The sequence below is a fragment of the Rhodopseudomonas sp. genome, assembly GCF_036404135.1.
In the GTDB taxonomy this organism is placed as follows: Bacteria; Pseudomonadota; Alphaproteobacteria; order Rhizobiales; family Xanthobacteraceae; genus Rhodopseudomonas_A.
Map to the genome: position 1 here is coordinate 1 of NZ_DASWPE010000214.1, position 41,449 is coordinate 41,449.

General features: G+C 66.1%; 46 protein-coding genes. 28 read left to right on the plus strand and 18 right to left on the minus strand.

The window, feature by feature from the left end:
- Nucleotides 1-662: SIMPL domain-containing protein (locus VGC77_RS23310; protein WP_331173932.1), on the plus strand; the 662-nt coding region annotated here is incomplete at its 5' end.
- Nucleotides 663-815: 153 nt separating this feature from the next.
- Here VGC77_RS23310 and VGC77_RS23315 read toward each other — a convergent pair.
- Complete coding sequence (locus VGC77_RS23315) at nucleotides 816-1,874, minus strand: MBL fold metallo-hydrolase (protein WP_331173933.1); 1,059 nt, start codon at nucleotides 1,872-1,874, stop codon at nucleotides 816-818.
- A 430-nt stretch (nucleotides 1,875-2,304) separates the two neighbouring features.
- Between VGC77_RS23315 and pufB the strand changes: the two genes are divergently transcribed.
- From pufB to leuC, 8 genes are all read left to right on the plus strand, one after another.
- Nucleotides 2,305-2,460, plus strand: coding sequence for a light-harvesting antenna LH1, beta subunit (gene pufB, locus VGC77_RS23320; RefSeq protein ID WP_011470702.1), 156 nt, complete (start codon nucleotides 2,305-2,307; stop codon nucleotides 2,458-2,460).
- Between the two features lie 16 nt (nucleotides 2,461-2,476).
- On the plus strand, nucleotides 2,477-2,680 hold the full coding sequence (locus tag VGC77_RS23325) for a light-harvesting protein (RefSeq protein ID WP_184253469.1): 204 nt from the start codon (nucleotides 2,477-2,479) through the stop codon (nucleotides 2,678-2,680).
- A 443-nt stretch (nucleotides 2,681-3,123) separates the two neighbouring features.
- Nucleotides 3,124-4,665: a signal recognition particle protein gene (gene ffh, locus VGC77_RS23330; protein WP_331173934.1), complete on the plus strand. Its 1,542-nt coding sequence runs from the start codon at nucleotides 3,124-3,126 to the stop codon at nucleotides 4,663-4,665.
- 114 nt (nucleotides 4,666-4,779) lie between these two features.
- Nucleotides 4,780-5,112 carry a 30S ribosomal protein S16 gene (rpsP, locus tag VGC77_RS23335; protein ID WP_011470705.1) on the plus strand — a complete coding sequence of 111 codons (333 nt, stop codon included), beginning with the start codon at nucleotides 4,780-4,782 and terminating at the stop codon, nucleotides 5,110-5,112.
- Between the two features lie 200 nt (nucleotides 5,113-5,312).
- Nucleotides 5,313-5,828, plus strand: a complete 516-nt coding sequence (gene rimM, locus VGC77_RS23340; RefSeq protein WP_331173969.1) for a ribosome maturation factor RimM — start codon at nucleotides 5,313-5,315, stop codon at nucleotides 5,826-5,828.
- A gap of 69 nt (nucleotides 5,829-5,897) precedes the next feature.
- Complete coding sequence (trmD, locus tag VGC77_RS23345) at nucleotides 5,898-6,641, plus strand: tRNA (guanosine(37)-N1)-methyltransferase TrmD (protein WP_331173935.1); 744 nt, start codon at nucleotides 5,898-5,900, stop codon at nucleotides 6,639-6,641.
- Nucleotides 6,642-6,754: 113 nt separating this feature from the next.
- Nucleotides 6,755-7,150, plus strand: a complete 396-nt coding sequence (rplS, locus tag VGC77_RS23350; protein WP_011470708.1) for a 50S ribosomal protein L19 — start codon at nucleotides 6,755-6,757, stop codon at nucleotides 7,148-7,150.
- A gap of 300 nt (nucleotides 7,151-7,450) precedes the next feature.
- On the plus strand, nucleotides 7,451-8,869 hold the full coding sequence (gene leuC / locus VGC77_RS23355) for a 3-isopropylmalate dehydratase large subunit (protein WP_331173936.1): 1,419 nt from the start codon (nucleotides 7,451-7,453) through the stop codon (nucleotides 8,867-8,869).
- Between the two features lie 213 nt (nucleotides 8,870-9,082).
- Here leuC and VGC77_RS23360 read toward each other — a convergent pair whose 3' ends face one another.
- Nucleotides 9,083-9,667 carry a hypothetical protein gene (locus VGC77_RS23360; protein WP_331173937.1) on the minus strand — a complete coding sequence of 195 codons (585 nt, stop codon included), beginning with the start codon at nucleotides 9,665-9,667 and terminating at the stop codon, nucleotides 9,083-9,085.
- Nucleotides 9,668-9,867: 200 nt separating this feature from the next.
- Nucleotides 9,868-10,092 (minus strand): hypothetical protein, encoded by a 225-nt coding sequence (locus VGC77_RS23365; protein ID WP_331173938.1) that lies wholly within the window; start codon nucleotides 10,090-10,092, stop codon nucleotides 9,868-9,870.
- Nucleotides 10,093-10,334: 242 nt separating this feature from the next.
- Here VGC77_RS23365 and VGC77_RS23370 point away from each other — a divergent pair, with 242 nt between their 5' ends.
- Nucleotides 10,335-10,544 carry a hypothetical protein gene (locus VGC77_RS23370; protein ID WP_331173939.1) on the plus strand — a complete coding sequence of 70 codons (210 nt, stop codon included), beginning with the start codon at nucleotides 10,335-10,337 and terminating at the stop codon, nucleotides 10,542-10,544.
- A 7-nt stretch (nucleotides 10,545-10,551) separates the two neighbouring features.
- On the opposite strand, the gene VGC77_RS23375 is transcribed toward VGC77_RS23370, so the two are convergent.
- The gene (locus tag VGC77_RS23375) at nucleotides 10,552-10,893 is read right to left on the minus strand and encodes a hypothetical protein (protein WP_331173940.1); all 342 of its coding nucleotides are present in this window, start codon (nucleotides 10,891-10,893) and stop codon (nucleotides 10,552-10,554) included.
- Between the two features lie 113 nt (nucleotides 10,894-11,006).
- Here VGC77_RS23375 and VGC77_RS23380 point away from each other — a divergent pair, with 113 nt between their 5' ends.
- On the plus strand, nucleotides 11,007-11,408 hold the full coding sequence (locus VGC77_RS23380) for a metallopeptidase family protein (RefSeq protein ID WP_331173941.1): 402 nt from the start codon (nucleotides 11,007-11,009) through the stop codon (nucleotides 11,406-11,408).
- A 70-nt stretch (nucleotides 11,409-11,478) separates the two neighbouring features.
- Nucleotides 11,479-12,084, plus strand: coding sequence for a 3-isopropylmalate dehydratase small subunit (gene leuD / locus VGC77_RS23385; protein ID WP_331173942.1), 606 nt, complete (start codon nucleotides 11,479-11,481; stop codon nucleotides 12,082-12,084).
- A gap of 416 nt (nucleotides 12,085-12,500) precedes the next feature.
- Here leuD and VGC77_RS23390 read toward each other — a convergent pair whose 3' ends face one another.
- Nucleotides 12,501-13,379, minus strand: coding sequence for a CoA ester lyase (locus VGC77_RS23390; RefSeq protein WP_331173943.1), 879 nt, complete (start codon nucleotides 13,377-13,379; stop codon nucleotides 12,501-12,503).
- Nucleotides 13,380-13,495: 116 nt separating this feature from the next.
- Between VGC77_RS23390 and VGC77_RS23395 the strand changes: the two genes are divergently transcribed.
- Together VGC77_RS23395 and VGC77_RS23400 are read left to right on the plus strand one after the other, a co-directional pair.
- Entirely contained in the window at nucleotides 13,496-14,146 is a 651-nt protein-coding gene (locus VGC77_RS23395) for a carbonic anhydrase (protein ID WP_331173944.1), read from the plus strand.
- Nucleotides 14,147-14,211: 65 nt separating this feature from the next.
- The gene (locus tag VGC77_RS23400; protein ID WP_331173945.1) at nucleotides 14,212-14,427 is read left to right on the plus strand and encodes a DUF3072 domain-containing protein; all 216 of its coding nucleotides are present in this window, start codon (nucleotides 14,212-14,214) and stop codon (nucleotides 14,425-14,427) included.
- Here the strand turns inward: VGC77_RS23400 and VGC77_RS23405 are convergent, their stop codons facing one another.
- Both VGC77_RS23405 and VGC77_RS23410 read right to left on the minus strand, forming a co-directional pair.
- Nucleotides 14,428-14,991 carry a TIGR00645 family protein gene (locus tag VGC77_RS23405; protein ID WP_331173946.1) on the minus strand — a complete coding sequence of 188 codons (564 nt, stop codon included), beginning with the start codon at nucleotides 14,989-14,991 and terminating at the stop codon, nucleotides 14,428-14,430. It lies immediately after the preceding gene.
- Between the two features lie 187 nt (nucleotides 14,992-15,178).
- Complete coding sequence (locus VGC77_RS23410) at nucleotides 15,179-16,213, minus strand: aspartate-semialdehyde dehydrogenase (protein WP_331173947.1); 1,035 nt, start codon at nucleotides 16,211-16,213, stop codon at nucleotides 15,179-15,181.
- A gap of 126 nt (nucleotides 16,214-16,339) precedes the next feature.
- Here VGC77_RS23410 and VGC77_RS23415 point away from each other — a divergent pair, with 126 nt between their 5' ends.
- Together VGC77_RS23415 and VGC77_RS23420 are read left to right on the plus strand one after the other, a co-directional pair.
- On the plus strand, nucleotides 16,340-17,149 hold the full coding sequence (locus VGC77_RS23415; RefSeq protein WP_331173948.1) for a hypothetical protein: 810 nt from the start codon (nucleotides 16,340-16,342) through the stop codon (nucleotides 17,147-17,149).
- A gap of 161 nt (nucleotides 17,150-17,310) precedes the next feature.
- Nucleotides 17,311-17,685, plus strand: a complete 375-nt coding sequence (locus VGC77_RS23420) for a hypothetical protein (RefSeq protein WP_331173949.1) — start codon at nucleotides 17,311-17,313, stop codon at nucleotides 17,683-17,685.
- A gap of 387 nt (nucleotides 17,686-18,072) precedes the next feature.
- On the opposite strand, the gene leuB is transcribed toward VGC77_RS23420, so the two are convergent.
- Nucleotides 18,073-19,185: a 3-isopropylmalate dehydrogenase gene (gene leuB / locus VGC77_RS23425; protein ID WP_331173950.1), complete on the minus strand. Its 1,113-nt coding sequence runs from the start codon at nucleotides 19,183-19,185 to the stop codon at nucleotides 18,073-18,075.
- 243 nt (nucleotides 19,186-19,428) lie between these two features.
- On the opposite strand from leuB, the gene VGC77_RS23430 reads away from it, so the two are divergent.
- Nucleotides 19,429-20,610, plus strand: coding sequence for a YbfB/YjiJ family MFS transporter (locus tag VGC77_RS23430; RefSeq protein ID WP_331173951.1), 1,182 nt, complete (start codon nucleotides 19,429-19,431; stop codon nucleotides 20,608-20,610).
- A 166-nt stretch (nucleotides 20,611-20,776) separates the two neighbouring features.
- On the opposite strand, the gene VGC77_RS23435 is transcribed toward VGC77_RS23430, so the two are convergent.
- From VGC77_RS23435 to VGC77_RS23450, 4 genes are all read right to left on the minus strand, one after another.
- Nucleotides 20,777-21,286 carry a superoxide dismutase family protein gene (locus VGC77_RS23435; RefSeq protein ID WP_331173952.1) on the minus strand — a complete coding sequence of 170 codons (510 nt, stop codon included), beginning with the start codon at nucleotides 21,284-21,286 and terminating at the stop codon, nucleotides 20,777-20,779.
- A 103-nt stretch (nucleotides 21,287-21,389) separates the two neighbouring features.
- Complete coding sequence (locus tag VGC77_RS23440) at nucleotides 21,390-22,169, minus strand: molybdopterin-dependent oxidoreductase (RefSeq protein ID WP_331173953.1); 780 nt, start codon at nucleotides 22,167-22,169, stop codon at nucleotides 21,390-21,392.
- Between the two features lie 19 nt (nucleotides 22,170-22,188).
- Complete coding sequence (locus tag VGC77_RS23445; RefSeq protein ID WP_331173954.1) at nucleotides 22,189-22,818, minus strand: cytochrome b/b6 domain-containing protein; 630 nt, start codon at nucleotides 22,816-22,818, stop codon at nucleotides 22,189-22,191.
- A gap of 207 nt (nucleotides 22,819-23,025) precedes the next feature.
- On the minus strand, nucleotides 23,026-23,613 hold the full coding sequence (locus VGC77_RS23450; RefSeq protein ID WP_331173955.1) for a fasciclin domain-containing protein: 588 nt from the start codon (nucleotides 23,611-23,613) through the stop codon (nucleotides 23,026-23,028).
- 453 nt (nucleotides 23,614-24,066) lie between these two features.
- On the opposite strand from VGC77_RS23450, the gene VGC77_RS23455 reads away from it, so the two are divergent.
- Nucleotides 24,067-25,581 carry a malonyl-CoA synthase gene (locus tag VGC77_RS23455; protein WP_331173956.1) on the plus strand — a complete coding sequence of 505 codons (1,515 nt, stop codon included), beginning with the start codon at nucleotides 24,067-24,069 and terminating at the stop codon, nucleotides 25,579-25,581.
- Nucleotides 25,582-25,626: 45 nt separating this feature from the next.
- Here the strand turns inward: VGC77_RS23455 and VGC77_RS23460 are convergent, their stop codons facing one another.
- The gene (locus VGC77_RS23460; RefSeq protein ID WP_331173957.1) at nucleotides 25,627-26,148 is read right to left on the minus strand and encodes a DUF3280 domain-containing protein; all 522 of its coding nucleotides are present in this window, start codon (nucleotides 26,146-26,148) and stop codon (nucleotides 25,627-25,629) included.
- A 120-nt stretch (nucleotides 26,149-26,268) separates the two neighbouring features.
- Between VGC77_RS23460 and VGC77_RS23465 the strand changes: the two genes are divergently transcribed.
- Genes VGC77_RS23465 through VGC77_RS23485 form a run of 5 tightly spaced genes read left to right on the plus strand, consistent with a single transcriptional unit; the run spans nucleotide 26,269 to nucleotide 30,814 of the window.
- Entirely contained in the window at nucleotides 26,269-27,453 is a 1,185-nt protein-coding gene (locus VGC77_RS23465; RefSeq protein ID WP_331173958.1) for an ABC transporter substrate-binding protein, read from the plus strand.
- A gap of 13 nt (nucleotides 27,454-27,466) precedes the next feature.
- Nucleotides 27,467-28,549, plus strand: coding sequence for a YVTN family beta-propeller repeat protein (locus VGC77_RS23470; RefSeq protein ID WP_331173959.1), 1,083 nt, complete (start codon nucleotides 27,467-27,469; stop codon nucleotides 28,547-28,549).
- Entirely contained in the window at nucleotides 28,546-29,358 is an 813-nt protein-coding gene (locus VGC77_RS23475) for an ABC transporter ATP-binding protein (protein ID WP_331173960.1), read from the plus strand. Before VGC77_RS23470 ends, VGC77_RS23475 begins: the two co-directional genes overlap by 4 nt.
- Complete coding sequence (locus VGC77_RS23480; protein ID WP_331173961.1) at nucleotides 29,355-30,200, plus strand: ABC transporter permease; 846 nt, start codon at nucleotides 29,355-29,357, stop codon at nucleotides 30,198-30,200. Before VGC77_RS23475 ends, VGC77_RS23480 begins: the two co-directional genes overlap by 4 nt.
- Nucleotides 30,201-30,229: 29 nt before the next feature.
- On the plus strand, nucleotides 30,230-30,814 hold the full coding sequence (locus VGC77_RS23485; RefSeq protein WP_331173970.1) for a hypothetical protein: 585 nt from the start codon (nucleotides 30,230-30,232) through the stop codon (nucleotides 30,812-30,814).
- 512 nt (nucleotides 30,815-31,326) lie between these two features.
- Here the strand turns inward: VGC77_RS23485 and VGC77_RS23490 are convergent.
- The 4 genes from VGC77_RS23490 to xoxF5 form a co-directional block, all read right to left on the minus strand.
- A complete protein-coding gene (locus tag VGC77_RS23490) occupies nucleotides 31,327-31,944 on the minus strand; it encodes a PQQ-dependent catabolism-associated CXXCW motif protein (protein ID WP_414709715.1) in 618 nt (205 codons plus the stop codon).
- Nucleotides 31,944-32,828, minus strand: coding sequence for a substrate-binding domain-containing protein (locus VGC77_RS23495; RefSeq protein WP_331173963.1), 885 nt, complete (start codon nucleotides 32,826-32,828; stop codon nucleotides 31,944-31,946). Before VGC77_RS23495 ends, VGC77_RS23490 begins: the two co-directional genes overlap by 1 nt.
- A 53-nt stretch (nucleotides 32,829-32,881) precedes the next feature.
- Nucleotides 32,882-33,460, minus strand: coding sequence for a c-type cytochrome, methanol metabolism-related (locus VGC77_RS23500; protein ID WP_331173964.1), 579 nt, complete (start codon nucleotides 33,458-33,460; stop codon nucleotides 32,882-32,884).
- Between the two features lie 228 nt (nucleotides 33,461-33,688).
- Nucleotides 33,689-35,494 (minus strand): lanthanide-dependent methanol dehydrogenase XoxF5, encoded by a 1,806-nt coding sequence (gene xoxF5 / locus VGC77_RS23505; RefSeq protein WP_331173965.1) that lies wholly within the window; start codon nucleotides 35,492-35,494, stop codon nucleotides 33,689-33,691.
- Nucleotides 35,495-36,473: 979 nt separating this feature from the next.
- Between xoxF5 and VGC77_RS23510 the strand changes: the two genes are divergently transcribed.
- Together VGC77_RS23510 and VGC77_RS23515 are read left to right on the plus strand one after the other, a co-directional pair.
- Complete coding sequence (locus VGC77_RS23510) at nucleotides 36,474-37,412, plus strand: quinoprotein relay system zinc metallohydrolase 2 (RefSeq protein WP_331173971.1); 939 nt, start codon at nucleotides 36,474-36,476, stop codon at nucleotides 37,410-37,412.
- Nucleotides 37,413-37,471: 59 nt separating this feature from the next.
- Nucleotides 37,472-38,287: a quinoprotein dehydrogenase-associated SoxYZ-like carrier gene (locus VGC77_RS23515; RefSeq protein WP_414709716.1), complete on the plus strand. Its 816-nt coding sequence runs from the start codon at nucleotides 37,472-37,474 to the stop codon at nucleotides 38,285-38,287.
- Between the two features lie 196 nt (nucleotides 38,288-38,483).
- On the opposite strand, the gene VGC77_RS23520 is transcribed toward VGC77_RS23515, so the two are convergent.
- Nucleotides 38,484-38,825 (minus strand): hypothetical protein, encoded by a 342-nt coding sequence (locus VGC77_RS23520; RefSeq protein WP_331173973.1) that lies wholly within the window; start codon nucleotides 38,823-38,825, stop codon nucleotides 38,484-38,486.
- A 261-nt stretch (nucleotides 38,826-39,086) separates the two neighbouring features.
- On the opposite strand from VGC77_RS23520, the gene VGC77_RS23525 reads away from it, so the two are divergent.
- From VGC77_RS23525 to VGC77_RS23535, 3 genes are all read left to right on the plus strand, one after another.
- Nucleotides 39,087-40,061, plus strand: a complete 975-nt coding sequence (locus VGC77_RS23525) for an ABC transporter substrate-binding protein (RefSeq protein ID WP_331173966.1) — start codon at nucleotides 39,087-39,089, stop codon at nucleotides 40,059-40,061.
- 13 nt (nucleotides 40,062-40,074) lie between these two features.
- Nucleotides 40,075-40,809, plus strand: a complete 735-nt coding sequence (locus VGC77_RS23530) for an ABC transporter permease (protein ID WP_331173967.1) — start codon at nucleotides 40,075-40,077, stop codon at nucleotides 40,807-40,809.
- A partial coding sequence (locus VGC77_RS23535) for an ABC transporter ATP-binding protein (protein WP_331173968.1) occupies nucleotides 40,802-41,449 on the plus strand: 648 nt, incomplete at its 3' end. The genes VGC77_RS23530 and VGC77_RS23535, both read left to right, overlap by 8 nt.

A 41,449-nucleotide genomic window follows, 5' to 3' on the forward strand; every position in this document is an offset into this window, starting at 1 on the left:
TATCACCTGCGCGCGCCGACAATGACGCGCCGCCGACCATCTCGGTGTCGGGCGAGGGCACCGTGTCGGTGCCGCCGGACATCGCGGTGATCGACGGCGGCGTCTCGACCGAAGCCAAGACCGCGCGCGAGGCGTCCGAAAGCAACAACGCGGCGATGGGCAAGGTGCTGCTGGCGCTGAAGGCCGCCGGGCTCGACGAGAAGGACGTGCAGACCTCGCGGTTGTCGCTGCAGCCGCAATATGCGCAGCCAACCAGCAACAGGCCCGGGGTCAACGTCGTTTCCGGCTACCGCGCCAGCAACCGCGTCACCATCCGGCTGCGCGACGTGACCAAGGTTGCTGCCACCATCGACACGCTGGTGTCGTCCGGCGCCAACGAGATCGGCGGCATCAACTTCATGGTGGAGAAGGCCTCGAAGCTGCTCGATGACGCCCGCACCGAGGCGATCGCCGATGCCCGCCGCAAGGCGGAGATCTATGCCAGGGCCGCCGGCGTCACGCTCGGGCTCCCCGTCAGCATCTCCGAAGAGGGCGGCGGCGCGCCGGCCCCGGTGGCATTCCGCAAGATGGCCGGCATGGCGGCGTCCGCACCGATCGCACAGGGCGAGGAAACGCTGCGGGTGAATGTCAGCGTGACCTGGGCGATCAAGCCGGCGCCGTAGTATTTGTCGTCCCGGACAAGCTCGCGAAGCGAGCGCCGATCCGGGACCATACACATTGTCGAGCTGTTTCACGCTATGGCCCGTGCCTCGTTTGAAACCACTGGCTCGGAGATTATGGATCCCGAATCGGCGCTCGCTTGGCCGGGATGACAGCTAAATTTCAAACACCTGTCCCGGCTTCAGCGCCACAAATCGATCGCGCGGAGTCTCCGCCGCGCCGAGCGCTGCATCCAGCCGCTTCGCCGGCGCGTCGATCGCTTCGTCGGTGAGCTGGAACGTGGCGTGGTGATGCGCCAGCGCCTGCTCGGCGCCGCAATCGGCCAGCGCCTTCACGGCGTCGTCCGGATTCATGTGCTGGTCCTGCATGAACCAGCGCGGCTCATAGGCGCCGATCGGCAGGATCGCCAGCCGCAGCGGCGCGTGGGCTTCGCCGACGCGGCGGAAATGCCGGCCGTCGCCATAGCCGGAATCGCAGACGATGTAGATGTTGCCGGCCGGGGTGTGCAGCACGAAGCTCGCCCACAGCGCCTTGTTGCGATCGAACAGCCCGCGCGCGGTCCAGTGCCGCGTCGGCACCAGCGTCACCGCCACCTGGTCGGCGAGCGCGACGCGATCGTGCCAGTCGAAGGCTTCGGCGCGGATCGCTTGGTCGTGCGAGGTCATGGTGAGGTCGTTGCCGAGCGGGGTGATGACCCGCGGCGAGTGCCGGGCGGCAAGTCGCGACAGCGTCGGCAGATCGAGATGGTCGTAATGGCCGTGCGAGACCAGCACGACGTCGATCGGCGGCAACGCCTCGAAGGCGATGCCGGGCGCGTTGTGGCGCTTCGGTCCGGCGAAGGAGACCGGCGAGGCGCGCTCCGACCATAACGGATCGATCAGGATGTTCAGCCCGGCGGTCTGGATCAGCCAGCTGACGTGGCCGACGAAAGACAGCCGCACCTGGTCGCCATCGACGCGGCGCGGCGGGGTATCGGCAAACGGGCTCGGCGCCCAGTCCGGCCATTTCGCCTGGCTCCGCTTGAACTGCCAGCGCAGCACATCGGAGAGGCTGCGCGGCGGCGCGCCGTCGGGATCGAAGAAACGCGTGCCGTCGAAATGATCGGACAGCGGGCCTTGGTAGTTGGGCATGCGGGAGATCCAGAATGATGCCAGGCCGATCGCGGCGGCGGCGCCGGCGAGATTGCTGAGCAAGGAGCGGCGGGTCAGCGGCAAGGCGATGCGATCAGGCTGCGGTGGCGGGTCGGAGGTGCGATCAGTCGCACCTCGCCCATCTAAGCGGTGCGCCGCCGAACGCCAGAGTCCCCAAGAATATAGTACCGCCAGCTAGTGATCGGCCGCCCTGCACGCTCGCAATGCTGTGTCATAGAAGATTGACATTACCTCGTGTCATGCTGGATTGACAAAAATCCGCGCCGGGATAATCATGCATCACTTGATCGTGAAAAGCCGGATAGCCGGATTTGCGATCGAGCCGGAGAATTGCATCGGCGGGTGCTGACACGAGGTGGGTGGCGGCGCAGGCGCGGCGACGCTCCGGACTACCGCAGCTGAGACCGGGCGAACCTTGGTTCGGCGTAGCAGCAGGAATACCCACGTGCGGGTTCAGCACGAAATTGGTCGTAGTCTCTCAGGAGGTTAAGTTATGGCAGAGGATCTGAACAAGGTCTGGCCGACGGGTCTGACAATCGCGGAGTCCGAAGAGCTCCACAAGCATGTGATCGACGGCACCCGCGTGTTCGGCGCGATCGCGATCGTTGCTCACTTTCTGGCGTACGTCTATTCGCCGTGGCTGAAGTAAGTAAGGGGGACCGCACATGAACCAAGCTCGCATTTGGACCGTCGTTAACCCGACCGTCGGCCTGCCGCTGCTGCTCGGCAGCGTCACCGTGATCGCGATCCTCGTTCACCTCGCGCTGGTCGAGAACACCACCTGGTTCTCGGGCTACTGGAATGGCGCCGCCAAGACCGCCGCTGCCGCGCCGGCCGTGGCCCCGGTCGCCGCGCCGGCCAAGAAGTAACAGCCTGTTCGCAAGCTGAATTCCTAGAGACCCACCGGAGATCCCCTGGCAACGGGGGATTTTCGGTGGTTTAGGCCTGGATCGATGGATCAGACACGCCTGGGCCGGCATCGGCGCCGCGGCGTTGCCGTCGATAGCGTCCCGGCCTTGCCGACCCTTCCCGGCAATTCGATTGCTGCGGTCGATTGCACAGCGGTTTACGCGCCCAGCGGCGCTCCGGGACAGCGGTTTACGCGCCCAGCGGCGCTCCGGGGCCGAGAGTTTCTTGACTTTCCAGGCCGTCCCCCTGTAAATCCGCCCGACTTCTCGAAGAGTTTTGCTTTTCGACCCGCCGCCCGGTCCCGGAGACCGGAGGTCAACGCCCGACAGCGCTGTGCGCCCTCGGGCGCGAAATTGTTTTGTGCAGGCCTTTCGCCGAAGGGCTGTTGTCTGGATTTGTGCCGATGTTCGACAATCTGTCGGAAAAGCTTGGTGGCATTCTCAATCGGCTGACCCGGCGCGGGTCGCTGACCGAGGCCGATGTCGACGCCGCGATGCGTGAAGTGCGCCGCGCGCTGCTCGAGGCCGACGTCTCGCTCGACGTGGTCAAGAGCTTCACCGACAAGGTCCGCGAGCAGGCGATCGGCGCCACCGTGGTGAAGTCGGTGACGCCGGGCCAAATGGTGGTCAAGATCGTCCATGACGAGCTGGTCGCCACGCTCGGCTCCGACGCGCAGATCATCGATCTCAACGCCGTGCCGCCGGTGCCGATCATGATGGTCGGCCTGCAGGGCTCCGGCAAGACCACCACCACCGCCAAGCTCGCCCGCCGGCTGACCCAGCGCGACAAGCGCAAGGTGCTGATGGCCTCGCTCGACGTCTATCGCCCGGCGGCGATGGAGCAATTGGCGATTCTCGGCCGCGACCTCGAGATCGAGACGCTGCCGATCGTGGTCGGCCAGAAGCCGGCGCAGATCGCGCGCCGCGCCATCGAGGCCGGCCGGCTCGGCGGCTACGACGTGGTGCTGCTCGACACCGCCGGCCGCACCACGCTCGACGACGAGATGATGGCGGAAGCCGCCGAGATCAAAGCCGTCGCCAACCCGCACGAAGTGCTGCTGGTCGCCGACAGTCTGACCGGCCAGGACGCGGTCAATCTGGCGCGCGCCTTCGACACCCAGGTCGGGCTGACCGGCATCGTGCTGACCCGCGTCGACGGCGACGGCCGCGGCGGCGCCGCGCTGTCGATGCGCGCGGTCACCGGCAAGCCGATCAAGCTGATGGGCACCGGCGAAAAGACCGACGCGCTGGAAGACTTTCACCCGAGCCGAATCGCCGGCCGGATCCTCGGCATGGGCGACGTGGTTTCGCTGGTCGAAAAGGCCGCCTCGCATCTCGACGCCGAAAAGGCCGCCGCGGTCGCCGAGAAGATGCGCAAGGGGCAGTTCGACCTTTCCGACATGCGCGAGCAATTGCTGCAGATGACCAAGATGGGCGGTATCGGCGGGCTGATGGGGCTGATGCCCGGCATCGCCAAGATGAAGAGCCAGATCGCCGCGGCGCGGATCGACGACAAGGTGCTGAACCGGCAGATCGCGATCATCGATTCGATGACCCGCCAGGAGCGCAAGAACCCCGATATCCTCAAGGCCAGCCGCAAGAAGCGGATCGCCGCCGGCGCCGGGCTGAAGGTCGAGGAAGTCAATAAGCTTTTGAAAATGCACCGCAACATGGCCGACATGATGAAGGCGGTGGGGCGCGGCAAGGGCGGCCCGATGGCTGGGCTGGCGCAAGCGATGGGATTCGGCGGCGGCATGCCGTCGCCCGAACAGATCAAGGCGATGCAGGAGCAGCAGGCCCAGGGCGGCGCGCTGCCGGAATTGCCGAAGGATCTGCCGGCGAGCCTGCGCGGCGGATTGCCGAAACTGCCCGGCCTCACCGGCCTGAGCGGCAAGCCGACGCTGCCCGGGCTCGGCGGCTTCCCCGGCTTCGGGAAGAAGAAATGACAATTTAGGCCGGCCCGGTCATCCAGCCCTGCGCCGACGCGCAGCCCGGGCTGACCGGCTTTCACCGTTTACCGATTTTTCGCAACGCATACGAGACACCTCAAAGGAGACATCATGTCAGTCGTTATCCGCCTCGCCCGCGCCGGCACCAAGAAGCGCCCGGTCTATCACGTCGTCGTCGCCGACTCGCGCTTCCCCCGTGACGGTCGCTTCATCGAGCGGCTCGGCCATTTCAATCCGCTGCTGCCGAAGGATAGCGAAGCCCGGCTGAAGCTCGACCTCGACAAGGTCAAGGCCTGGGTCGCCAAGGGCGCGCAGCCGTCGGATCGTGTCGCCCGCTTCCTCGACGCCGCCGGCGTCAAGAAGCGCGAAGCCCGCAACAACCCGGAAAAGGCGGTGCCGCGCAAGGAGCGCAAGGCCGCCGCTGAAGCCGCCGCCAAGAAGTAAGCGCGAACACGCGGGTGGTCGTGAGCAAGCCGCCGAGTGGTGACGCGGAGCAACCCTCTCCCCCTGGGGGAGAGGGTGGTGAGCGCCGTCAACGACGGCGCGAGCCGGGTGAGGGGTCCGCTTCCTCCTCTGCCGCTTCCCCCTCACCCGGCTTCGCTCCGCGAAGCCACCCTCTCCCACAAGGGGAGAGGGAAAAGCGCATCTGCGTTGCCCGGATCGGCGCGCCGCATGGCATTCGCGGCGCGGTCAAGCTGTGGCCGTTCACCGCCGATCCCTTGGCCGTGCTGGATTACGGGCCGCTGTCGACCAAGGACGGCCTGCGCAGTTTCGAAGTCGAAACTGCGCGCGAAGCCAAGGGCCATCTGGTGGCGACGCTGCAGGGCGTCGTCAGCCGCGAGGACGCCGAACGGCTGAACGGCGTCGAGCTCTACATCGATCGCGCTCAACTGCCGGCGCCCGAGGAGGGCGAGTACTACCACGCCGATTTGATCGGGCTCGCCGCAGTGAATGCCGCGGGCGAGCCGATCGGCAAGGTGCTGGCGATCCATAATTTCGGCGCCGGCGACATCATCGAAATCGCTCCAGCGAGCGGCCCGACGCTGCTGCTGCCGTTCACCGACGCTGTGGTGCCGGCCGTCGACATCGCCGCCGGTCGCGTGGTGATCGAATTGCCCGCCGAGATCGAGGGCGACGATCCGGCGCAGGCGGATATCTGAGTTGATCGTATCCCGGGCGCGGCGCGGCCGTTGGTTTGACGGCGCCAATCGAACGCGCCAAGGAAAGCCATGAGCTTTGATCCGAACCCCTGGCGCGCCACCGTGCTGACGCTGTTTCCGGAGATGTTTCCCGGCCCGCTCGGCGTCAGCCTGGCCGGCCGCGCGCTGGCGACCGGCTTGTGGACGCTCGAGGTGCGCGACATCCGCGCCAGTGCCACCGACAGACATCGCAGCGTCGACGACACCCCGGCGGGCGGCGGCCCCGGCATGGTGCTGCGTGCCGACGTGCTGGCGGCGGCGATCGATGCCGCTGACGCCGCACTAGGCCGGCCGCGGCTGGTGATGAGCCCGCGCGGCCGGCCGCTCACTCAAGGCCGGGTCGCGGAACTCGCGGCCGGTCCGGGGCCGCTGATCGTCTGCGGCCGCTTTGAAGGCATCGACCAGCGGGTGATCGACGCCCGCGACCTCGAAGAAGTCTCGATCGGCGATTACGTCTTGTCCGGCGGCGAAATCGCAGCCCTGGCGCTGCTCGACGCCTGCGTGCGGCTGTTGCCCGGGGTGATGGGCAAGGCCGAATCCGGAACCGACGAAAGCTTTTCCGACGGCCTGCTGGAATATCCGCAATACACCAGGCCGCAATCGTTCGAGGACCGGCCGATCCCGGAGATCTTGGCCAGCGGCGATCACGCCAAGGTGGCGGCGTGGCGCCGCGCCGAGGCCGAAAAACTCACGAGAGCCCGCCGGCCGGATCTGTTCGCCACGCGACCGGCGGCCACTCGCCAAAAACCGCCAAAAAACACGACGGACGGGTGACAAAGCTTCGCCTTTGCCGTATAGCAGCGCCAAATCCGCTCACTGGCAGGATAATTGGACAATCGCGCAGCCCGCGCCGGGATGGCTGGGCGCGCCGCCGATGGAGAATTGCAATGAACCTTATTCAAGAGCTCGAAAAAGAGCAGTTCGACAAATTGTCCGCCGGCAAGGTGATTCCGGAGTTCGGTCCGGGCGATACCGTGATCGTCAACGTCAAGGTGGTCGAAGGCGAGCGCTCCCGCGTGCAGGCCTATGAAGGCGTCTGCATCGGCCGTTCCGGCGGCGGCATCAACGAGAGCTTCACCGTTCGCAAGATTTCCTATGGCGAGGGCGTCGAGCGCGTGTTCCCGCTGCTCTCCCCGATGATCGATTCGATCAAGGTGGTGCGCCGCGGCAAGGTGCGTCGCGCCAAGCTGTATTACCTGCGCGACCTGCGCGGCAAATCGGCCCGCATCGTCGAGAAGAAGCAGGACCGCCCGGCCAAGGTGGTGGCCGGCGCCGCCGAGTAATCTTCGCGTCGCAGCAATTCAGACGGAAAGCCCGGGTTTCGCCCGCGCTTTTTTGTTGCCCGGAACCGGGCGCGCCGCCGCAGCCAAAGCGTTGTCGTGTCGCCGCTTCGTGCTATATCAGTAGAATGTTTCCAGACCGTCCGCTTGCAGCACGCATCGTGCTCGACGACCGCAGCCGCCTGCCCTGGCGGTTCTTCGGGCGGCTGACTACGGCCGCGCTTTCGGCTTGAGCTCTCCGCCGCTGCGGAGCGCTCGCCATATCCAATTCCGTTTCGACAAGTTCGACAAGGTTGAAATCTCATGACCGATTCAAAAGCCACCCCGACCACGCTGTACGACAAGATCTGGAACGACCATCTGGTGCACGAGGCCGAGGACGGCACCTGCCTGCTCTATATCGACCGCCATCTGGTGCACGAAGTCACCAGCCCGCAGGCGTTCGAAGGGCTGCGCACCGCCGGTCGCAAGGTGCACGCGCCGGAGAAGACGCTGGCCGTGGTCGACCACAACGTGCCGACCACCGATCGCTCAAAGCCCAATCCGGATCCGGAAAGCGCCGACCAGATCGCGGCCTTGGCCGAGAACGCCCGCGAATTCGGCGTCACCTATTACAACGAATTCGACAAGCGCCAGGGCGTGGTCCACGTCATCGGCCCGGAGCAGGGTTTCACGCTGCCCGGCACCACCATCGTCTGCGGTGACAGCCACACCTCGACGCATGGCGCGTTCGGCGCGCTGGCGCATGGCATCGGCACCTCCGAGGTCGAGCACGTGCTGGCGACGCAAACGCTGATCCAGAAGAAGGCCAAGAACATGCGGGTGACGGTCGACGGCGCGTTGCCGGACGGTGTCACCGCAAAGGACATCATCCTGGCGATCATCGGCGAGATCGGCACCGCGGGCGGCACCGGCTACGTGCTGGAATACGCCGGCGAGGCGATCCGCGCGCTGTCGATGGAAGGCCGCATGACGGTGTGCAACATGTCGATCGAGGGCGGCGCCCGCGCCGGGCTGATCGCGCCGGACGACAAGGCCTACGCCTATCTGAAGGGCCGTCCGATGGCGCCGAGCGGCGCCGATTGGGACGCCGCGATGCGTTACTGGGAGACGTTGCGTTCCGACGCGGGCGCGCATTTCGACCACGAGATCCGGCTCGACGCCGCCGCCTTGCCGCCGATCGTCACCTGGGGCACCTCGCCGGAAGACGTCGTCTCGATCACCGGCAAAGTGCCGAACCCGGCCGACATCACCGACGAGGCCAAGCGGCTCTCCAAGGAACGCGCGCTGGCCTATATGGGGCTCACAGCCGGCACCAGGATCACCGACATCAAGATCGACCGCGCCTTCATCGGGTCCTGCACCAATGGCCGGATCGAGGACCTGCGCGCCGCAGCCAAGGTCGCCGAGGGCAAGACCGTCAACGGCAATGTCAACGCCATCATCGTGCCGGGGTCAGGTCTGGTGAAGGAGCAGGCGGAAGCCGAAGGCCTCGACAAGATCTTCCTGAAGGCCGGCTTCGAGTGGCGCGAGCCGGGCTGCTCGATGTGCCTCGCCATGAACCCCGACAAGCTGGCGCCGGAAGAGCGCTGCGCCTCGACCTCGAACCGCAATTTCGAAGGCCGTCAGGGCTTCAAGGGCCGCACCCATCTGGTGTCGCCGGCGATGGCGGCGGCGGCGGCGATCGCCGGGCACTTCGTCGACATCCGCGACTGGCACTGAGTCCGCCGGTCCGGCAACAGCCGTGCCGCAGCGGGCCAGGCCATAACGCATCGCAAACGAATTCAGGCGCCTCAAGCTCCGGTTCTGATCGAATCAGAACCGGAGCTTGAGATTGTTATTGTGACGCGTTTTCTTCACCCGAACCGGGATCCACTTCGCTCGAAAACGCTATAATGGGCGCCTGTTTCGTGTCTGCTCGCTGACAGCGCAGGCTTACCAATACACCCGCCAATGATGGCGGTGATGGTGGCGCCACCACGGCCGATAATGGCACACCCGGCGCGGCCCGTAGTAAGTCCACACCACGCGGCAGAACCGGCGCGGCCCGTAATAATACGGCGCGTAGCCGTAGTAGCGCGGACGGAAGTGGTGGCGATAGCCGTAGTGCCGGTAGCCGAAGTGCCGCCCCGGCGCGTAGTAATGCCGGCCGATCACAGACCCGTAGCGATAGCCGCCGCCGCGCGAGAAACCGCCGCCGCGAAACCCGTCGCCGTGAAATGCCGGACGGAATCCGCCGCCGCGAAACCCGCCGCCATGAAACGCCGGACCACCGCCGCGGAAACCCCCGCCGTGAAATCCGCCGCCGCCATGGAAGCCTCCACCATGGAAGCCGCCGCCGCGCTGTACCACCTCGGTAAGCGGGATTTCGCCGGCCGATTTCGTCGCCGGCGCCGCGGCCGGCGCGATCAACGACACCGCCTCGGCGCGCGGCGCGGCAGCGAGCCAGACCGCCAGTGCGGTGGCGACGGCAAGACCGAGCGACCCGAGACGAAATTTGATACCTGCACTTCGCAGCATCGGCAGACCTCCTCGCAAGACTGGATCGTTCGAAATTAGGAACGACGATCTGAATGCGTCATGAATGATGCGGCTGATCGCCGATGGCGTCGACGCCGCACGACGAACGCGGCGCCGGCCGCGGCTCTGCCGGGCGCACCGCCGGACGCACAACAGGCCCGCAAGCGGGCCTGTCAGCGCATCCGCGATGATCGCGGTGATCAGCGCCAGTGCCGGCGATGCCAGTGATGCCGGCGCCAGCCGTGATGCCGGTGCCAGCCGCGATGCCAGCGCACTTCGGTCGACGACTTCATCGACGGGTTGGCCTGCACAGCGGCGGCGATGCCGGGGGAGACCAGCGAGGCCGCTTGCGCGCCGCCGCTCGGCGCCGCCGTGGCAATCAATCCCGCAACCGCGGCAAGGCCCAAAACTCGGCTCAGCTTCATGAGAGTACCCTCCTTGATGGACGATGTCGGCATGGACGATGTCGGCGTTGTTGCAGCCGCGTTGTCCGCCACGCCGAGCGTTGGTCAGGCTAGGTGTCGCGACGTGAACGCGAACTGAACGCCGCTGTGATGAATGCCGAACCAGGGCCGCCGGTTCCCGGCAATCCGCACGCTTTGCAAAACCGCGGCGCCGCTGCTGCGTAGCTGAACAGGGCAGCAAGGCGCAGTCACGGGAACCGCACATGTCGGCAGTATCATCATGGATTGGACGGGCCCTGACCTCGGCCGGCCTCGCGCTGGTCACGGCCGGCGCGGCGGTGGCCTCGCAGGGCCCGGGCGCGGGCCCCGGCACCGCAGCGCCGCTGACGCAACTGGCGATGGCGGTCGTGGTCTATGGGCTGTCGGCCGGCCTGATCGCCGCGGCGCTGATCGGCCTGACGCGGCGGCGCTGAGGACGAATTACCCGCGGCGCCAGAAGCAGTTCATCCGCGGCGTGATCACGGTGCCGCTCGGGCGGTATTCCTCGACATAGGTCGCGGTGCAATCCCGCACCGCGTTCGGACCGGGGTTGTAGCGCGGGACCACCTCGTAGGGCTGCGGCCGGTAGATCGGGTAGACCCGCAGCCGGGTCGGCGGGCGACGCGCGGCGCGGCGCTGCGCCGAGACGTCGGAAGCGGCGACGCCGGGCGACGCGGCTTGTGCCTGGTGCAGGCCGGAGGCGCCCTGCGCGACGGCCGGCTGCGGCGGACAAAGGCCGATCGCCAACAGCGCCAGCCCGATCGCTATGGTCCTGTCCCTCATCCCCTGCTCCCGCATCGACAACCCGGCGCTACGCTCTCCGATTGCCGTGCCGGCGTCAACCGCGCGGCGATGGAGCTTTGCGCAAAGCTTTCCGATCTTCTAAGAGAGGCCGCATGTGGTCCTCCTTGAAATCGCCGTCGCTCGCCGACATGGAAGCGATGGCGCACGACATGTTCAGAGCGTTGCCGAAGCGGTTTCGCGCGCTGTGCGACGGCGTGATCCTGCGCGTCGAGGATTTCCCCACCGACGAGGTGCTGGAGGAGATGCAGGCGGAGAGCGAATTCGACCTGCTCGGCCTGTTCCAGGGGGTCGGGCTGCCGCATCAGAGCCAGGACGACATCGCCCGGCTGCCGAACATGATCTGGCTGTATCGCCGGCCGATCCTGGACTATTGGGCCGAGCACGATGAAAGCCTCGGCCATATCGTCCGCCACGTCCTGATCCACGAGATCGGCCACCATTTCGGCCTGTCCGACGGCGACATGGCGGCGATCGAGGCCGAGGTCGCCGATTAGGCCCGCGCAAATTGCCCTTGGAGCCCTCGCCCGATCAGGCTAAAATGCCGGCTGCATCGGGGAATATATCATGGACAAGTTCACCACGCTGGAAGGTGTCGCGGCGCCGCTGAAGATCATCAATGTCGATACCGACATGATCATTCCCAAGCAGTATCTGAAGACCATCAAGCGCACCGGGCTCGGCAAGGGGCTGTTCTCCGAGCAGCGCTACAATGACGACGGCAGCGAGAATCCGGATTTCATCCTCAACAAGCCGGCCTATCGCAACGCCAAGATCCTGGTCGCCGGCGACAATTTCGGTTGCGGCTCGAGCCGCGAGCACGCCCCCTGGGCGCTGTTGGATTTCGGCATCCGCTGCGTGATCTCGACCTCGTTCGGCGACATCTTCTACAACAACTGTTTCAAGAACGGCGTGCTGCCGATCCGGGTGACGCAGTCCGATCTCGACAAGCTGTTCGACGATGCCGAGCGCGGCGCCAATGCCACCATCACCATCGACCTCGGCAAGCAGGAAATCCGCGGGCCGGACGGCGGCACGGTGAAGTTCGAGATCGACCCGTTCCGCAAGCACTGCCTGATGAACGGCCTCGACGACATCGGCCTCACCTTGGAGAAGAAGGCCTCGATCGACAGCTACGAGGACAAGGCCAAGACCGAACGCGCCTGGGCGTAAGCTTTCGCCGTCCTCTGCTTCGCGCCCCTCGCTGAAGGCTTTCGCCCCTCGCGGGAGGCATTCTCACCCGCGCCCCGCGCAGTCTCTCTTACCCTCCCCTGGAGGGGGAGGGTCGGACGGCGAAGCCGTCCGGGGTGGGGTGGGCGAGACTTCTGATTGATTCACTCGCCCAGGAGCGGCGGATCTCACCGCCTCGATTATTTCGGTCCGCTGGATTGTGTGCCCGCTGCTCGGGATAGCATGAACTCCGGCGCTTTCACCCCACCCCGCTCGCTCCGCGAGCGACCCTCCCCCTCCAGGGGAGGGTGGGGAAGCGTCGACCTTGCGTCATCCAACCTCTGGTCGCGCCCAAGCCAACGCCTATCGCCGCGACCTGCCCACGCTGACGTCGCCTTCCGCCTATCGTCGCGACGCGCCTAATGCCCCATCGCCGCGATGGCGTCGGCCAAGGCGATGGTTTTTTCCGCCATCTCGGCGTGCAGCCGTTCCACCATCCGGCCGTCGAGCTGGATCGCGCCGCGCGCGGCGTTGTCCGGCTGCGCGAACGCCGCGATCACCTTGCGGGCGTAGTCGACGTCCTCGGCCGGCGGGGTGAAGGCGGCGTTGCAGGCCTCGATCTGGCCGGGATGGATCAGCGTCTTGCCGTCGAAGCCGAGATCGCGCGCCTGCGCGCATTCATGAGCAAGGCCCTCGATATTGCCGATGCCGCCATAGGGACCGTCGAGAATCGTAATCCCGTAGCTGCGCGCCGCCAGCACGCAATGCGTCAGCATCGGCAGCATCGCGGCGCGGCCGGGCAGCATGCGGATGCCGGTCTCCCGCGAAATGTCGTTCGGCCCGAACACGAAGCCGGCCAGCCGCGTCCTGGGGTCCTGCGACGCCGCCGCGAGCTCCTCGGCACGCAGCACGCCGCGCGCGGTCTCGATCATGATCCAGACCTTGATCGAGTCGTCGGCGCCGATCTCGGCGAGCCGGTCGGCGATCGCGGTCAGATCGGCGACGCTGGAGACTTTTGGCACCAGGATGCCGTCCGGCCTAGCCTGGCCGGCCATCGCGATGTCCTCGCTCCACCACGGCGAATCCAGGCTGTTGATCCGGATCAGGATCTCGCGCTTGCCAAAGCCCTTGTCGGCGACCGCCTTGGCGATCTGCGCCCGCGCGGTGGCCTTGGCGTCCGGCGCCACCGAATCCTCGATGTCGAGAATGAGGCCGTCGGCATGCAGCAGCCGGGCCTTTTCCAGCGCCCGGGCATTGGATCCCGGCATGAACAGCAGGCTGCGACGCGGACGGATCATGGCATTACCTCTCGGTTGGATTTGGCAGGCGATAACATTTCGCGACCTGCGCCGAAAGGCTTGTTCCCGAGCGCATCCTATGGTTATCCCACGCGGACTGGCGAGGCGCTCATCCGATGGCATCGTTTCCGCAACATCTGCTCAAAGGCTACCAGAACTTCACCACGCAGCGGTTGCCGACCGAACAGTCGCGCTACCGCGAATTGTCCGAGCGCGGCCAATCCCCCGAAGTGATGGTGATCGGCTGCTGTGATTCGCGGGTGTCGCCCGAAGTGATCTTCGACGCCGGCCCCGGCGAATTGTTCGTGCTGCGCAACGTCGCCAATCTGGTGCCGGTCTATGCCCCGGACGGCGCCGTGCACGGCGTCTCGGCGGCGCTGGAATACGCCGTGCAGGTGCTGCGGGTGAAGCACATCGTGGTGCTCGGCCACGCGCAATGCGGCGGCATCCGCGCCTTCGTCGACAAGACCGCGCCGCTGTCGCCCGGCGATTTCATCGGCAAGTGGATGTCGATGTTCGCGCGCGCCGCGGAGACCGTCGAGCCGCACGATCACGAATCGATGCAGCAGTTCATCACCCGGCTGGAGCAGGCCGCGGTGAAGCGCAGCCTGGACAATCTGATGACCTTCCCCTGCGTCGAGATCCTGGTCGGCCGCGGCAAGCTGCAATTGCACGGCGCCTATTTCGGCGTCGCCGAAGGCTCGCTCGCGGTGTTCGACGCCGAGAGCGACCAGTTCCACGCCGCCGGCACGCTCGCCATCGGTTGACCCGCCCGCCGCAGGTGGGAACGGATCGAGAACCGTGGCGTTGAATCGCGCGACGGAGGCCCGCGATGACCAATCCCAAAACCGATCCCGGTTCGAATACCGAGAAAGACCCGGACGAGTGGGGGTCCGGCGACGATCCGATGACCGGCGCCCAGGCGTCCTATCTGAAAACCCTCAGCGAGCAGGCCAAACGGCCGGAGGCATTCCGCGACAACCTCACCAAGGCCGAGGCCTCGAAGCTGATCGACGAATTGCGCCAGACGGCCGGCGTCGCCGACTGATCAATGCGCGGCGTTGTCGCCGCCGCCGTGATCGCCGCCGAAACGGTCCGACAGCGCCAACAGCAGCGTCGAGACCACGAACACCAGGTGGATGCCGATCAGCCAGCCGAGCTTCTGCGCGTCGAACGCGGCGTCGATGTTCATGAATGCCTTCAGCACCTGGATCGCCGAGATCGCCGAGATCGCCACGATCGAGGCCAGCAATTTCTGCTTCAGCCCGGCGAAGTCGACCTTGGTCATCCATTCCGGCCAATCCGGATGGTTGCCTGGATCGATCCGCGAGACGAAGTTCTCGTAGCCGGAAAACACCACGATCAGGATCAGATTGCCGGTCAGCGACACGTCGATCAGCGACAGCACCCCGAGGATGATGTCGGATTCCTTGGCCGCCGGCGCATGCAGGATGAACTCCCAGATCAGCAGGCCGAATTTGTACAGCAGCACCGCGAGGCTGACGACGAGGCCAAGATAGAACGGCGCCATCAGCCAGCGGCTATTGAACAGCACCGTTTCCAGCGCCCGCTCCACCGGATTGGTGCGATGTCTGGTCGGCTGATCCGTCATCGCGTCCCCCGAAGCCTCAGCGTCCGCCCGACGTTGCGCAGGGCGGACGCGACTCATCCGCCATGGTTCGAAGTCAGTAGTCAGTAGTAGTCATTAGGGTAGGCAAAGCGAAGCCTGCCCGCCGGCTTTGCCGCCGGTCAGGTGGGCACGGCGCAAGAGCGCCTTGGCCCGCCCGACAGGCTGTTACTTACGCTGCCTTCTTCTTCGCGGTGATCAATTTGCGGTTGATCAGGCATTCGGCGATCTGGATCGCGTTGAGCGCCGCGCCCTTGCGCAGATTGTCGGACACGCACCACAGCACCAGTCCGTTTTCCACCGTGGCATCCTCGCGGATCCGGCTGATATAGGTGGCGTCCTCGCCGGCCGCCTCATAGGGCGTGACGTAGCCGCCGGGCTCGTGCTTGTCGATCACCAGGCAGCCCGGCGCGGTGCGCAGGATGTTGCGCGCCTCGTCGGCCGAAATCGGGTTCTCGAACTCGATGTTGACGGATTCGGAATGGCCGACGAACACCGGCACCCGCACGCAGGTCGCGGTCAGCTTGATTTTGGGATCAAGAATCTTCTTGGTCTCCATCATCATCTTCCACTCTTCCTTGGTGAAGCCGTCCTCCATGAACACGTCGATCTCGGGGATGACGTTGAAGGCGATGCGCTTCGGAAACTTCTTGGAGTGGACCTCCTCGACGGTGAACACCGCCTTGGTCTGCGAGAACAATTCGTCCATCGCATCCTTGCCGGCGCCGGACACCGACTGATAGGTCGACACCACCACGCGCTTGATCGTCGCGCGATCATGCAGCGGCTTCAGCGCCACGACGAGCTGCGCGGTCGAGCAGTTCGGGTTGGCGATGATGTTCTTCTTGGTGAAGCCTGCGACCGCGTCGGCGTTGACTTCCGGCACCACCAGCGGCACGTCGGGATCCATCCGCCAGGTCGAGGAATTGTCGATCACCACCGCGCCCTGCGCGCCGATCTTCGGCGACCATTCCTTCGACACGCTGCCGCCGGCCGACATCAGGCAGATATCGACGTCGGAGAAGTCGTAGTTCTCCAGCGCTTTCACCTTCAGGGTCTTGTCGCCATAGGACACTTCGACGCCCATGCTGCGGCGCGACGCCAGCGCCACCACCTCGTCAGCAGGGAATTTGCGTTCGTCCAGAATGTTGAGCATTTCCCGCCCGACATTGCCGGTCGCCCCGACCACCGCGACTTTGTAACCCATCGTTCACTCTCCGAAGAAATATGCTTCGCCGCCGCCCTCAGCGGCAACCGAAGAGGCAGCGCTTCTATGCGAGAAACGCTTCCAGCACAACTCAACTCCCTCCTACTAGCCTACCAGAGCCCCTCGATGCGAACGATTTCGGCCGTCCGCGCCGTCACCGATCCGCCCCGGATCCACCCGGCCCTGCGACGCCTTGCCACCGACTGCCGCGCCACGCTGCTGCATGGGCTGGCCTATCTCGGCGCTTTGGCGCTGATCGCGATCATCGCATTCCGCGCCGCGCAGCCCTATGCCGCGGCGATGCTTTCTGCCGCTGCTGAGCCGACGCCGAAGCCCGGCTTTGTCGGCGCCCCGCGCTCGTTTCCGGCATTCGCCGTCAGCCAGTTCGATTTGAGCGGCAAAACAGAGACTTATGAAATTTTGCGGCATCCCGATGGCGGCCGCAAGGACGTGCTGCGCTGGGCCGGCGCGGGCGAAGCGCCGATCGCCGAGCTGGAAATCTACCGCCCCGGCGGCGAATTGAGCGATGGATTGCCGCCGGCCGCCGAACTCGCGGCGCGGATCGACCCGGACGGGCTGCGGCCGGTCGAGGCCGCCGGGCTGATCGACAGCAAATTCGGCGCGGTGACGCTGGTCAGCCTCGGCGCGCCCGACGCAGGGCAGACCCGCGCCTGCCTCGGCTTTCTGAAGACAATCGAGCAACCGGCGCTGCGGATCTCCGGCTGGTCCTGCCAGGGCGAGACGCTGGCGTCGCGGCGCGCGGCGATTGCCTGCCTGCTGAACCGGCTGGTGCTGCTCAGCGCCGGCAACGACCCGAAGCTCGCCGACTTGTTCGCCCGCGCCGAATTGCGCCGCCCGGGCCGCGCGGCGCAGCCCGCCGGCGCGGCGGATTGGGTGACCGCGGCGCAGAACCCACAGCTGCGCGGCAGTCTGTAACGCGGCGGCTCGGCGTTGCGGCGCGCATCCGCGTGCAACATTTTGCGTCGCCACGCATTATTGTCCGGCACTGTGTCCCGATTGAGCTTGTGGCGCGCTGCTCCGGGCAGCTAAAATGCGGTTGAATCGGACGATGCCCTACTGACTGCCATGAGGACATGATGACCTTGAAATTCCCTGCCGCGAGGAAACTCACGGTGCTGCTCGCGGCGGTCGCCGTTGTCGCAATCGGCCTCGATAGCTCGGACGCCAATGCGGCCAAGCGCAAGCATTACGATCGTTCGAGCACTGCCTACGGGCCGAATGGTCCGAACTCGTCCTATCAGGCCGGGCCGCGGACCCGGGTTTACGTCACCAAGCGCTCCTGGCTTGACGCCGGCGTCGAAGTGCTGCCCGGCGACCGCAAATTCACCGATTACGCCTATCCGCCCGGCCGCTCCTTCGGCATGGAAAACCTCAACCGTCCGCTCGACCGCCAGCCGCTCAATCCGGCCTCCGACCTCGGCGGCTACCCGGAGCGCTTCCCGCTGTACTGAGAAGCGGCCGTTCGACGCGACGATTTGCACTAGGACGCAGAGATATGGATCCGAAAATGCCCGGCTCGCGCCGGGCATTTTTTGTGGGTGGTGTCGGTCTGATGAGTGGGCGGTGTCGGTCTGACGGGCCAGGGTGAGAGCGATTCGACCGCCCCGGCGCCGTCATCCTGAGGCGCCCGAGCGTGTTCGCGAGGGCCTCGAAGGATGCGGCCCGGAGTCCTGCGCTGATCCCGCTTGCTCGCAGCCCATCCTTCGAGACGCCCGGCTTCGTCCTTCGGACGTCGCCGGGCTCCCCAGGATGACGCCAATTGCGTGGACGCAGCGCCGATGGCCTGGACGGCAGCGCCGCGAAAGCCGCGCCGCCGCCCCGTTTACCCGTGCAGCGGCTTACGCGTGCAGCGCCTGGATCTCCTTCAAGACCGCTTCGCCCATCTGCGAGGTCGAGATCACCGTGGTGCCTTCCGACTTGATGTCGGCGGTGCGCAGCCCCTTGGCGAGTACCCCTGCGATCGCGGCGTCGAGCTTGTCGGCGAGGTCGCCCATCTCCAGCGAATAGCGCAGCGCCATGCCGAACGACGCCAGCATCGCCACCGGATTGGCCAGTCCCTTGCCGGCGATGTCGGGGGCCGAGCCGTGCACCGGCTCGTACATCGACTTGCGCTTGCCGGTGTTGGCGTCGACCGCGCCGAGCGAGGCCGACGGCAGCATGCCGAGCGAGCCGGTCAGCATCGCGGCGATGTCGCTGAGGATATCGCCGAACAGATTGTCGGTGACGATGACGTCGAACTGCTTCGGCCATTTCACCAGATTCATGCCGCCGGAATCCGCCAGCTGATGCTCGAGCTGAACGTCCTTGTAGTCCTGGGCGTGGACCTTGGTGACCACCTCTTTCCACAACACGCCGGACTTCATGACGTTGTGCTTTTCCATCGACGTCACCTTGTTGCGGCGCTTGCGCGCGAGGTCGAAGGCGACCCGCGCGATGCGGTCGATTTCGTAGCTGTCGTAAACCTGGGTATCGATGGCGCGCTTCTGGCCGGCGCCGAGATCGGTGATGGTCTTCGGCTCGCCGAAATACACCCCGCCGGTGAGTTCGCGCACGATCATGATGTCGAGGCCTTCGACCACGTCGCGCTTCAGACTCGAGGAATCCGCCAGCGCCGGGTAGCACACCGCCGGGCGCAGATTGGCGAACAGCCCGAGGTCCTTGCGCAGCCGCAGCAGACCGGCTTCGGGCCGCGCCTCGTAGGGCACGCCGTCCCATTTGGCGCCGCCAACCGCGCCGAAGATCACCGCGTCGGAAGCCTGCGCCTTGGCCATGGTGGCGTCGGTGATCGCCACCTTGTCGGCGTCGTAGGAGGCGCCGCCGACCAGGCCGTCCTCGGTCTCGAAATGCGCGATGCCCTGGGCGTTGAGCCAGTCGATCAGCCGCTTCACCTCCGCCATCACTTCGGTGCCGATGCCGTCGCCGGGAAGAAGCAGCAGTTTGTGGGTCGCCATGGTCAATTCCTCAGGATGCGTCATGGCCGGGGCGGTCCCGGCCATCCCTGGTGCCCGCTCAATCTCAAGAAGGCTTGATTTCAAGGAGGCTTGGATGCCCGGCAGCGCCGGACACGACGGGTGAATGGATGCGGCGGAGTGCTAAAACGGCGTTGCGCGATTGGCAAGACACCGTTCCCGGCGCCGGGCGTTGCGCGGTGGCTGCGAACCCGGCAAAAAGGGCAACAGGCGACGGAGAAACGCTTGACCCTGATCGATCGCACGATGGCCCAGCCGCACCCCGCTCAGCTCATTGTGATGCTGGCGCTGTCGCCGACCATTAGCCTCGGCATCGCCCCATTCGCCTATTCGCTGGTGCTGCCGGATATGCGTGACGCGCTGGGCTGGTCGTATTCCGCCGCCGGATTCATGAATACCGTCAATGCCGCGGGCTATCTCGGCGGCGCGCTGGTCGCAGCCTCCCTGGTCAGGCGGTTCGGCTTGTTCCGCGTGGTGCAGGCCGGCACGCTGGCCTGCGTCGCCTCGCTATTGCTGTGCGCATTGTCGGGCAATTTCGCGCTGCTTGGCCTCGCCCGGCTGCTCGCAGGCCTGGGCGCCGCGGTCTCGTTCGTCGCCGGCGGCGCGCTGGCGGCGACGTTGGCGCAGACCGAGCCGCAGCGCTCGAGCTTCCTGCTCAGCCTGTTCTATGCCGGGCCGGGGCTCGGCATCCTGCTCTCCGGGCTTTTGGCGCCGCTGCTGCTCGGGCTGCTCGGCCCGGGATCGTGGCGGGCGGTGTGGCTGGCGCTGGCCCTGGTCGCGGGCGCTTTGACCCTGCCGCTCTTGCTGCGGCCGATCGCGGCGCAAGCGGCGCTGACCCCGGGCAAGCCGGCGCGCTTTGCGGCGGGCCCGGTAGCGATCTATCTGATCGCCTACTTTTTGTTCGGCGCCGGCTACATCGCCTACATGACCTTCATGATCGCCTATGTCCGCGACGCCGGCGGCGGCGCGCTGGCGCAGAGCGGATTCTGGTGCCTGATCGGCGCCGGCGCCTTCGCCTCGCCCTGGGTGTGGCGGCGGCTGATCGCGCGCGGCAGAAGCGGCATCACCACCGCGATCATTCTCGGCGTCAACGCGCTCGGCGCGGCGTTGCCGCTGTTGTCGCCGTCGCCCTGGATGCTGGCGGTGTCGGCGGCGGTGTTCGGGGTGGCGTTCTTCGCCGTGGTGACCACCACCACCGCCTTCGTGCGCTTCAACTATCCACCCGAAGCGTGGCCCAGCGCGATCGCGGCGATGACCATCGTGTTCGGCGTCGGCCAGACCATCGGCCCGATCGCCACCGGCGCGATCACCGACGCGATGGGCAGCCTCGACACCACGCTCAACGTCTCCGCCGCGGCGCTGGCGCTCGGCGCCGCGCTGGCCGCGTTCCAGCGCCCGGTGGGGTGAGGAGAGCGGCGCAGCCCCGAGGCACTCTCTTCCCTCTCCCCTTGTGGGAGAGGGTGGCTGCGCGAAGCGCAGCCGGGTGAGGGGTGATTGCAAGGAACCCCTCATCCGACCCGGACTTCGTCCGGGCTACCTTCTCCCACAAGGGGAGAAGGAAGAGAGACGCGCGCTACTCCACCACGCCGCAGGCGATGCGGCCGCCGGCATTGCCGGTCGGATCGGTCTTGTAATCGTCGGCGGCGGCGTGGATCACCAACGCGGTGCCTTCCGGCTTGAACAGCGAATTCGGCTTGGTCTTGTCGAGCGTCACAGCGGCGTTGACGACGTCGACGCTCAACGCGCCGGACGCCGGGATTGCGAGATTCGGCATGTCGCCGGCATGGGCGCCGTCGGGGGCGTCCTTGCCGTGCTTCTTGTTGTCCGGATTGAAATGCCCGCCGGCGCTGGTGAACGGCGGTTCGCACTTGCCGACCGCGTGGACGTGGAAGGCGTGTTCGCCGGGCGGCAGATTCTTCACCGCGAGCTTGATGGCGACGCCGCCGCTATTTTGCGTCAGCACGGCGCTGCCGACCTCGGCGCTTTCGGCATTCTTCAAGGTCGCCTTGGCGGATTGCGCGAAGGCAACGCCTGTTGAAAGAGCGAGCACGGCAGTCGCTGCGAACACGGCGCGAACGATCATGAAAACCTCCCTGTTGCGGGCTTGGACCCGGCCAAAATGTAGGCCAGACCATCCATGCCCGCAACGCGGCCGAGGCGCGTCGGTTGCTGCGACCAAGGGCCGCTCAGCTGCCGCTGAAATCATTATAGCCCTGGTCTTCCCAATAGCCGCCCTTGTAGTCGTTGGTGACTTCCATCGCGACCACGTATTTCGGGTTCTTGAAGCCGAGCTTGGTCGGCACCCTTATCTTCATCGGATAGCCATAGGCGCGCGGCAGGATCTGGTCGTCGAACTTGAAGGTCATCTGGGTCTGCGGATGCAGCGCGGTCGGCATGTCGAGCGAGCTCGCGTAATCTTCCGCGCAGCGGAAATGCACCCATTTGGCGTTGCTATCGGCGCCGATCAATTTCAGGAAATCGCGCAAAGGCGTGCCCGACCACGAGCCGATCGCGCTCCAGCCCTCCACGCAGATGTGGCGGGTGATCTGCTTGACCTCGGGCAGCCGATGAAGCTCCGCCAGCGTCCAGGATTTCTTGTTATCGACCAGACCGGAGACCTCGAGCTTCCACTCCGCGCCATCGATCTCCGGCGCCTCGTCCTCGGCGTAATAGGCGTTGAACGGGAACGGCCGCTTGATGTCGGCTTGCGAATAGGTCGGCGCCAGCGTGTTGGGATTGAAGATTTTCGCCTGCACCGCGTCGTTGAATTTGGAGATCTGCGTCAGCATCGATTCCGCGGAGAACGAGTCGGAGACGTCGCAGCCGGTGAGCAGCGTCAGCGCGCCGAGGCTGGCGCCGCCGGCGATGAAGCGGCGCCGCGACAATTCCGGCAGCAGCTTGGCGGCGTCCTTCACCAGCAGCGTCTTGTCGACGCCGGGGATCAGCAGGGATTTGATGCGGCGCATGGCGATCCTCTTGTTTGCACTAACGCCCGATGATCATCGCGCGCAGGCTTTTCGGCACCAGCAGCGCCAGCACGACATGAATGACCAAAAAGCCGCAGATCGCCGCCATCGCCGCAAAATGCACGTAGCGCGCGGTGTCGTAGCCGCCGAACGCCGCGGTCAGCCATTGCAACTGCACCGGCTTCCAGATCGACAACCCGGACAGCACGATGACGATGCCGACCGCGATGATGCCGGCATAGAGCAGCCGCTGCACGTAGTTATACCTGGTGAGGTCGGCGTGCGACAATTGCCCGGTCAGCGCCAGCTTGGCATCGCTCAACACGCCCGAAGCCGTGATCGGCAGCAGCTTGCGGCGGAACCGGCCGCTGGCGACGCCGAGCACCAGATAGATCGCGCCGTTGACCATCAACAGCCACATCGCCGCGAAGTGCCACTGCAGCGCGCCGCCGAGCCAGCCGCCCAGCGTGATGCTGCGCGGGAAGCTGAAACCGAACAGCGGCGAGGCGTTGTAGACCTGCCAGCCCGACATGATCATCATGACCACCGCCGCGGCGTTGATCCAATGCAGCAGCCGCACCCAGGCCGGCTGGATCACCGCGCCTGCGGAAGAGGTGGCCGGATTGTCGCTGGCAGTAAGGCTCAACATCGTCGCGTTCCATCAATGGGTGGTCTGCTGTCTACGCCCCGCAGCGGCGTTTGTTACGCTGGCTTAGACCAATCGGGCGACCCTGACCGGGTGTTGCAATCACAAAAAAGCGAGCCGGGTTGCCCCGGCTCGCTTGCGCGGCCTGATCTTCGGCGCGCGCACCGCATCCTGCCGGGGGACGACGACAGGAGGCGGTGGAACCGGGCGTTACGACGCCGGCAGCAGCACGGTGTCGACGACGTGGATCACGCCGTTCGACTGGTTGACGTTGGCGATCGTCACCGTCGAGCTGCCGCCCTTGGCGTCGGTCAGCGTCACCTTGCCGCCCGAGGCCTTCACGGTCAGCGTTTCGCCTTCCACCGTGGTCAGCTTCTTGCCGTCGGTGAGGTCGGCGGCTTCGAGCTTGCCGGGCACCACGTGATAGGTGAGGATCTTGCTCAGCGCCGCCTTGTTCTCCGGCTTCACCAGATTGTCGACGGTGCCGGCGGGAAGCTTGGCGAACGCGGCGTTGGTCGGCGCGAACACGGTAAACGGTCCCTTACCTTCCAGCGTATCGACCAGGCCGGCGGCCTTTACCGCGGCGACCAGCGTGGTGTGATCCTTGGAATTGACGGCGTTCTGCACGATGTTCTTCGACGGGTACATGGCGGCGCCGCCGACCATCACGGTCTTCTCGCCGCTCATCTCGCTCTTCATCATCTTCTTGTCTTCGGCGCTCGCCGGCGCGATCACGCTGGCGGTGAGGGCGAGCGCGCCGAACGCGGCGGCGGACAATAGGGCAATTCGCTTGGACATCAGTTTCTCCCGTTATGAGTTTGAATGACCGGCGGAGTTCCGCGGGCGCGAGGAAAGGGCCGCACGATGACGCCGCTGCTGAGCTTTACGTCGTCGTTGGCCGAGTTACGCGAGCGGTTTGAGTCAGTTTCAGGAAGTATATTTTTGTCGCGGGACGAAACTAATCGCGCGTTGTCACGTGGCGGCCACAAATGTGAGCCGGATCGCTGACGGACTTCAACTTGTCGCAGCGTCATCCTGAGGAGCCCGGCAAAGCGCGCAAGCGCGAAGCCGGGCGTCTCGAAGGATGGCCTCTGCACTATCTCGTCATCCTTCGAGGCTCGCCGCAAGAGCGGCTTCGCGCCTCAGGATGACGGTTCCGCGCAACTTGCCTTTTTGCGCGCGTTGTTGCTATCACCCGGCGCGATGGGCGACGCGCAGCCCTCGACGACCCGATGCCGCCAGGACCAGCCCATGAACGCCAACCTGTTTTCCCGCCTGTTCGACGGCCTCGCCGATCCGGCCAAGCTCGCGATCGAGACCGAGGACGGCGGCCGGATCAGCTATGGCGATCTGATCGCACGCGCCGGGCGGATCGCCAACGTGCTGCTCGCGCGCGGGGTCAAGATCGGCGACCGTGTTGCAGCGCAAACCGAAAAATCCGTCGAAGCGCTGGTGCTTTATCTGGCAACCGTGCGGATGGGCGCGGTCTATCTGCCGCTCAATACCGCCTACACGCTCAACGAACTGGATTATTTCCTCACCGACGCCGAGCCGTCGCTGCTGGTGTGCGATCCGGCAAGGCGCGACGGGCTCGCCGCGATCGCCGCCAAGGTCGGGGCGACAGTCGAGACGCTCGGCGCCGATGGCCAGGGCTCGCTGACCGACGCCGCCGCCACCGCCTCGCCCGGCTTCGAGACGGTCGCGCGCGCCGGCGACGATCTCGCCGCGATCCTCTACACCTCCGGCACCACCGGACGCTCCAAAGGAGCGATGCTGAGCCACGACAACCTGGCGTCGAATTCGCTGACGCTGGTGAAACATTGGCGCTTCACCGATCAGGACGTGCTGATCCACGCTCTGCCGATCTATCACACCCACGGGTTGTTCGTGGCCAGCAACGTCACGCTGTTCGCGCGCGCATCGATGATCTTTTTGCCGAAATTCGATGCCGAGCGGATCATCGCATTGATGAGCCGCGCCACCGTACTGATGGGGGTGCCGACATTCTACACCCGGCTGCTGCAGAGCCCGCTTCTGACCCGGCAGACCACCGGCCCGATGCGGCTGTTCATTTCCGGCTCGGCGCCGCTATTGGCCGACACCCATCGCGAATGGGCGGCGCGCACCGGCCACGCCGTGCTGGAGCGCTACGGCATGACCGAAACCAATATGAACACCTCGAACCCCTATGACGGCGTGCGGCTGCCGGGCTCGGTCGGCCCGGCCTTGCCCGGCGTCGATGCGCGGGTGGTCGATGCCGAGCGCGGCGTTGAATTGCCGCGCGGCGAGATCGGCATGATCGAGGTCAAGGGCCCCAACGTATTCAAGGGCTATTGGCGGATGCCGGAGAAGACCAACGCCGAATTCCGTCACGACGGCTACTTCATCACCGGCGACCTCGGCAAGATCGACGACAACGGCTACGTCTATATCCTCGGCCGCGGCAAAGACCTGGTGATCACCGGGGGCTTCAACGTCTATCCGAAAGAGGTCGAGAGCGAGATCGACGCGCTGCCGGGCGTGGTGGAATCCGCGGTGATCGGCGTGCCGCATGCCGATCTCGGCGAGGGTGTCACCGCCGTGGTGGTGCGCGACAAGGGCGCCAGCGTCGACGAAGCCGGCGTGCTCAACGCGCTGCAGTGCCAGCTCGCCAAATTCAAGATGCCGAAGCGGGTGATCTTCGTCGACGACCTGCCGCGCAACACCATGGGCAAGGTGCAGAAGAACCTGCTGCGCGAGACCTACGCCGGGCTCTACGCCAAATAGGGCACGCCGCTCTCGGCTCGCCATGACAGAAAAACACCGCAGGTTTTACTGCGGCGGCTGCGGCCGGCCGAAATCCGGCGCCAACAGCCGGTTGCGCAACAGGAAGCTGACCGCCCGCGCCCAGGAATCGTCGGTGTTGCCGCGAAAATCCGCGCTCATCGACACCACCAGGTGGCCGGTGTGGGTGTTGCGCAGATAGACGTTCATGTTGAGGATCAGGTTGGAGACCTTCTGCACCTGGCCGGTGATCGCGAGATCGGCGCCGAGCTGCTGTGCGAGCTGCACGTCGCAGCCGCCGCAGGCCTGCAGATTCTTCGCGTGCGCCGCAGCATTGACCGGGGCGATGTCGAGCACCTGATACTTGCCGGACGCCGCCAACCCCTCGCGCAACTGATCGCTGGAACGCAGCAATCGCGCCTGCTCGTCGGCGCGGGCGCCGTCGACCTCGCCCTGCAGGCTGGTATCGAACAATTCGAAATCGAACACCGCGACCTTCGGCGCCGCGTCCTCGGCACAGGCCGGCACCGCCCACAGCAACAGCGCGACAAGGCAGCCAGCATTTCGCATCGGCGAGATCCGCGATCGGCCCGCTTGGGCAAATTGTCACTTGCAACGTAGCCCGGTTCAGCCATCTTTCAAGTCAGAAGGTCGCAGGTTCCCAACGAAGCGGCCCAACCGGGAGACGACATGATCCGAGCGATGGCCGCCGTGCTGCTGCTCTGCGCACTGGGCGGTGTCGCGCGGGCCGCCGATCCGATCGAGATCCGGATCGGCTATCTCGGCCGAGCCGGCCATACGCCGACGCTGTCGCTGCTCGATCAGCCGGCAGCCGATGACGGCCTCGCAGGCGCCCGGCTGGCGCTCGAAGACAACGCCACCACCGGCCGGTTCCTGAATCAGTCCTTCGCGCTCGACGCGCTGCGCCTCAACGACGGCGACGACGCCGGCAAGGCCGCCGCCACGCTGGCCGATCGCGGCGACGGCTTCATCATCACGGACCTCGCCGCCGACGATCTGCTGCACGCCGCCGACGCGGTGCGCGAGCGCGGCGTCACCTTGCTCAATGCCGGCACGCTCGACGACCGGCTGCGCGAACAGGACTGCCGCGGCAATGTGCTGCACACCGCGCCGACCCGCAGCATGCTGGCGGACGGCCTCGCGCAATATCTGGTGTGGAAGCAATGGAAGCGCTGGCTGCTGGTGGTGGGCTCGCATGACGAGGACAAGGCCTACGCCGACGCGCTGCGCCGCGCCGCCACCCGCTTCGGCGCCAAGATCGTGCAGGAGCGGGTGTTCGAGGATGTGGGCGGGGCGCGGCGCACCGACAGCGGCGTGACGCTGATCCAGCGCCAGATGCCGGTGTTCACGCAATCGGCGCCGGCTTACGACGTGCTGGTCGCCGCCGACGAGAGCGAGGTGTTCGCCAACTACCTGCCGTACCGCACCTGGGACCCGCGGCCGGTGGCGGGCTCCGCCGGGCTGAAGCCGGTGAGTTGGGACGCCGCACAGGACCAATGGGGCGCGGTGCAGATGCAGAACCGCTTCATCAGGCTGAACAAGCGGCAGATGAGCGCGCGCGACATGCAGGCCTGGATCGCGGCGCGGATGATCGGCGAGGCCGCCTCGCGCGCCAACTCCGGCGACGTGAAGGCGTTGCGCGAAACGCTGCGCGGGCCGGACTTCGCGATCGCCGCGTTCAAGGGCCAGCGCCTGACGCTGCGCGACTGGAACGGACAGTTGCGCCAGCCGATCCTGTTGGTCGACGGCCGCATGGTGGTGTCGGTGTCGCCGCAGGAAGGTTTTTTGCATCAGGTCTCCGAGCTCGACACGCTGGGCGTCGATCGCCCGGAAAGCAAATGCAGGCTGCAGTGAGAGAGTGCCACGCATGATTTCTGATACCGAAGTCTCTCTGCGTCATTGCGAGCCGAGCACCGCACCTGGCGCCGGCCGAGGGCGACGCCATCCAGCTCTTGCCCAGCAGCGCAGGAGGGGTTGGTCGCAAGCGCTGCTGGCAACGACGGTTTTGATGCTTTCGCTCGTCGCAGCGACGCCCGCGTCTGCCTCCATCGCCTATGTCTCCAACGAGAAGAGCAACACCGTCTCGGTGATCGACACCGAGACCTGGTCCGTCACCGCGACCATCAAGGTCGGGCAGCGGCCACGCGGCATTGAATTCACCCGCGACGGCAAATTCGTGCTGGTCGCAGTCGGCGACGACGACGCCATCGAGGTGATCGACGCTGCCACCCGGCAGATCGTCGACAAGCTGCCGTCTGGTCCCGACCCCGAATTGTTCGTGCAGGACCAGAGCGGCAAGACGCTCTACGTCGCCAACGAGAACGACAACACCGTGACCATCATCGATCTCGACAAGCGGGTGCGCGTCGGCGACGTCCAGGTCGGCGTCGAGCCGGAGGGCATGGCGATCAGCCCGGACGGCAAGATCCTGATCAACACCTCCGAGACCACCAACATGGCACATTTCATCGACACCGCGACGCGGCAGATCGTCGGCAATGTGCTGGTGGATTCGCGGCCGCGCTTCGCCGAATTCAAGCGCGACAATTCCGAACTCTGGGTGTCGTCGGAAATCGGCGGCACCGTCACCGTGATCGATCCCGCCAAGCGCGAAGCCACCGGCAAGATCAGCTTCGCGGTGCCGGGGATGCGGCGCGAGGCGATCCAGCCGGTCGGCATCGCGATGACCGGAGACGGCGCCACCGCCTTCGTGGCGCTCGGCCCCGCCAACCGCGTCGCGGTGGTCGACGCCAAGACTCACGAGGTGAAGAAGTATCTGTTGGTCGGACAACGGGTCTGGCACATGGCGTTCACCCCGGACGAGAAATATCTGCTGGTCACCAACGGCGTCTCCAACGACGTCTCGGCGATCGACGTCGCAGCGCAAAAGGTCGTCAAAACCATCCAGGTCGGTGAATTGCCCTGGGGCATCACCATCGCGCCGAAATGAGCGTGGCAGAGGCGCCCAGGGCCCGGACCGCCGCCGCCGCCGCCGCGCCGCGCGGCACGGCCGCGGTCGCGGCGTTGTCGATCGAAGGCGTCTCCTACAGTTACGGCGCCCGCCGCGCGCTCAACGCCGTGTCGTTTAGCGTGCAGCGGGCCAGTTTCACCGCGCTGCTCGGGCTCAACGGCGCCGGCAAGTCGACGCTGGTGGCGCTGATCACACGGCTGTTCGGGCTGCCGACCGGGCGGATCAGCATCTTTGGCGACGACATCGGCCGCAATCCCGGCGCGGCGCTGCGGCAGCTCGGCGTCGTGTTCCAGCCGCGCACGCTCGATCTCGATCTGTCGGTGATGCAGAACCTGCAATATCACGCCGCCTTGCACGGCATCGGCCGCGGCGAGGCGCGCAGCCGCGCCGAGGCTTTGCTGACGCGGATCGGGCTTGCCGATCGCGCCGGCCACAAGGTGCGCGATCTCTCCGGCGGGCAGATGCGGCGGCTGGAGATTGCCCGCGCGCTGCTGCACCGGCCGCGGCTGTTGCTGCTCGATGAAGCGACCGTCGGGCTCGACGTCAAAGCGCGCGCCGAGCTGATCGGCCACGTCCGCCGCCTGGTGATCGACGAGGGCGTCGGCGTGCTGTGGACCACGCATCTGTTCGACGAGATCGAGCCATCCGACGATCTGGTGATCCTGCACCAGGGCCGCGTGCTGGCGCGCGGCGAGCTAGCGCAGATCACAGCCGAGACCGGCACCGCGGATCTGCATGCCGCGTTCCGGCAACTCACCGGCGGCGACAGTGCGGGAGCCGCGCCATGACTGCGCCCGCGCTCGACCGCCCGACCGGATTTACGACGGCGCAGTATCTGATCTGCCTCAACGGCATCGTCTGGCGCGAAGGCCTGCGCTTTTTGCATCAGCGCGAGCGCTTCGTCTCGGCGCTGGTGCGGCCCTTGGTGTGGCTGTTCATCTTCGCTACAGGATTTCGCCAGGTGCTGGGGATTTCCATCATCCCACCCTACGAGACCTACATCCTTTACGAAGTCTACATCACGCCGGGCCTGATGGCGATGATCCAGCTGTTCAACGGCATGCAGTCCTCGCTGTCGATGGTCTATGACCGCGAAATGGGCAATATGCGCACGCTGTTGGTCAGCCCGCTGCCGCGCTGGTACTTGCTTTGCTGTAAGCTTTTGGCCGGCACCGCGGTCTCGATCCTGCAGGTCTATGCGTTTCTGGCGATCGCGTATTTCTGGGAGATCGAGCCGCCGCCGCTCGGCTATCTCACCGTGCTGCCGGCGCTGGCGCTGACCGGGCTGATGCTGGGCGCGCTCGGCATGCTGATTTCGTCGGGCATCAAGCAGCTGGAGAATTTCGCCGGCGTGATGAACTTCGTGATCTTCCCGATGTTCTTCGCCTCATCGGCGCTGTATCCCTTGTGGCGGGTGCTGGAGGGCAGCCCGGCGCTTTACTATGTCTGTCAGTTCAATCCGTTCACCCACGCCGTCGAACTGATCCGCTTCGCGCTGTATGGCCGGATCAACTGGATCTCGCTGGCGGTGGTCGGCGGCTCGACCGCCGCATTCCTGATCGGCGCGATGCTGGCTTACAATCCGTCGCGCGGACTCGGCCGGCGCGGCGCCGCGGGAGGCGAAACGTGAGAGTGTTTTCGCGATTAGTTGCTGTCGGGATGATGCTGGTCGGCGCGACCGGCGCGGCCTGCGCCGTCGATCCGCGCTATCCGGATTGGCCCTGCGTGCAGGCCAAGGTGCCGGAGATTTCGCTGAGCGCGGTGTGGGCCGGACCGCCGCTCGACGAGGCCAGCAGCAAATGGAAGGACGACGCCCGGATCAGCGCGCTGGTGGCGCGGCTGGCGGCACGGCGCACGCCGATGGACGAGGCCGAGAAGCTGGTGACGGATTTCCTCAAACAGGCCGGCTCCGACAAGACCGCCACCGGCACGCTGATCTTCGCCGGACTGTTCGATACGCTGAACGCCGAGCGCGGCGCGGTGCTGAAGGGGCTGGAACGCGTCACCCGCAAACAGCGCGCCGCCGCGGAGCAGATCCGCGCCGATACGCTGGCGTTGCAGGTGCTGCAGGGCGCCAGCCCGCCGGACGCCGGCAAGATCGAGCAGCTCGGCAATCAGCTGGTGTGGCAGACGCGGATCTTCGACGATCGCCGCCGCGTCGTCAGCTTCGTCTGCGAGGTGCCGGTGGCGATCGACCGCCGGCTGTTCGCGCTCGGCCGCGTCATTCAGCAGGAGATGGAGTAGCGCGCGACGAAACTACGGGCATCTCCTACTTGGCGGCGAGGGGTACGTTGAGCGCGCAGCTTCACCATGGGCACTGACTAACCTCTCCCCGCGTGCGGGGAGAGGTCGACCCCGCGTAGCGCAGCGAAGCGGGGTCGGGTGAGGGGGCGCCTCGGCATAACGCGGCGCCCCCTCACCCGGCGCGACAAGCTTCGCTTGTCGCGCCACCCTCTCCCCGCAAGCGGGGCGAGGGAAGGTTGTGGCAGCTCGGCGCGCGTCGCAGGTCCTGACTTCCCGCTTATCAAAGCGTGGTCATTCCGGGGCGCGAGGGCGGAAACCCGAGCGAACCCGGAATCTCGCGGCGCGCGCGAGCCCTCCCTCGCAGCAAGATTCCGGGTTCTCTCGCAGCTCACGCTGCGCGAGCCCCGGAATGACGACCCCGGGAATGAGCAACGGCTCTCACCACAACGGCTCTACCCAAATAAACGATGCCCCTTGATTGCGTCAGGAGCGTTCGCGTCAACTGCGGCGTGTTACGGCGCCGGCGCCGGCGCCGGCTGCGGTAGCCGCGGCATCGGCTCGGCCTCCAATAGCGGCAGATGCGCCGCCTGCCAGCCGTCGGTGCCGTCCGGATACCAGGCGACGTTGCTGTAGCCATAACCGAGCGCGCGCTTGGCCGCATTCCACGACATCCAGCAATTCGCCTGGCAATACACCACCACCAGCCGCGCGCGGTTGCCGCCGGTGGCCCGCATCAGGCCGTCGCGCAAATAATCCTCCGTCGCGGCGGCGAGCTGGCCATAGCCGGTGTCGGGCAGCCACAGGCTGCCGGGAATGTCGAGGCGCGGCCGGTCGCGCCACACCGTGCCGGCCGGCAGGTTGGCGGGCTTCGGCGGCTGCGGCATGGCGTCGATGAACGCAGCCTCGCCGGCGCGCCACAGCGCTTCGACCTCTCTGGTCGACAGCACCCGCGCGCCCTGCAGCGTCGCCGGCACCGCGGCGCGATAGTCCTCGGTGCGATAGCCGGACGGCTCGGCGACCGCGGCCTGCGCGCCGGGGTCGTCAGCCGCGGCCGGTGCGACCAAGCCCAAGCCCAAGCACAAGGCCAAGAGTTGGCCCACGCCCAGCGCCAACGCCATCAGCCGCCTCATCACGGCTGCTTGGCCGCGGTCTCGGCGCCGAGCGGCCGATCGTTGTCGTCCAATAGCGGCACGCCGTAATCCAGCAGGATCTTGTTGATCTCCGGCTGGCTGTCCTGGATCAGCCGGTTGAGCTGCCGCTTCCAGTTCTGGTCGGCGGCGCGCACCCCCATGCCGATCCGATAGGCGAGCTGCGGCCCCATGGTTTCCTTGACCAGCGGCGTGACGCGCAGCGGCGGATTGGCCTCTTTGGCGTAATAACCGGCCATCGGCCCCCACAGGATTCCGGCGTCGATCTCGCCGGAGAGGACGTCGCCGATCATCGCCGCCGCGGAGGAATCCACTCGCGTATCGATCATCAGCGGATACGGCTTGGCGGTCGCCATCAGGCCGTTGACCGCCATATTGGTGGCCGGCGGCGTGCCGGCGACGATGCCGATATGCCTGCCCTTCAGCCGCGGGTCGTCGAGCGTGGCGACCTCGGCGAGCTCGCTGCCGGGCTTGGCCACCAGCGCATAGGCCGTGCGGTAATACGGATTGGTGCCTTGCGCGAGGTCATCGCCTTGCGGAAATCCCATGATGACGTCGCAGCGATGCGCGCCGAGCGTCATCCGCACGAAGCCGGTGGCCTGCGGAAAGAACATATAGTCGAGCGATTTGTGCAGCTTTGCGGCGAACAATTCGGCGATTTTGTTCTCGAAGCCGTCGCCCTTGTCGTTGGAGAACGGCAGGTTGCGCGGGTCGGCGCAGACCCGCAGCACCTTGGGATCGATCAGCTCGATCGACAGATCCGCGGACTCCGGCGCGGGCGCCTGGGCATGCGCCGCGCCGCCCAGCCACAGCGCCGCGCCGGCGATGCCGGCGATCGCCCGCCAGCCAATTGTCGATCTGCTCATCGCATTTGCCTTCCTCGAACCCGCAGCGCCTGCGGCGCGCAGCGCCCGCTCGATCAGTGCTGGTCCATGCAGGAATTTTCCTGCAACGCCGCGGCCACCGGCTTGCCCTCGTGGTTGGCCGGCCGCACCCGCCCGATCGCGCCGGTGGAGCGGGCGCGCAGGTAGACGTAGAGATCGTCGATATGGCAGGCGACGTTGAGGTTATGGCCGAACGCCGGCATCACGTTTTCGGTGGAAGAGGTGACGTTCTTGCGGCCGTTGGCGACGGTGGTCAGAAAATCGCCGTAGCTCATGTCCTTGACCGACTCCTTCAGCGCCGGCGCGTAGCTCGAGCCCTCGCCATAGGGGCCGTGGCAGACGTGGCACTCCGAATGATAGTGCCGGAATCCGGAATAGGTGAACCAGTCGACGGTGCCGTCGTCGGTGACGTTGAACGTCGGATTGCCTTCCTTGTCGAGATATTTGCCATCCGTCGACTTGATCGGGGTGGGTTCCGGCGGCGGCGTCGAGACCTTGCCGACGGTGGCGGCCTCGTCGCTGGGCGGCGCGGCGTCCTCCGCCAGGGCCGGACTTGCAAAGACGAGACTTGCAAGGGCGAAACTTGCACACGCCACGATACCGATCGCAGCCATGCCGGGATGCATCATACGCAAGGGGATCTCTCCGACGTTTCCTATTGTTGACGTTTCTTGTTGCGCGTTCGGGATGCGCAATGGCGTAACCGGGTCGCCTGGAGCGGTCGCTGCGGCCGCCGCATCGCCGGCGATTGGCGCCGATCGCCGCAGCGGCCCGTCACCGGACCCGGAAGAGAGGTCCCGGCGCGAGGATCAGCTCCCCGCGCCGTGACCGGATCGCAAGCGCTACTGCGGCAGCGCGAACACCGTCAGCGCACCGCCGAGCGCGGTGTAGTTGTTCAGCGAGGCGTAGCCGCCGACCGCGCCGAGACCTGCGGTCGGGTCGGTCAGGCCGGCCGCCAGACCGATGCCGGCCCAGCCACCGACGCCGGACAGCACGGCGATGTATTGCCGGCCGCCATGCTCGTAGGTGGTGACGTTGCCGATGATGCCGGACGGCGTCTTGAACTTGTACAGCTCCTTGCCGGTCTTGGCGTCGACCGCCTTGAGGTAGCCTTCCAGCGTGCCGTAGAACACCACGCCGCCGGCGGTGGCGAGCGCACCCGACCACACCGAGAACTGCTCCTTGTTCGACCACACGATCTTGCCGGTCTTGTTGTCCCAGGCGATGAAGTTGCCCATGTGGGTGTCGCCCGGAGGCGGATACATCGACAGCGTCGCCCCGACATAGGGCTGGCCGGCGGTGTAGCTCACCTTGAACGGCTCGTAGTCCATGCAGACGTGGTTGGTCGGTACGTAGAACAGCTGGGTGTCCGGCGAATAGGCCGCCGGCTGCTGATCCTTGGTGCCGAGCGCGGCAGGGCAGATCCCCTTGTTGTTATGGTCTTCGCCCTGCTTGTCGGTGGAGAATTGATCGACCACCTTGGGACGGCCATAGGTCGGAGAGTTCTTGTCCATGTCGACGCCGGAGGTCCAGTTCACCTTGGGGTCGTACTTCTCGGCCACCAGCAACTCGCCGCTGGCGCGATCCACGGTGTAGGCAAGGCCGTTGCGGTCGAAATGCGTCAGCAGCTTGCGGTTCTGGCCGTTGATCGATTGATCGCTGAGGATCATTTCGTTGACGCCGTCATAATCCCATTCGTCGTGCGGCGTCATCTGGTAGGCCCATTTCGCCACCCCGGTATCGGGATTGCGGGCGAAAATGGTCATCGACCATTTGTTGTCGCCGGGCCGCTGCTTCGGATTCCAGGTCGATGGATTGCCGGAGCCGTAATAAACCAGGTTCAGTTCCGGATCGTAGGAGGTCCAGCCCCAGGTGCAACCTCCGCCGACCTTCCACTGATCGCCCTGCCAGGTCTTCAGGCTGGAGTCCTTGCCGACCGGCTTACCGAGCACGGTGGTCTTTTCCGGATCGAACAGGATCTGATCGTCGGGGCCTTCGGAGAACGCCCGCCAGACCTGCTTGCCGGTCTTGATGTCGTAGGCGGTCATGTGGCACTGCACGCCGAACTCGCCGCCGGATATGCCGATCAGCACCTTGTCCTTGATCACCAGCGGCGCCGAGGTTCCGGTGGCGCCCTTGGTCGAATCGCCGTTGGCCACCGACCACGCCACTTTGCCGGTCTTGGCGTCGAGCGCGACCAGCGTGGTGTCGGCCTGATGCAGGAAGATCTTGCCGTCGCCATAGGCGACGCCGCGATTCACGGTGTCGCAGCACATCACCGGGATGACGTTGGGATCCTGCTTCGGCTCGTATTTCCAGACGATCTTGTTTTCGTCGTTGAGGTCGAGCGCGTAGACCTTGTTGGGGAACGGGGTGTGGACGTACATCATGTTGCCGATGATCAGCGGGCCGCCTTCGTGGCCGCGCAGCACCCCGGTTGAGAACGTCCAGGCGACCTGCAGCTTGTTGACGTTGTCGGCGGTGATCTGCTTGAGGCTCGAGTAGCGGTTGCTGGCATAGTTCCCGGCCGGGATCACCCAGTCCTTGGGGTTTTGCGACAGCTTGATGAGTTCGTCATTGGCCTGGGCGGCGCCCGCAGCCATGGCCGCCACAGCACTGAAACAGGCGGCGAATAGCACCTTGTGCATCTCGAATCCTCCCATGTGAACTTTTAGCTTTGTTGGTCTTTTTTGGTCTTGGTCTTGGTAGCGTGTGAGCGCCCTATCCGGCCGTCTGTTGCGGCTTTGTGAGGGCGCCTTGGTCATATGGCTAAGTCATACGGTTTGGTCAGCAGCTTGCGTGTTGCGCAAACTCGGTTCGAACCTGCACGGTCGCCCCTACCCAACGGTCGACCCATTGTGTAAGGCCTCTCGTGTAAGGCCTCGTGCGTAGGTCCTCGCGTGTGAGGCTTCGGATTTGAAACTCCTGGCAGTCCTCCTGCTACGTCTGGATCGAGGCTCCTGGATTGAAATTTCTGGATCGAGACTCCTGGTGGATTGAGGCTCCTGGATTTAAGACCCTGGAGTTGCTCCTCCCGGATCTGAGGTGGAACGTAAGGTTCTGGCGGTGAAGTCGAATGACTACGTCCCGTTGCAGCAAACACCATCGGCCAGGGTGAAGCGCCCAGCATCACCCCGTCGCAGCATGAACTTCATGGCCAGGCGCCGCGATGGCGCAGCATTTCAAGGTCGCGTCCCACGATCCGGCGTCTCACGCGTCGCGTCCTGAGCAACGCCCGATCTCGAGTCACGCCTTAACAAGTCACGCCTTAACAAGTCATGGCTCAACTTGAGTAACGCCTTAAGGAAGTCAACGGCTTAAAAATGTCTGCGGATCGCACGCCTGGCAGAAGTCGAAGCTCTCTCACGTCGTCGAGGGCTCTCCCCGTCATCGATGTCGTGTCGAAGCCTCGTTGAGCCGGCGAGCAGCGGCACCCTCCCTGCGGAGACTGCCTTCCTCGCCGCCTCAGCTTCCGTCACCTTGCGTTGGCTGGTGTCGATGCCAAGCTTGGTATCGGATGCAGCTAAATGCTATTCTTGCCAAACGCGGCCTGCAACAAAATAATAATCATCGCCGATCAGCTAAATGCACTGCAACAATTTATCGCTGCAACTAACCGTCCGGTGGATCTCGCGCATGTGCCTACGCCGCGTTCTGGCTGCACTATCAGCATGCGCCGCGCTCGCTGCGCTGCAATGTCAAGCGCAGCCCGCGCCGCTGCCGGTGACCGAAGTGGCGCCCGGGGTGTTCGTCCATGTCGGCGAGATCGCCTTGATGCGCCAGGACAATGACGGCGGCATCGGCAATCTCGGTTTCATCGTCGGGCGCGAGGCGGTCGCGGTGATCGACAGCGGCGGCAGCGTCCGCGAAGGCCAAAGGCTGCGCGCCGCGATCCGGGCGCAGACCGACCGGCCGATCCGCTACGTGATCAATACCCACGGCCATCCCGACCACATCTTCGGCAATGCAGCATTCGTCGCCGACGGCGTCAGCTTCGTCGGCCACAGCCGGCTGCCGGCGGCGCTGGCGCTGCGCGGGCCGTATTATCTGCAGGCGTTCCGCCGCGCCTTGGGCGATGAACTGATCGACGCGGTCGCGATCATCGCGCCGACGATGCTGGTCGATCAGCAGACGACACTCGAGCTCGGCGACCGCAAACTGACGCTGCGCGCCTGGCCGCTGGCGCATAGCGATAGCGATCTCACGGTGTTCGATGAGGCCAGCGCCACGCTGTTCGCCGGCGACCTTGGCTTCGTGACGCATATTCCGGTGATCGACGGCAGCCTGAAAGGGTTCCTCGCGGTGCTCGATCAGCTCGACGCGATCCCGGCGCAACGCCTGGTTCCCGGCCACGGCCCGGTCAGCGAGCCGCGGCAAGCCTTCGCAGCGCAGCGGCGCTACCTGCAGACGCTGAGCGACGACATCCACGCCCTGATCGCGCGCGGCGCCAAATTGTCGGAAGCAGCCAACACTGCCGCCGCCTCCGAACGCGGCCGCTGGCAGATGTTCGACGACTACAACGCCCGCAACGCAACGGCGGCCTACTCGGAAATTGAATGGGAATAGCCTCGCGCGTGGCTTAGCCTGCGCTCACCGCTCGCTGACAGGAGCCGAGAATGCCGCGCATGTCCCGCCTGCTGAGCCTTTCCGTGCTGCTGCTTGCGATGCAAGCGGCACCGGCACCAGCTGATGCCCCGACGCCGTATGATCCCTGGCCGAGCCTGCAGCAGGAGATCTTCAACGGCCGCGCGTTGCAGGACGGCAGCGCCGTGCTGGCGATCGAGATGCCGGGCCGCGCCGAGGACGCCGCGATCGTGCCGGTGACGTTGCGGCTCACGCTGCCGCCCGGCGACGCCCGCAAGGTCAGCGCCATCACCTTGGTGATCGACCACAATCCATCGCCGCTGGCGGCGAGATTCGAACTCGGCCGCGACGCCGGAGTATCAGAGATTTCCACACGGGTGCGGGTCAACGACTACACCGACGTCCACGTCGTCGCCGAATTGAGCGACGGCGCGCTCTATATGGTGAAGACCTTCGTCAAGGCGTCGGGCGGCTGTTCGGTGCCTGCCGCCAAGAACGCGGTGGAAGCCCGCGCCAATCTCGGCCAGATCCGGCTGCGGCAATTCGCCAAACCCGGCGACGCCGCAACGAGCGGCGCGCGCGAGGCGCAGATCATGATCGGCCACCCCAACAATTCCGGGCTGCAGATGGATCAATTGACCCAGCTCTACACCCCGGCCTTTTTCGTCGACGAGCTGCGGGTCTGGCTCGACGACGCCCCGGTGCTGGCGATGCTGGGCGGCATTTCGATTTCGGAAAATCCCAATGTCCAGTTCAGCTACGTCCCGACCGGCGGCAAGCGCTTCCGCGTCGAGGCCAAGGACACCGAGGGCCACGTCTTCCAGGGCGAATGGAAGGCGGAGAGTTCGGGGATGTGAGCGACGCTGACTTGGCACGCCCGGCGCGTTGGGCGCACGACCCGGGAAATAGGGCTGTCATTCCGGGGCGCGAGAGCGAAGCTCGAGCGAACCCGGAATCTCGCGGCCGGCACGGCGCTATCCATATCGCAAGATTCCGGGTTCGCGCGCCGCTGACGCGGCTCGCGCCCCGGAATGACCCGATTATCTTATCCCTTCAAAAACACCGCACCTCGGCCTCGGCCTGGGCGCGGCGCAGTTCGTTGAGCGCGCTGGTCGCCTGTTCGGAGGAGCGGAACTGGCCGCCCAGCGTGCCCGGCACCTGCGCCATGCTGAGCACGGTCTCGGCGGTGACGTAGCGGTCATAGGGCAACAGCGAGGCGACCACGTCGACCGAGCAGGAGCACTGCTCGAGCGCCTGCCTGGTCTCGCCATTGGCCTTCATACAGCCGAACACGTAGTCGGCCCGCGCCGCGGTGGGGAAATCATTGACCTCGTCGGCGCGGCCGGCGGAGGCCGTGGCGCCGAGCACGATCAGCGCGCCGACAATGCGTCGCATCGACTCTGCCGCTCTCATGATGCCTCCCTGCTTCCATTTATTGTCGGCGCATGGTCTGCTGCGCGATTAGGTTCCGGATCACGCGCGATCGTCAAAGCCATGCTAACATAGCGGCGGTCAAGCCGACGGGGAACGGTTTCGTTGCAAAGGCCTCGCGCTTTCGCAACGCAACAGACCGCGCCAAAGACCAACGCACCAAAAAGACCAAACGCGCCCAAGCCGAGGCGCGCAACAAAATACCAACGAGGAAACGGAGGGGCCATGACGAGGTTCGCACCACTGGCGCTGGCGATGCTGCTGCTCGCGGCGACCGCGTCGGCGCGCGCCGCCGACACCATCCGGCTCGCGGTCCAGAAGACCGGCACGGTGGCCTGGGAGCTGAAGGTGATCCGCGACCGCGGTCTGGACCGCGACGTCGGGCTCCATCTCGACGTCACCGAACTGGCGAGCCCGGAGGCCGGCAAGATCGCGCTACGCGGCGGCTCCGCCGACGTCATCGTCTCCGACTGGCTGTGGGTGTCGCGGGAGCGCGGGCTCGGCGCCAGGCTGACATTCTACCCCTATTCCAGCGCGGTCGGCGCGGTGATGGTGCCGGCGTCATCGCCGATCACCACGCTCGCCGACCTCAAGAGCCGTAAGCTCGCGGTGGCGGGCGGGCCGATCGACAAGAGCTGGCTGCTGCTACAGGCTGCGGCAAAACAGGACGGCATCGATCTGCGCAGCGAGGCCAGCATCGCCTATGGCGCGCCGCCATTATTGGCGCAGAAGACGCTGAGCGGCGAGATGGACGCCACGCTGAACTACTGGAATTTCTGCGCCGCCTTGGAGGCCAAGGGCTTCCGCCGCCTGGTCGGGATCGAGGATTTGCTGCCGCGGCTCGGCGCCAAGGGCCGGGTGGCGATGATCGGCTATGTGTTCGATGAGAGCTTCGCCGCGGCGCATGGCGACGCGGTGACGCGCTTTATTGCGATGAGCCGCGCCGCCAAGGAGATTCTGGCCAGCTCCGACGACGCCTGGGACGACATCGCGCCGCTCACCGGCGCGCCGGACGCCGCGACGCTGCGGGCCTATCGCACGCGTTACCGCGAGGGCATTCCGCGCCGCCCGATCGCCGAGGAGGAGGCCGACGCGCGGGCGCTGTACCGGGTGCTCGCCACGACCGGCGGCGCCGAAATCGTCGGTCCCGCCGCCGAGCTCGAGCCCGGCACCTATTATCGCGGCCTGCCGGGCGGGTGAGGATGGCGCCAACATGCTGAGGCTGGCGTCGTTCGCAGCCTTCCTCGCCAGCTGGTGGGCGGGCTCGCTCGCGGCCGGCGAGGCATTGCTGCCGTCGCCGCTCACCGTGCTGGCCGCGATCGTTGCGGAAGCCCGCAGCGGCGCGCTGTTTTTCAACCTGGGCGTGACGCTCCTGCGGGTGGCGTTGGCCTTCGTGCTGGCGATGTCGCTCGGCACCGCGCTCGGCTATCTGATGGGGCGCCTGCGCGCCGCCGATCGCTTCGGCGATCCCTGGCTGATCCTGCTGTTGAACCTGCCGGCGCTGGTGGTGATCGTCTTGGCCTATATCTGGGCCGGGTTGACCGAGACCGCGGCAATCGCGGCGATTGCCATCAACAAATTGCCGAACGCCGTGGTGACGATCCGCGAAGGCACCCGGGCGCTCGATCCCGCGCTCGACGAGATGGCGCGGGTCTATGCGATGCCGCGCTGGCGCGCGTTCCGCCATGTGGTGCTGCCGCAGCTCGCGCCGTTCATCGCCGCGGCGGCGCGCTCCGGGCTGTCACTGGTGTGGAAGATCGTGCTGGTCGCCGAACTCTTAGGCCGGCCGAACGGCGTCGGCTTCGAGATCGGCACCGCGTTCCAGCTGTTCGATATCGCCCGGATTCTCGCTTATGCGCTGAGCTTCGCCGCGTTGGTGCAGGCGATCGAAGCGCTCGTGGTGCAGCCGTTCGAACGCCGCGCCTCCCGCTGGCGGCACCATGCTTGAGGTCGAGATCGCGAGCAAACAGCTCAGCAATGCCGCCGGCGAACGACTTGAGGTGCTGGGCGCGCTGGCGTTCCGGCTGAATCCCGGCGAGGTCGGCGTGCTGCTCGGACCGAGCGGCTGCGGCAAGACCACGCTGTTGCGGATCATCGCCGGGCTCGACCGCGATTACCAGGGCCACGTCGTGCTGCCGCCCGGCGCGCGGATCGGCATGGTGTTTCAGGAGCCGCGGCTGTTGCCGTGGCGCAGCGTCGACGACAACGTCCGGCTGGTCGCTCCTGACGTCGAAGAGGCCACGCTGGCGAAACTATTCGCCACGCTCGAGCTCACCGCGCATCGCCGTCACTTCCCCGGCGAATTGTCGCTCGGGTTGGCGCGGCGGGTGGCGCTGGCCCGCGCCTTTGCGATTGAGCCAGACGTGTTGATCCTCGACGAGCCGTTGGTGTCGCTCGATGCCGCGCTCGCCGCACGGCTGCGCGACGAAATCGCCACCCTGGTCGACAGCGCCCCGGTGACCACGCTCCTGGTCACCCACAGCGTCGACGACGCAGCAAGGCTCGCCGACCGCATCGTGCTGTTGTCGCAGCGCCCGGCGCAGATCCTCGCCGAGCTGCGGATCGCCACCCCGCGGGCGGCGCGCGGC

Excerpts from the sequence above, each read along its gene's own strand:
- pufB (WP_011470702.1), top strand. The coding sequence starts at position 2,305 with ATGGCAGAGGATCTGAACAAGGTCTGGCCGACGGGTCTGACAATCGCG.
- VGC77_RS23325 (WP_184253469.1), top strand. The coding sequence starts at position 2,477 with ATGAACCAAGCTCGCATTTGGACCGTCGTTAACCCGACCGTCGGCCTG.
- ffh (WP_331173934.1), top strand. The coding sequence starts at position 3,124 with ATGTTCGACAATCTGTCGGAAAAGCTTGGTGGCATTCTCAATCGGCTG.
- rpsP (WP_011470705.1), top strand. The coding sequence starts at position 4,780 with ATGTCAGTCGTTATCCGCCTCGCCCGCGCCGGCACCAAGAAGCGCCCG.
- trmD (WP_331173935.1), top strand. The coding sequence starts at position 5,898 with ATGAGCTTTGATCCGAACCCCTGGCGCGCCACCGTGCTGACGCTGTTT.
- rplS (WP_011470708.1), top strand. The coding sequence starts at position 6,755 with ATGAACCTTATTCAAGAGCTCGAAAAAGAGCAGTTCGACAAATTGTCC.
- leuC (WP_331173936.1), top strand. The coding sequence starts at position 7,451 with ATGACCGATTCAAAAGCCACCCCGACCACGCTGTACGACAAGATCTGG.
- VGC77_RS23360 (WP_331173937.1), bottom strand. The coding sequence starts at position 9,667 with ATGCTGCGAAGTGCAGGTATCAAATTTCGTCTCGGGTCGCTCGGTCTT.
- VGC77_RS23365 (WP_331173938.1), bottom strand. The coding sequence starts at position 10,092 with ATGAAGCTGAGCCGAGTTTTGGGCCTTGCCGCGGTTGCGGGATTGATT.
- VGC77_RS23370 (WP_331173939.1), top strand. The coding sequence starts at position 10,335 with ATGTCGGCAGTATCATCATGGATTGGACGGGCCCTGACCTCGGCCGGC.
- VGC77_RS23375 (WP_331173940.1), bottom strand. The coding sequence starts at position 10,893 with ATGAGGGACAGGACCATAGCGATCGGGCTGGCGCTGTTGGCGATCGGC.
- VGC77_RS23380 (WP_331173941.1), top strand. The coding sequence starts at position 11,007 with ATGTGGTCCTCCTTGAAATCGCCGTCGCTCGCCGACATGGAAGCGATG.
- leuD (WP_331173942.1), top strand. The coding sequence starts at position 11,479 with ATGGACAAGTTCACCACGCTGGAAGGTGTCGCGGCGCCGCTGAAGATC.
- VGC77_RS23390 (WP_331173943.1), bottom strand. The coding sequence starts at position 13,379 with ATGATCCGTCCGCGTCGCAGCCTGCTGTTCATGCCGGGATCCAATGCC.
- VGC77_RS23395 (WP_331173944.1), top strand. The coding sequence starts at position 13,496 with ATGGCATCGTTTCCGCAACATCTGCTCAAAGGCTACCAGAACTTCACC.
- VGC77_RS23400 (WP_331173945.1), top strand. The coding sequence starts at position 14,212 with ATGACCAATCCCAAAACCGATCCCGGTTCGAATACCGAGAAAGACCCG.
- VGC77_RS23405 (WP_331173946.1), bottom strand. The coding sequence starts at position 14,991 with ATGACGGATCAGCCGACCAGACATCGCACCAATCCGGTGGAGCGGGCG.
- VGC77_RS23410 (WP_331173947.1), bottom strand. The coding sequence starts at position 16,213 with ATGGGTTACAAAGTCGCGGTGGTCGGGGCGACCGGCAATGTCGGGCGG.
- VGC77_RS23415 (WP_331173948.1), top strand. The coding sequence starts at position 16,340 with ATGCGAACGATTTCGGCCGTCCGCGCCGTCACCGATCCGCCCCGGATC.
- VGC77_RS23420 (WP_331173949.1), top strand. The coding sequence starts at position 17,311 with ATGACCTTGAAATTCCCTGCCGCGAGGAAACTCACGGTGCTGCTCGCG.
- leuB (WP_331173950.1), bottom strand. The coding sequence starts at position 19,185 with ATGGCGACCCACAAACTGCTGCTTCTTCCCGGCGACGGCATCGGCACC.
- VGC77_RS23435 (WP_331173952.1), bottom strand. The coding sequence starts at position 21,286 with ATGATCGTTCGCGCCGTGTTCGCAGCGACTGCCGTGCTCGCTCTTTCA.
- VGC77_RS23440 (WP_331173953.1), bottom strand. The coding sequence starts at position 22,169 with ATGCGCCGCATCAAATCCCTGCTGATCCCCGGCGTCGACAAGACGCTG.
- VGC77_RS23445 (WP_331173954.1), bottom strand. The coding sequence starts at position 22,818 with ATGTTGAGCCTTACTGCCAGCGACAATCCGGCCACCTCTTCCGCAGGC.
- VGC77_RS23450 (WP_331173955.1), bottom strand. The coding sequence starts at position 23,613 with ATGTCCAAGCGAATTGCCCTATTGTCCGCCGCCGCGTTCGGCGCGCTC.
- VGC77_RS23455 (WP_331173956.1), top strand. The coding sequence starts at position 24,067 with ATGAACGCCAACCTGTTTTCCCGCCTGTTCGACGGCCTCGCCGATCCG.
- VGC77_RS23460 (WP_331173957.1), bottom strand. The coding sequence starts at position 26,148 with ATGCGAAATGCTGGCTGCCTTGTCGCGCTGTTGCTGTGGGCGGTGCCG.
- VGC77_RS23465 (WP_331173958.1), top strand. The coding sequence starts at position 26,269 with ATGATCCGAGCGATGGCCGCCGTGCTGCTGCTCTGCGCACTGGGCGGT.
- VGC77_RS23470 (WP_331173959.1), top strand. The coding sequence starts at position 27,467 with ATGATTTCTGATACCGAAGTCTCTCTGCGTCATTGCGAGCCGAGCACC.
- VGC77_RS23475 (WP_331173960.1), top strand. The coding sequence starts at position 28,546 with ATGAGCGTGGCAGAGGCGCCCAGGGCCCGGACCGCCGCCGCCGCCGCC.
- VGC77_RS23480 (WP_331173961.1), top strand. The coding sequence starts at position 29,355 with ATGACTGCGCCCGCGCTCGACCGCCCGACCGGATTTACGACGGCGCAG.
- VGC77_RS23485 (WP_331173970.1), top strand. The coding sequence starts at position 30,230 with ATGATGCTGGTCGGCGCGACCGGCGCGGCCTGCGCCGTCGATCCGCGC.
- VGC77_RS23490 (WP_414709715.1), bottom strand. The coding sequence starts at position 31,944 with ATGAGGCGGCTGATGGCGTTGGCGCTGGGCGTGGGCCAACTCTTGGCC.
- VGC77_RS23495 (WP_331173963.1), bottom strand. The coding sequence starts at position 32,828 with ATGAGCAGATCGACAATTGGCTGGCGGGCGATCGCCGGCATCGCCGGC.
- VGC77_RS23500 (WP_331173964.1), bottom strand. The coding sequence starts at position 33,460 with ATGGCTGCGATCGGTATCGTGGCGTGTGCAAGTTTCGCCCTTGCAAGT.
- xoxF5 (WP_331173965.1), bottom strand. The coding sequence starts at position 35,494 with ATGCACAAGGTGCTATTCGCCGCCTGTTTCAGTGCTGTGGCGGCCATG.
- VGC77_RS23515 (WP_414709716.1), top strand. The coding sequence starts at position 37,472 with ATGTCCCGCCTGCTGAGCCTTTCCGTGCTGCTGCTTGCGATGCAAGCG.
- VGC77_RS23520 (WP_331173973.1), bottom strand. The coding sequence starts at position 38,825 with ATGCGACGCATTGTCGGCGCGCTGATCGTGCTCGGCGCCACGGCCTCC.
- VGC77_RS23525 (WP_331173966.1), top strand. The coding sequence starts at position 39,087 with ATGACGAGGTTCGCACCACTGGCGCTGGCGATGCTGCTGCTCGCGGCG.
- VGC77_RS23530 (WP_331173967.1), top strand. The coding sequence starts at position 40,075 with ATGCTGAGGCTGGCGTCGTTCGCAGCCTTCCTCGCCAGCTGGTGGGCG.